Genomic DNA, 57,056 nt, shown 5'->3' with positions numbered 1-57,056 from the left:
AATTTGTATGAATACGCGAAGCAAAAGAATTATTACCAACCAGCAGCTCCGGCAAATCCAACGATTGTTCAGCAATTGAAGAGTCAATTAAGTATGCAATAAAGTGAAACTTCTATCAGTGATGCTTTTCTCACTGATGGAAAGCCCGCCCAATCGGGCTTTTATGGGCAGTTATCCCTCACCTATTTTCTTCGTTTCTCTCTCAAGCGTGAGGTGGGGGTCTTACTGCCCGTTAATGCGGGATAAGAACAGAATTAACAAACGGGTGACGTAATCGAGACGTTACTCGTTTTTTTGTGTGAAAATGAAACATTCGGAACTTTGTCCAAATAATTTGTGATATATTTCACAAATTATACATGGTTTATATGGTAAAAACTCCTATAATAAAAAGTGTAAAGTACATAAAACAAATCAGACTACACTAAGAAGCAGGTTGGGAATTTTATAAACGAAAAGGAACTACATACTACGGTATCGGAAACTCCTTAGCTTATATTGCACGTTCTATCTTTAATGACGATCATCGTATTATTGCGGTATCAGCAATTTTAGATGGTGAATATGAAATTTGTACAGGTGTCCCAGCTATCATTACAAGAGATGGCATAAAAGAAATTGTTGAGTTGAACTTAACAGAAGCTGAAGAAAGCCGATTTGCAAAATCAAATGATATGTTACGTGACTACATGAAAACAATCGGTTACTAAACTAGAAGAAGGTGAAATAGATGAAGGAATATATCATGTCTCGTGTATTCAAAGGATCTGCCGGAATTGCACAAGGTATTTTCGTATCTCTTGGAATTGGTCTACTTATTGAGAATATAGGGAGAATTGCTGATATTACGATGTTAATTACAATCGGAGTTGTTGCGAAATCACTTATGGCACCGGCAATTGGGGCAGGAATTGCTTTTATGCTCGGAGCAAATGGACTTGTCATTTTCTCAGCGATGGTTGCCGGAGCAATTGGAGCTGGATCGATTACAATTACTGCAGCTGGTTTGATGATTAAAACTGGTGAACCAATCGGTGCATTATTAACAGCGACTTTAGCGGTTTATATCGGTAAACGATTAAGCGGAAAAACAGCTTTAGATATGATGCTCGTTCCGCTTGCGGCAATATTAGGTTCAGGTTTAGTCGGGATTTGGCTATCTCAAAATATTAGCCCAGTCTTAAATGCAGTTGGCGCATTTATTAAAGATAGCTCAGCTGGTAGTCCATTTATCGCTTCTATTGTACTTGCAGTTGTTTGGGGATTGTTGTTAATTTCTCCAGCGTCATCAGCAGCTTTAGCAATTGCCCTTAGCCTAGACGGCGTGGCAGGTGGTGCTGCACTAGCGGGATGCGTTGCTCAATTTATTGGATTCGCTGTTATCTCTGCGAAGGAAAATAATTTAGGTGGTATATTAGCCCAGGCTCTTTGTACACCAAAAGTACAGCTCCCGAATATTACTAAAAATCCAATGATTCTTGTACCAACTGTTGTTGCGAGTGCAATTGTAGGACCTGTATCGGCACTTGGATTCCACCTTACAGCAGGGAAAGAAATTGCCGGTCTTGGGCTTAGTTCCCTTATCGCACCAATTAATTTAATTTCTAAGCAAGGACTTAGCGTTGTTCCAGCGATGGTGATTACTTATATCGTAATTCCAGTAGCTGTTTCTTATATACTGTATATCATGTTGAAAAAGGCAGGTCGCATTAAACCAGGCGATATGACTGTACCACAATCTTAAAGATTAGTAAGAGTGTTTGTTATATAAATACAAATTGAAAACCGACATAAAAACTCCTCTTTCTTTTTAGGTGGGTGAGAGCATCTGACCGTGCATAGAAGCGGTCAGGGCCCTTTCCTGCCACATGCAAAGTTTAAAACAAAGGGAGAAAGCGAATGCAGGTCTCTGCAGAAGCGATTTATATGTTGAAAAATCAAAATGAATTTATATAGAGTATGCCAATTTGAAAATCTCCTCTTACATAGAGAAAAGCAGACTGAAGAAGCCACAGTCTGCTTTTTTTGTTATAGATTATATTCCGGCTTGCACAGTAACCTTTTGCTCACGTGATTCAAATACATAGTGTATAGCGGCATAGAGGAAGCTTCCTAGTACGACACCTGCTACCGCATCTACAAAGACGTGCTGTTTTGTAAATAAGGTAGATAAAATAATGAGTACACCAACAAATGTTAGCAGGCCGTACACCCATTTATTCTGTTCTTTTCGCTTATAGGCTGTAATCATAATGACAAATGTTGTGAGTACGTGAATGCTTGGAAAACAATTCACAGGTTGATCGATACTATAAATATAGCGCACTAAATTAGCAAATACATCATTGCCGATGACTTCAGGGCGCGTTACCGTTGATTGCCACATATAATAGACGCTAAAGGAAGTGAGTTTCCCGAATAGTACACTACTTAATGTAACGTAATAGAGCTTTCGATCTGCAAAGCAGTAATAAATAAGAGCGCCATATAAATAAGGAAACCAAAGTAAATAGGGAACGATAAATTCTTTTGTAAATGGAATCCACTCATCTATTTTTGTTGTTACATTTACAGCACCTACTGTGGAGTGATTTAGTACGTCATAAAGAGCACTTACAGGTATGAGTAGGAGTAGATAAGATAATGGAATAAAGGCTAAAAACTTATTATTTTTCATAGTAATTCTCCTGTTTATAATGTAATAACTTGGAACTTGAAAAATTATAATATAAAAAATGGAACTGAACCATCGATTTTTCTAACATTTTTTACAACTAAGCTTACAGTTTTGTCACTATACAAATTGCAAAACTGATATAAAAAACTTTTCTTTTTAGGATGGGAGAGAGCATCTGACCATGTGTAGGAGTGGTTCATATGTATCATATTTTGAGGTGTCGATAGGGGTGAAACAATTTTTAAACAAACGTTTGATTAACATGTCCGTTCCGCTTTGGCAGCATTAATCAAACGTTTGTTTAAATACAGGAGTTATTAATTTGGGATAAAAACGACAAAAAACGGTAGTTTTTAAATAAAATATCGTTTTTTGTCATTTTTTGTTTTAAACTATATAACGTAATATTAAGATTTAAAGAGGGGTGTTGTAATGTCATTTTTTAAAAATAGTAAGATTGGTACAAAGTTAAACGCGTTAATGATTATAGCTAGTATTGCATGTATTATTTTATCGGTTATAGGATATAAGGGATTGATGAAGACAGGTGAAGCTTCTGGAAGTATGTATGAAGAAAGATTGCTGCCAATTTACTGTATAGAAGCTGTAGAATCTAATTTTCATTATGGTGCTAAAAACCTTATGGAACTTATGCTTACAACTGATGATAAAAGAAACAAAGAATTAGTAAGTAGAATGGATCAATTAAAGAGTGAGAATCAGCAGCTATTAAAAAAATATGAGTCTAAGATTACTTCACAAGAAGAAAAACAATTATATGCAGATTTTCAGAAAAATTATCAAGAGTTCAGAACGAAAATAAATGAAGCACAAAATTTAGCAGTGCAAAATAAAAACGAAGAGGCTTATGCTTATTATTTAAAAGAAGTTGAGCCCGCTATACAAAAGTCAATTGATAGTATTCAAGAACTCATTAAGTATAATACTAATAAGGCAGAACAATTACAGAAAGATAATGTTAGTAACATGAACGATATGGTGCTAACCTTTATCGTTATTTCAGTTATAGCGATTGCGGTTATTGTGTTTATTGGATATATCATTAAAACAGCTATTCAGCGTCCAATTACTTTATTACAACACGATATGAAAGAAGTAGCGGATGGGAATTTAGTCATACGTACTTCTTATCGAGCAAATGATGAATTAGGAAATATCGTTACTTCTTTTAATTATATGTTAGACAATTTACAACAACTAATGGAAAAAATAAAGGTAACGGCACAAGAGGTTACTACCTCAACTGATAGCATGTTGAAAAATACAAACCAAGCATCTCAAATCTCTAATGAAGCTATGCAAATAATTCATGAAGTGAACAAACAAATATTAGGACAAGTTACGAGTATTCAAGAAAGTTCAATCGCAATGAATGACGTAGCAGAGGGCGTTCAAACAGTAGCTGAATCAGCATCAACTGTTGCTGAAGTTGCTGTTGTCACAACAGATCGTGTGAATAGTGGAAGTAAAGTAATCAAGCAATCCATTACGCAAATGAATAATGTTCATAAAGTTGTTGAAGAAACATCTACGGTGATAGAACGTCTTGTTATGCGTACGCAAGAGATAGATAAAGCTTTAAATGCGATTACAAATATTGCGGAACAAACAAACCTGCTTGCTTTAAATGCAGCAATTGAAGCAGCGCGTGCAGGAGAAAATGGCAAAGGTTTTGCAGTTGTTGCAGCTGAAGTGAGAGATTTAGCTGAACAGTCAAAGCAATCTGCAAATGAAATTAATGATTTAATTAAATCCATCCAGCAAGATACAAAAGATACTGTTCAAATTATGAAAAAAGGGCAAGAAGAAGCAAAACAAGGAAGCAATGCTGCTAATGAAGCAGACCAAGCATTTTCAACAATCATGACAGACGTTCATAAGATAACGCAGCAAATTCAAGAAGTCTCAGCTACAACAGAAGAAATGTCTGCTGGAACGGAAGAAATTAACGCTTCATTATCAGTAGTATCAGAAACTTCTACAAAAGTAGAAAAAGATACGGATGTGACTGTCCAAGCAATTCAAACACAAGCATCATCAATTACAGAAATAACAAATCAATCCATGCAAATAAAGAAACAAATTGAAGAGTTAGAAGGATTACTTTCACAATTTAAAATTGGACAATAAAAATAATTTATAAATGTAAGAGACGGCTTCTCGTCTATCAACTACCATCGTTATAGCTGAAGAAATAGAAATTTACGCTACATGACTTTTATAAGTATTACTACCTGTACATTCTAGAAATACACGCAGCCTAAATCGTTCTAAATTGCGGTAGCCGTAAGCTCTTCTTTTTATGTTCTTTATTTTATGATTCGTTCCTTCAGTTCTACCATTTGTATAGGGAGATAAAAAGTATTGAAGGATTTCTGCCTTCCAGTGTGTAAGTGTTTTTGCAACTTCATGAAAGGACGGATATGGACTACTCCAAGCGAGTTGAATCCATTCTTCCAAAGGTTCTAAAGCATCGTCAAAGTTGTTTAACTTATAAAAGTCTCTAAAGGTTTCTTTTAGATAATAAGCTAAGGCGAGATTAGGATGTTCTTCAAGGATTGTATCTAGTTTTACTCGCTGAGTATCTCTTAATTTTTCATTACCTTTAAGTAAAAGGAACCGAGCATTTTTTAGTTTAGAATATGTCTTTCTTACTTGATCTAAAGCCTGTGTTACCTTTTGAACGGCATGATACTGTCAACCACAATAGCTGCCATCGGAAACTTTAAAATCTGGCAAATCTAGTGGTACAGAAAGCATTTATGAACCCTCCTAATGTTTGTTTGATCGCTAACATTATTGCCAGGATTACATAAATGTTTTCTTTTTTATGCTTCAATCACAAAATTTGGTAATGAACTTTCATTTGAAATAAAAACGACAAAAAACGATATTTCACTAAATAAAATATCGTTTTTTGTCGTTTTTTGTTTTAAACTATATAACGTAATATAAAGATTAAAGAAAGGCGTGATGTAATGTCATTGTTAAAAAATAGTAAAATCGGAACGAAATTAAATGTATTAATGATTATAGCTAGTATTGCGTGTATTCTCTTATCAGTTGTAGGGTATAAGGGATTGGTGAAAATGGGTGAAGCTTCTGGAAGCATGTATGAAGAAAGGTTACTTCCAATTTATTGGATAGAGTCTGTAGAGTCCAATTTTAATTATTCTATTAAGAGTCTTGTGGAACTTATGGTCACAACTGATGAAAACAGAAATAAAGAATTAGTAAATAGAATGGATCAATTGCAGAGCGATAACAATCAATTATTAAAAGAATATGAGTCTAAGATAGACGAACAAGAAGAAAAACAATTATATGAAGGTTTTCAAAAAAATCTTGAAGGATTAAGGCTGCACATAAATGAATCAAAAAATTTAGCAATGCAAAATAAAAACGAAGAGGCTTATATTTATTATTTAAAAGAAGTTGAGCCAGATATGCAAAAAACAAGTAAGAGTATTGACGAGCTTATTAAATATAATAGTAATAAAGCAGAACAATTACAGAAAAGCAATGCTAGCAGTGCGGGAACGACAATAATGATGTTTATTATTATTTCAGTTATATCGACTGGAATTATTATCTTCATTGGGTATATCATTAAAACAGCTATTCAACGTCCAATTACTTTATTACAACATGATATGAAAGAAGTAGCGGACGGAAATTTAGTCATACGTACTTCTTATCAAGCAGATGATGAATTAGGGAATATTGTTACTTCTTTTAATCATATGCTAGACAACTTGCAGCAACTAATGGGAAAAGTAAAGGTGATGGCACACGAGGTTACCACCTCTACTGAAAGTATGCTGCAAAATACAAAACAGGCATCTCAAATCTCTGACGAAGCTGTTCAAACAATTCATGAAGTGAACAGACAAATAGTAGGACAAGTTACGAGTATTCAAGAGAGTTCAACAGCAATGAATGATGTAGCAGATGGCGTTCAAACAGTAGCTGAATCAGCATCAACTGTTGCTGAAGTTGCTGTTGTTACAACAGACCGTGTGAATAGTGGAAGTGAAGTTATTAAGCAATCCATTACGCAAATGAATAATGTTCATAAAGTTGTTGAGGAAACATCTACGGTGATAGAACGCCTTGTTATGCGTACGCAAGAGATAGATAAAGCTTTAAATGCGATTACGAATATTGCGGAACAAACAAACTTGCTTGCTTTAAATGCTGCAATTGAGGCAGCGCGTGCAGGAGAAAATGGCAAAGGTTTTGCAGTTGTTGCAGCTGAAGTGAGAGATTTAGCTGAACAGTCAAAGCAATCTGCAAATGAAATTAATGATTTAATTAAATCCATTCAGCAAGATACAAAAGATACCGTTCAAATCATGAAAAAAGGACAAGAAGAAGCAACGCAAGGAAGAAATGCCGCTAATGAAGCAGATCAAGCGTTTTCAATTATTATGAAAGACATTCATAAGATAACGCAGCAAATTCAAGAAGTGTCAGCTACAACAGAAGAAATGTCTGCTGGAACGGAAGAAATTAATGCTTCACTATCAGTAGTGTCAGAGACTTCTACAAAAGTAGAAAAAGATACGAATGAGACTGTACAAGCAATTCAAACACAAGCATCATCAATTACAGAAATAACAAATCAATCCATGCAAATAAAGACAAAAATTGAAGAATTAGAAGGATTGATTTCCCAATTTAAAATTAAAGAATAAAAAATATATAAATCCAAATTAAAAAACTTACACAAATCCCTTTTCATTTAGGTGGGCGAGAGCGTCTGGCCATGCGTGGAAGCGGTCAGGGCCTTTTCCTGACACATGCGAAGTTCAAACAAAGGGAGAAAGAAAGTAGCAGAATCTTTTTTTCTACATAGCAGCAATCTATATGTTGAAAAGTCAAAATGGATTTATATAAGAGACGGCTAATGAAAAAGCCCCAACTTTAAAAGGTATGAGCGTTTAAGTAGTGGGGAGTTGACAGTCGTCTCTTTTTTGTATTTTATCTTACATTTATTATATCGATAAAATATTATGTGAGAGTTTAAAGAGATTGTCTATATTGATTGATATATTTGGTAACCTTTTCATTCAATGTTACGAAAAACTCCGTAAATTCTGAATATGTTGTATGAATGCTATTTACATGATGTAAAGAAAGCTTCTCATGTAAGAGAAATTCACCTTGATGTCCAAATACTTGCATATTCGCATTTACTTGCTCTGAATCTTCTTGTGTCGATACAAGGATGTAGTGAAATGCTTTTACAGGAACGGCATACGTTTTACAGTACATATTGTTTTGCATTCCACTTTGAGCTGTAATTTGAAACTGGAGAATTTCTTTGTTTATCGTAATGGACAATGTTGTTGTTTTTAACTTTGTGTCTGTGAACTGATCTAATTCTTCAAGTTGCAACTGAATAATAGTTTGATCTGTGAATTCGTGAATTTGTTCTTGGGTTACTGATTGAATTTGTAGCTCCATATAATAAATGATCTCCTTTTCTTTATGTACTATAACGTATAGAACAAAAGAATTAATATAAAAGTTTCAAGTAATACATAAGGTTAAGAATTTTTATTGTACCTTAAAGAGAATACATGATGATTTATTAAAAAACAATATAAATTAATATAACATTCAGTATTTTAAAAACTATATATTAATATTTTATAATATTCTATTGAGATAATTTTTTTTCGGTAGTAAAATGTTTTTAAGACTCTGTAAAAAAATAAAAATTTTGCAGGATAAAAGAAATTTTTAGCGAAATAAGTTAAAGTTTGAAATGAAAAAATATTTTTTATATGATAAGGGTAAAGGTTAGTGAAAAGTAGGTGAATGTATGTCAGTAACATTTTATTCATACCCAAAATGTGGAACATGTCAAAAGGCAAAAAAATGGTTAGAAACAAATGATGTAGCGTATGAAATGGTTCATATTGTCGAAAATCCGCCTTCTAAGGAGGAACTTCGTAGTATATATGAAAAAAGTGAATTACCATTAAAAAAATTCTTTAACACAAGTGGAATGCGTTACCGCGAGCTTGGATTAAAGGACAAGCTAAAAGATGCAAGTGAAGAGGAAATGTTAGACATGCTCGCTTCTGATGGCATGTTAATCAAACGACCAATTGTAACAGGCGGTAATGATGTAACGGTTGGCTTTAATGAAGAGCAATTTGAAAGCGTGTGGAAAAAGTACCAATAAGGTGCTTTTACATAATTAATACATTCATTGGAGGTACAGACATGAGCATTCCAAAACAATTACGTTACTCTGAAGAGCACGAATGGGTACAAGTTGAAGGCAACCAAGTTATCATCGGTATTACAGATTTCGCACAACACGAATTAGGAGATATCGTATTCGTGGAACTTCCTGAAGTTGGTGCAACAATTGAAGCTGACGAGCCATTCGGAAGCGTAGAGTCTGTTAAAACAGTTTCTGAACTATACGCACCTGTAGCAGGTAAAGTTGTAGCAGTAAACGAAGACTTAAATGACAAGCCAGAGCTTGTTAACGAATCTCCATACGAAGGTGCATGGATGGTTAAAGTTGAGCTTGAAGATGCAGGCCAAGTGGAGAAATTATTAACTGCAGAGCAATACGAAGAAATGATTAATCAAGACTAATCTGAAAAGGACAGCTGTGAGCTGTCCTTTTTTAGTTGTGCTGTTTTTAAAGGTATTTGTATTATATGAAATGCCAATTGAAAAACTAACAAAAAACCTGTCTTTTTAGGTGGGCGAGATCATCTGGCCATGCATAGAAGCGGTCATGGTCTTTTCCTGCCACATGCAAGGGTTAAACCAAAGGGGAAAAGTGAGTACAGGTCATCTTTGTTCTACATAGCAGCGACTTAGATGTCGAAAAATCAAAATGGATGTATATAGAACATAGAATTTTTTCTACTTAGAGATGATAGGAATGGAGATTTTCTTAGATATGTTTCTGAACGAGCCCCTTCCGCTTTTCTACATTGTCCAGCTTCACCTCCTAGCCCCTCATGTCTAAGAACCTTCCCCACGAGAAGGTAAAGAGCACCTTCTGTGTGAAAGAACCTTAGCCACCGGGACTGAACAGTCGGCTCCGCTTTTCTTATTGTCCAGCTCCAGTGGCTAGAATGGTCGGTGGCTTCGCTTCTTCCTGCGAGGTAAAAAACACCTCTACGTCAGAAGCTCCATCCCCCTCACATTCTGACCAAGCCGCTTCCGCTTTTCTTCACAAAAATAAACAGGAAACAACATTAAAATATCGAATATACTATATACTAAAGGCAAGGTTGTATCATAGTATATGGTGATCGGGTGATGCCAAGTGGTCTATGTGGAAAAAGTAATTATTGTTGAAGGTAAGTCAGATAAGAGAAAGATCGAAACGATTATTAGAGAACCGGTGGAAATTGTTTGTACAAATGGTACAATTGGTTTGTCGAAAATGGATGAACTCATTGACCAGCTGTATGATAAAGAAGTGTATGTTCTTGTGGATGCAGATGATGCAGGGGAGAAATTACGCAAACAGTTTCGCCGAGAATTTCCACATGCTGAACATATTTACATTGATCGTTCGTATCGAGAGGTTGCGACTGCACCGTCATTTCATTTAGCGAACGTTTTATGGGGAGCTGACATTGACGTCTATACAGAATTTTTACGGTAAGGAAGGGTACAATGATCGATTGGACAGGATATGAAGCAGAAGTTGCAGTTAGAGATCAAGAAAAAACGGTGTTATACGTATATACGCTAATGTGCGGTACGTGTCAGCTTGCAAAAAAAATGCTAACGGTTGTTGAGGCAGCGTTGCCTCACTTAGAAATTGGAATGCTAAATGTAAATTATGCACCGCATTTTGCGCGGGAGTATCAAATTGAAAGTGTTCCGTGTTTACTTATATTTGAGAAGAACCAAATTGTAAAGAAAATATATGCATTTCAATCTGTGGAATATTTATATATGGAATTACAATAGGCGGCAAAAAATTTGCCGCCTCGACATATTTCTTGGGAAATAGTAAGAAATAAATGGTTTTTCGTACAGCTTTTGTCGAGAGAATGATACAGGAGAGCGCGTGATAAAAATGGAATGGTAATATGTAAAACGTGATATGGGGAGTGTGATAAGGATGAAATTGTATTCACTGCTTCAATCATTTGTAACATATGCCAATACGCAATATCACTTAGAACCACTATTACCACAATTCGAAAAGGTTGTTTGTTTTATTTTCCAAGATGAATGTTATTCATTGAATATTTCAAGAGAGAAAATTGAACTTATAAATGGTGCGGTGGGAACAGAAGAGCTTGTTTGTTTTCAAGAAACAGATTTGCGGTTGTTGATTACAGGACAAGTTCGCTTGCAGTCATTATTGCGCCGAAATGCGATTACATATAGAGGGACATATCGAACGATGTTATTATTAGAATCTGTATTTCATATTTGCAAACCGTTAAGGGTAGGTGCTTAACTTTCAGAAAGTTTATTTTTTGCTAAAAATTTCTGTTGACATCTATTTCATGCGTTGATACAATTCAAAACATAAAATAACGAAAACTTCATAACGATAAAATCAGACGAAATTTATATCTGATTTTCTCTTATCAAGAGAGGTGGAGGGACTGTGCCCTATGAAGCCCGGCAACCGTCAACTTATGTTGAAATGGTGCCAATTCCTGCAAAGCGAATGCTTTGAGAGATGAGAGGAAAGGATAATAGTAATTTATGTATATAAACCTTTCTGCTCATTTTAAAGCAGAAAGGTTTTTTTGTTGTTTCGGTGTAGGAGGACGCTTGAACAACAAAACGTTTTTATAGTAATAGCGGCAAGCCGCTTACGCTTTTTATAATCCAGCTTCAGCGGCTAGAATGGTCGGTGGCTTCGCTTCTTCCTACGAGGAAAAAAAACGCCTCTACGTCAGAAGCTCCATCCCCCTTCCATTCTGGGCAAGCCGCATACGCTTTTTAATTAAAAAGGGGTGACATCTATGATCATTTTAGAAAATGTAAAGAAAATATATCGCTCTAAACACGGTGATGTTACCGCTGTGGATGATGCGAATTTACAAATAGAAAAAGGCGAGATTTTCGGGGTTATCGGCTATAGCGGTGCCGGAAAGAGTTCGTTAATTCGTTTGTTTAATCAATTGGAGAAGCCAACGTCTGGAAAGATTACGATTGGAGAGCGTGTGATTTCGGCAATTACAGGTAAAGAACTTCGAGAAGCACGTCAAGAAATTGGAATGATTTTTCAGCACTTCAACTTACTTTGGTCACGAACTGTTCGTGAAAATATTGCTTTCCCGCTTGAAATTGCTGGGGTGACAAAAGAGAAACGAAGTCAGCGTGTAGATGAATTAATTCGTCTTGTTGGTTTAGATGGACGAGGAGATGCGTATCCATCTCAGCTAAGTGGTGGACAAAAGCAGCGCGTCGGTATTGCGAGAGCGTTAGCAAATAATCCGAAAGTATTATTGTGTGATGAAGCAACGTCAGCATTAGATCCAGAAACGACAGATCAAATTTTAGATTTGCTTCTCGATATTAATAAGCGTCTTGGGTTAACGATTGTACTCATTACGCATGAAATGCATGTTATTCAAAAAATTTGTAACCGCGTTGCTGTTATGGAAAAAGGAAAGATTGTTGAAAGCGGCAGCGTGTTGGATGTATTTCGTAATCCGCAGCAAGATATTACAAAGCGCTTTGTTAAGCAAATAACAGATTCTGAAGATGCAGATGAAACAATTGAGCATTTAGCAGAGAAATACCCAGAAGGGAAGGTCGTGAAACTGCAATTTATTGGTGAAGCAGTAGAAAGACCAGTTTTACAGGATTTAATGAAGCAAGATGGAGTGGAAGTGAGCATTCTGCAAGGGAATATTGCACAAACGACAAACGGGGCGTATGGAAGCTTAATTGTTCACTTAAATGGCGATGAAGATGTGGTTGCAAAAGCAGTTGCAACGATTCAACAAGAGCAAGTCGAGCTGGAGGTGATTGCACATGGATAATCTGCTTCAAAATGTCGATTGGGATACAATGCTAGAAGCTACTAGAGAAACGTTATATATGACGACAGTTGCCACACTGGCAACATTTGTATTGGGTCTTATTCTTGGATTATTACTGTTTCTTACAGGAAAAGATAATTTATGGGAGAACAAACCGGTCAATGTTGTAATTGGTACGTTTGTAAATATTTTTCGTTCTATCCCGTTCATCATTTTAATTATTTTACTCATTCCATTTACAAAGTTTCTTCTAAATACCATTCTTGGAGCAAGTGCTGCACTGCCAGCATTAATTGTTGGAGCAGCGCCGTTTTATGCGAGAATGGTTGAAATTGCGCTTCGTGAAATTGATAAAGGTGTCATTGAAGCATCGAAAGCGATGGGGGCAAAGACAAGTACAATCATTTTAAAAGTATTAATACCAGAAGCTTTGCCGGCGCTTGTTTCAGGCATCACTGTAACGGCAATTGCACTTGTCGGTTATACGGCAATGGCTGGAGTGGTTGGTGCAGGCGGCCTTGGTACACTTGCTTATTTAGAGGGGTTCCAGCGTAACAATAGCGATGTAACTTTTATGGCAACAATTCTTGTGCTTGTTATCGTATTTATTATTCAAGTGCTTGGTGACTTCTTTACGAAGCGGCTTGATAAAAGATAAAGAAGAGTTTTCGTCTCAGACGAAGACTTTCTATAAAATTACTATTTTGAATATTGTGAAAAGGAAGGGTGTCATAACATGAAAAAGGTATTATTTTCAGCACTTATTGCTGTATTTGTATTTGCATTAGCTGCTTGTGGTAGCAGCGAAAAAGATAAGAAAACAATTGTAGTGGGTGCTTCTAACGTACCGCATGCAGTTATTTTAGAAAAAGCGAAACCACTATTAGAGAAAAAGGGGATTACATTAAAAATAAAAAAATTCCAAGACTATGTACTACCAAATGAAACGTTAGCTAGTAAAGATTTGGATGCGAACTACTTCCAACACATTCCGTATTTAGAGAAAGAGATCCAAGAAAAAGGATATAAATTTGTAAATGCAGGAAAAATTCATTTAGAGCCTATGGGAATTTACTCTAAGAAATATAAAAGTTTAAAAGACCTTCCAAACGGCGGAACAGTAATTATGAGTAATAACGTATCAGAGCGCGGACGTATGTTAGCACTTCTGCAAAAAGGCGGCGTTATTAAACTGAAAGACGGCGTAGATGTTGTAAAAGCAACAGAAAAAGATATTGTAGAAAATCCGAAAAACTTGAAATTTAAAACGGATGTTGAACCAGGTCTTACACCAAAGTTATATGAGAACAATGAAGGCGATGCAATATTTATTAACTCAAACTACGCAATTGATGCAAAGTTAAACCCAACAAAAGATGCAATTGCAATTGAAGGATCAGATTCTCCTTACGCAAATATTATCGCTGTTCGTAAAGGTGACGAAAACAGAAAAGAAATTAAAGAACTTGTAGAAGTATTACATTCAAAAGAAATTCAAGATTTTATTACGAAAGAATATAAAGGAGCTGTGCTTCCTGTAAGTGAATAAGGTGAAAAAAGGGCTGGAAATTCTTAGCCCTTTTTTCTTTATATAATTAGGAAGAAAGGTGTATCATAATGTAATGTGCAGAAAATTCCTGTTCGTATTTGCAGAAAAATTGTTACATTTTTTCAACGTTTGCGATATCATTTTATTTGATATAAAATTAGAATGAGAATAAAATGAGAATGTGAACGTTTTAGGAATTTTTAAAATGTATATAGAGAATTATTGGAGGTATTGAGATGGCTGGTTCTACATTAACGATTAAAGATTTACATGTATCAATTGATGGCAAAGAAATTTTAAAAGGTGTAAACCTTGAAGTAAAAGGTGGAGAAATCCATGCAATCATGGGACCTAACGGAACAGGTAAATCAACTTTATCTTCTGCAATTATGGGTCACCCAAAATATGAAGTAACACAAGGTAGCATCATCATCGACGGTGAAGATGTATTAGAAATGGAAGTAGATGAGCGTGCACAAGCTGGTCTATTCTTAGCAATGCAATATCCAAGTGAAATTAGCGGAGTAACAAATGCTGACTTCTTACGTTCTGCAATTAATGCGCGCCGCGAAGAAGGCGATGAAATTTCTCTTATGAAATTTATCCGTACATTAGATAAAAACATGGAATTCCTAGAAATGGATCCAGCAATGGCACAACGTTATTTAAATGAAGGTTTCTCTGGCGGTGAGAAAAAACGTAACGAAATTCTTCAATTAATGATGATTCAGCCAAAAATCGCAATCTTAGACGAAATCGACTCTGGTCTTGATATCGATGCATTAAAAGTTGTATCTAAAGGTATTAACGAAATGCGCGGTGAAGATTTCGGTTGCTTAATGATTACGCACTACCAACGTTTATTAAACTACATTACTCCAGATCATGTACACGTTATGATGAATGGTCGTATTGTGAAATCTGGCGGTCCTGAGCTTGCACACCGTTTAGAAGCTGAAGGTTATGACTGGATTAAAAAAGAACTAGGTATTGAAGACGAAACAGAAGAGCAAGAAGCGTAAGAGAGGAGCAATAAACATGACAATTGGTACATTACCTTTCGATCAAGATTCTATCCGTCAATTTGCAAGCGAAGCGAATGAAGCTGCTTGGTTGACTGAGTTCCGCTTACAAGCTCTTGCAAAGGCAACTGAACTTCCAATGCCAACGCCAGATAAAACGAAAATTGATAAATGGGATTTTATCGGCAAAGGTAAAACTGTAAAGCAAGAGCCTGTGAGTTCTTTAGAAGAACTTCCAGAAGCAGTGAAAAATTTAATCGATGAAAATAATAACGTACTTGTACAGCGCAGCGGTACAACTGCATTCGTTTCTTTATCAGAAGAAGCAAAAACAAAAGGCGTTATTTTTATAGATATTATAACAGCTGCAACTGAGCATGCTGAGCTTTTACAAAAGTATTTAATGAAAGATGGCGTGAAAGTTGATGAGCATCGTTTAACAGCACTTCATGCTGCGCTAATCAACGGCGGTGCGTTCGTATACGTTCCGAAAAACGTTGTTCTTGAAACACCACTTCAAGCTGTATTCTTAGTAGACGGCGAAGAAGCAAACGTTTATAACCATGTATTATTCGTTGCAGATGCAAACAGTTCTGCAACATATGTAGAAAACTACGTGGCAAATGAAACTGTTACAGGTATTGCAAATATCGTGGCAGAAGTAATCGTAGAACAAGGTGCACAAGTGAAGTTTGGTGCGGTTGATTTGTTAGCAAAAGACGTAACATCTTACGTAAACCGCCGCGGCGTAGTTGGACGAGACGGACGTCTTGAGTGGGCATTAGGTCTTATGAATGATGGAAACACAATTTCTGAGAACGTAACGAACTTAATGGGCGATGGTTCATTTGCTGATACAAAAACAGTAACAATCGGCCGTGGCAACCAAACGCAAAACTTTACAACAAAAGTTGTTCACTTCGGTAAACACTCTGAAGGTTTCATCTTAAAACACGGTGTACAAAAAGATAGTGCAACATCTATCTTTAACGGAATTGGTAAAATTGAACACGGTGCATCAAAATCAAATGCACAGCAATCTTCTCGCGTTCTTATGTTAAATGAAAAAGCACGCGGCGATGCAAACCCAATTCTTTTAATTGATGAAGATGATGTAATGGCAGGTCACGCAGCTTCTGTAGGACGTGTAGATCCTACACAACTATACTACCTAATGAGCCGTGGTATTCCGAAGAAAGAAGCAGAACGTTTAGTCATCCATGGATTCTTAGCACCTGTAGTAAATGAGCTTCCAATCGAAGGGGTTAAAGCGCAGCTTGTTGAGGTAATTGAAAGGAAAGTTCGCTAATGGATATTCATGAAATACGCAAACAGTTTCCAATTCTTGATCAAAAGGTAAACGGCAAACAACTTGTTTATTTCGATAGTGCGGCAACTTCTCAAAAGCCAATTCAAGTCATTGAAACGTTAGAACGTTACTATAAAGAATATAACTCGAACGTGCATCGCGGTGTTCATACGCTCGGTACGAAAGCAACTGATGCGTATGAAGGCGCACGCGAGAAAGTTCGTAAGTTTATTAATGCGAAATCGATGGAAGAAATTATTTTTACGCGCGGTACAACAACGGCGTTAAATACAGTTGCGGCAGCCTATGGCATGGAAAATGTAAAAGAAGGCGATGAAATTGTTATCTCTTACATGGAGCACCATAGTAATATTATTCCTTGGCAACAAGTTGCTAAGAAAACAGGCGCAACGTTAAAATATCTTCCGCTTCAATCAGACGGGACAATCTCATTAGAAGATGCTCGTGAAACGATTACGTCAAATACAAAAATTGTTTCAATCATGTACGTATCTAACGTACTTGGGACGATTAACCCTGTAAAAGAAATTGCAGAAATCGCGCATCAAAACGGCGCAATTATGGTCGTTGATGGTGCACAAAGTACACCGCATATGAAAGTGGACGTACAAGATTTAAACTGTGATTTCTACACTTTATCCGCTCATAAAATGTGCGGGCCTACAGGTATTGGCGTATTATATGGTAAGAAGGAATTGCTTAACAATATGGAGCCAATTGAATTTGGCGGTGAAATGATCGATTTCGTAGATTTACAAGAATCTACGTGGAAAGAGCTTCCGTGGAAATTCGAAGCAGGTACACCGATTATTGCGAATGCAATCGGACTTGGAGCTGCGATTGATTTCTTAGAAGAAATCGGTCTTGATAATATTGAAAAGCATGAACATGAATTAGCGCAGTATGCTTTAGAAAGACTATCAGAAGTAGACGGTGTTACAATTTATGGTCCAAAAAAACGTGCAGGTCTTATTACATTTAATATTGATGAAGTACATCCGCATGATGTGGCAACAGTATTAGATGTAGAAGGGATTGCGGTTCGTGCAGGTCATCACTGTGCACAGCCGTTAATGAAGTGGCTAAAAGCTTCTTCTACAGCACGTGCAAGTTTCTATTTATATAACACAAAAGAAGAAATTGATACATTTGTCGAAGCGCTGATGAAAACAAAGGAGTATTTCACAAATGTCATTTAATAATTTAGATACGTTATATCGCCAAGTTATTATGGATCATTACAAAAATCCACGTAACCATGGCGTATTAGAAGATAGTGTTACGGTGAATTTGAACAATCCAACTTGCGGCGATCGTATTCAACTTACGATGAAAGTAGAAGACGGAATTGTACAAGAAGCGAAGTTTGAAGGAGAAGGTTGTTCCATCTCCATGTCTTCCGCTTCTATGATGACGCAAGCTGTAAAAGGAAAGAAAATTGAAGAAGCGCTTCAGCTTTCGAAAATTTTCTCTGATATGATGCTAGGAAAAGAGTATGATGACAGCATTGATTTAGGAGATATTGAAGCATTACAAGGCGTATGCAAATTTCCAGCGCGTATTAAGTGTGCAACATTAGCTTGGAAAGCGTTAGAAAAAGGCTTGAACGAAGAGAAGTAATGAAAATCACTTCCTAAAAACGAGGTTATCCAAGGAGGGACATACGAACATGGCGAAGCAGCTGCCAGATATCGGCGATTATAAATATGGTTTCAAAGATAAAGACGTTTCGATTTTCCGTGCTGAGCGCGGTTTAACAAAAGAAATCGTAGAAGAGATTTCACGTATGAAAGAAGAACCACAGTGGATGTTAGACTTCCGTTTAAAATCCCTGGATCACTTCTATGAAATGCCAATGCCACAATGGGGCGGAGACTTAAATGATTTAAACTTTGATGAAATTACGTACTACGTAAAACCATCTGAGAAATCTGAGAAGTCTTGGGATGAAGTACCTGATGAAATTAAAGCAACATTTGATAAATTAGGTATTCCAGAAGCAGAACAAAAATATTTAGCGGGTGTATCAGCGCAGTACGAATCTGAAGTTGTATACCACAACATGAAAGAAGACCTAGAAGCACTAGGAATCGTCTTCAAAGATACAGATAGCGCATTAAAAGAGAACGAAGATATTTTCCGTGAGCATTTCGGAAAAGTAATTCCGCCAACAGACAACAAATTTTCAGCGTTAAACTCTGCAGTTTGGTCTGGTGGATCATTCATCTACGTTCCAAAAGGTATAAAAGTTGATACACCACTTCAAGCGTATTTCCGTATTAACTCTGAAAATATGGGACAATTCGAACGTACGCTTATTATCGTAGACGAAGGCGCACACGTACACTACGTAGAAGGTTGTACAGCACCTGTTTACACAACAAACTCACTTCACAGTGCGGTAGTAGAAATCATCATTAAGAAAGATGCATATTGCCGTTATACAACAATCCAAAACTGGGCAAACAACGTATATAACCTAGTTACAAAACGTGCAGTTTGCGAAGCAAACGCAACGATGGAATGGATTGACGGTAACATCGGATCAAAATTAACGATGAAATACCCAGCTGTTATCTTAAAAGGCGAAGGCGCTCGCGGTTTAACATTATCAATCGCGATTGCTGGTAAAGGCCAACACCAAGATGCTGGTGCGAAAATGATTCACTTAGCACCAAATACATCTTCAACAATCGTTTCTAAATCGATTGCAAAACATGGTGGTAAAGTAACTTACCGTGGTATCGTACACTTCGGACCAAAAGCGACAAACTCTCGCTCTAACATCGAGTGTGACACATTAATCATGGATAACCAATCTACATCTGATACAATTCCTTACAACGAGATTAAAAACGATCACGTTTCACTTGAGCACGAAGCGAAAGTATCAAAAGTATCAGAAGAACAATTATTCTACCTAATGAGCCGCGGTATTTCTGAGCAAGAAGCAACAGAAATGATCGTAATGGGCTTCATCGAACCATTCACTCGCGAACTTCCAATGGAATACGCAGTAGAAATGAACCGCCTAATCAAATTTGAGATGGAAGGTTCTATTGGTTAATTAGAAATGCGGAGCCGACTGTTCAGACCCGTTGGCTAAGGTTCTTTCGCACAGAAGATGTTTTTTATCTTCTGGTGCGGAAGGTTCTTAGACATGAGGGTCTAGGAGGCAGAGCTGGACAATAATGAAAGTGGAAGCGGCTCGTTCAGAATGTGAGGGGGATGGAGCTTCTGACGTAGAGGCACTTTTTGCCTCGTAGGAAGGAGCGAAGCCACCGAGCATTCTAGCCGCTGGAACTGGATAATAAAAGAAAAGAAGAAGCGTCCTGTTTACAGGGCGCTTTTTTCATTGGGAACAAATATATCGGCGCTTTTTCATACGATATTTACTTTGTCAGGAAGCTCGGACAAGTAAAAAGGATCGGGTGCATGAAAGCCGCTGAAAGACTATCTAGTTTGAGTAAGTAAAAAAAAAATTTTATCAATATACAAAAATTATGATTTTGTGATATAATTTCCCTAAAAAGGAGGCGAGTTTTTTGAAAGTTCTAAAACATGTTAAAGCAATGAAATTTCTAGTATGTTTATCTGTTAGTTTATGCACTATTAATTATTCGTTTATTTCCTTCGCTGAAACACAAACAAGTAATTCAGCTGATCAAGCAAAAAATGCTAGTGGCATCGATAATGGCATAGCAAATTTAAAGTATGATAGTAGAGATGTTTTGGCAGTAAATGGTGATAAAGTAGAGAGTTTTGTTCCGAAAGAAGGTAAAAATTCGAATGGTAAATTTGTAGTGGTTGAACGTGAGAAAAAATCACTTACAACTTCACCGGTGGATATTTCAATTATTGATTCTATGATTAATCGTACATATCCAGGAGCAGTACAACTTGCAAATAAAGCTTTTGCAGATAATCAACCTAGTTTATTAGTAGCCAAGAGAAAACCTTTGAATATTAGTATTGACTTACCTGGCATGAGAAAAGAAAATACAATCACTGTCCAAAATCCAACATATAGTAATGTGTCTGGAGCAGTAGATGATTTAGTATCTACTTGGAATGAAAAGTATTCATCAACACATACGTTACCTGCAAGAATGCAGTATACAGAATCTATGGTTTATAGTAAATCTCAAATCGCAAGTGCTCTTAATGTTAATGCTAAATATCTTGATAATGGACTGAACATTGACTTTAATGCTGTTGCAAGTGGAGAGAAAAAAGTGATGGTTGCGGCATATAAGCAAATATTTTATACAGTAAGTGCAGAACAACCTAACAATCCATCAGACCTTTTTGATAATAGCGTTACGTATGAAGAGTTAACTCGTAAAGGGGTAAGTAATGAGGCTCCGCCTGTTATGGTGTCAAATGTAGCTTACGGCAGAACAATTTATGTAAAATTAGAAACAACTTCTAAGAGTAAAGATGTACAAGCTGCCTTTAAAGCCTTACTTAAGAATAACAGCGTCGAAGCGAGTGGACAGTACAAAGATATTTTTGAAGACAGTACCTTTACCGCTGTAGTATTAGGCGGAGATGCAAAAGAGCATAACAAGGTTGTTACAAAAGATTTTAATGAAATTCGAAATATCATTAAAGACAATGCAGAATTAAGTCCTAAAAATCCTGCATATCCAATTTCATATACTAGCACTTTCTTAAAAGATAATGCGGTTGCTGCTGTTCATAACAATACAGATTATATCGAGACAACATCTACGGAATATTCTAGTGCGAAAATGAAGCTTGATCATTACGGTGCATATGTTGCTCAATTTGATGTATCCTGGGATGAATTCTCATATGATGAAAATGGAAAAGAAGTATTAACCCATAAAACTTGGGAAGGAAACAACAGAGACAAAACGGCTCATTTCTCTACAGTCATACCACTTCCACCAAATTCAAAAAATGTAAAAGTCTTAGCGAGAGAATGTACAGGCCTTGCATGGGAATGGTGGAGAACCGTTATTAATGAACAAAATGTTCCATTAACAAATGAAATAAAAATCTGGATTAGCGGAACGACATTATACCCAACCTATAATATTAGTTATAATTAAAGGTGATGTATACGTCCGAAGCGCCCTGTTTACAGGGCGTTTTTTTCATGACTAGAAATATATCGGCGGTTCGACACGGGATAAAGACCCTTCGACCGTGTTCGACACGCGAGAAGCTCTTAACTTTTAAAGAAGAAACTTTTGCTTTTTCCCTCAATGAGAGTACAATGTAAAATAGCAAGAAAAGACGAAAAGTATTTACAGGATTCAAGCTTATATATAGCGTAAACAAGAAGTATGGAATTGAGAGGAGGTTTTTTCTCTGCAGGAAGTAACAATTCATCTTTATCATACGAATGATATACATAGTCATTTTGAAAATTGGCCGCAAATTTCTCGTTTTGTGTTAGAAGAGAAAAAGCGTCGTCTTGCTGCTGGTGAAGCGGTCTTTACATTAGATATTGGCGATCATGTTGATCGTTTTCATATGATTTCTGAGGCAACGGCTGGAAAAGGAAATGTGCAGCTTTTAAACGAGACATTGTACGATTATATAACGATTGGGAACAATGAAGGGATTACACTTGCGAAAGAGCAGTTGGATCATCTCTATGACGATGCGAATTTTGAAGTGCTTGTTGCCAATTTATTTGAAAGTGATCAAACTCGTCCGAAGTGGGCAAAACCATATGTACTACAAACGCTTGATAACGGGATTACCGTTCTATTCATTGGTTTAACAGTCGCATATCCTGATTTTTATGCGAAGCTAGATTGGCATATTGAAGATCCGTATTTGCATTTAGAAGCCATTTTAGAAGAGGTGCGTTCGCAGGCCGATGTTATTGTTGTCTTGTCTCATTTAGGGAAAAATGCCGATGAATACATGGCTGAGCATTATGACATAGATGTTATTTTAGGCGCACATACTCACCATTTATTTGAGCGCGGTGTGCTGGTGAATGAAACACTTCTTTGCTGCGGGGAGAAGTGGGGACATTATGTCGGACATGTGCAAATAACAGTGGATTTAGAGACAAAGAAAGTGACGAAAAAAGATGGACGGGCAATTAGTACGAAGCGATTAGGCGCATACGGGGACTCTCATATTTTATTAGAAGAGCTTGAACAAGAGAGTAAGCTCATTATGGCAGAGCCTGTTGTAAGTTTAAAAGAATCGTTAAAAATGGATTGGTTTCAAGAAACGAAATTTGCTCATATGCTTGCCGAGTCCCTCAAAGAATGGTGCGATGCTGAAATTGGTATGGTAAATGCCGGCGTATTACTTGAAGGATTACAAGAAGGTGTCGTTACACGAGGAGATATTCATCGTATTTGTCCACATCCAATTAACCCGTGCCGTTTGCAGGTGACAGGGAAAACGCTTCGGGAGGTAATCTTGAAAGCGCGTCGTCCAAGCATGGAGCGGCTTGAAGTAAAGGGCTTAGGATTCCGCGGAAAAGTTATGGGGAAAATGATATATGCAGGTGTTGAAGTGATTCCAGATACGATTCCGAATAATAAACTATTACTTGAAGATGTCATGATTGGCGGAGAATCATTAGACCTAGAACGAATTTACACAGTGGGGACAATTGATATGTTCACATTCGGCTATTTGTATCCAGAGCTTGCAGTTGTATCAGAAAAAGAATACTATATGCCAGAACTACTTCGTGATGTTTTAACAAATACATTACTGACATATGCATCATCTGTAAAATTATAGCCTACTGCAACGCAGTAGGCTTTTTGTATTCACATTCGTTTTTCTCTTTTCATACAGATAAAGAGAGAGGAGTGCGAACTATGGTTAATATAGAACCGATTATAATAAATGAACATACGTTTATAGCAGTGAGTGTACAGCTTCCGAAAACAAATTTGTTAGCTGTTAAGAGTGATAAAGGATATATTATGTGCGGTGCGCTAGATGTGGCGTTATTAAATGAAAAGTTAAGCGATCGCAGTATTCTTGCGGGGCGCGCTGTTGGGGTTAGAACAATTGAGCAGTTGTTAGAAGCACCTCTTGAATCGGTTACGATTGAAGCAGAGAGATTAGGAATTACAGCTGGTACAATTGGAAAAGAAGCATTGTTAAAAATGATTTAATATATCGTCCCTCCTTTTTGCATATACATGTGTAAGAAGGAGGGATTTTGTTATGCGTGCATTTCGCCCCCGAACTTCTCGATTTCGGAAAGGACCATTGCCATTTCGTTACGTATTGCTTATTTCATTTGCTATTTTTATTCTTCTCACCTTACAAGGCTTGTGGCTTGTGAATAAAAGCATTCGACCAACGTTAATGAAGTATGCAGAAATGCAAACGAAGCGGACTGCGACAGTTGTGATGACGAAGGCAGTGAAAGATAGGGTTGCACAAGGCATCAACGTTGATTCATTAATGAAAGTGCAAACTGATAAGAACGGAAAAGTTTCTACAATGGATTTAAATACAGAAGCAGTTAATGAAATTTTAACGTCAACAACAACGTACATAGAGGAATATTTACACCGAGTTGAAAAAGGAGATACGAAAGCGTTAGGATTATCAGAAGATGACGGAACTGCACTATCTGTTCCGCTCGGAAGAATTACGGACAACGTATTGCTCGGTAATATAGGACCAGATATTCCGATTACGTTTACAACAATTGGTCATGTATCGACAAATATTAAACAAGATTTCCAGCAGCAAGGGATTAACAATACGGCAATTAAAATTGTGATGGAAATTGAAGTGGCGCTTCAGGTGATTATTCCGTTTCATACAAAAGAAGTAACTGTGAAACAAGATATTCCGATCGCCACGCGCATTGTTCAAGGTGAGGTGCCGGGTTATTACGGGGGCGGCGGAGTTGTTGTCCCAGAAAAGAATGAGAAAAAAGCGGCTAACTGAAATGAGCCGCTTTTTTCAAATCATTTTTTCTTGGAGTTCATTCGTTCTTTTCGTTCCCATAAGCTTAAATGCATATATGGATCAAATGCCCACTCTGTATAGCCGTTATCTTTATATAATCCAAAATGCAAGTGAGGCGGGAATTTACCAGCTGTCCCAGGAGGACCGTAGCCAGTGCTGCCAACAAATCCAAGGACGGTGCCGGGTTCAATGATTTGACCAAGCTGTATTTCTTTTGAAAATCCGCCTAAATGTGCGTAATAATGGTAGTTGTTGTATAGGTCGCGAATACCGATGCGCCAGCCGCCAAGGCGATTCCACCCTTTCGTTTCAATAATGCCATAGCAAGTAGAACGAACAGGTACACCGTGTCCGGCGAAAATGTCTGTCCCCTCATGCATACGCCGTCCGCCAAAGCTTCGTTTCGCACCAAATGTACTGCGGTAGCTATGGTTGCTGTGAATGGGCAAGGGGAAGGCATTTCCTTCTAATTCAATTCGATTGTAATGTTTATACATACGAGCATACCCTAATATTAACTCTACTGTTTTTGCCCGCTGATAATATTCCCACAGCATAATTTTTAATTGGTCTCGATTTGCCCCTTGTTTTCCTATTATGGTAGCCATTGTGTAGAGAACGTCTTTTTCATTATTTGCATCTGCTAATCCATCGGCGTTCCCATCTAAGCCTATGCCTCCAAATAAGGAGATTGTATAAGGCTTTGTATCATGTAAGTTTGGATTAGCTGGGCCAGCCCACATTTCTGGTTTGAAATAAATTGAAATCGTAGCATCTGGCTTTTTCGGAATATCGCGGCGTACAGAACGAATATTTCGCTCGTACTGATCAATGGCAGCGAAGTAGTACCATGGAATAAGAGAGACGGTCTCCATTTCTTTGTATAATGTCATTCGCTTCTTATATATATCTTGCTTGTTTTCTTCCCCGTACACAATATTCGCTTGAAGAAGAAAATAAATAAAAAGCAAAAGGAAAAGTTTTCGATGCACGGTAGTAAGCTCCTTTCCGAATCACTACCTTTAGTGTGAGATATACACGATATTTCATTATAAGTAATAATTGGAAAGAATTCTTGCAATCTTCATTTGAGCAAATCGCTTTCATGCGATAGAATAGATATGTTACATTGAAAGAAGCGAACACGGTAAACTATTTCATATTGTGCGGAGTTGATGAACATGACAAAACAAACAGAATACAAGCGCAAGCCCGAATGGTTAAAAATTAAATTAAATACAAATGAAAACTATACAGGCTTAAAGAAAATGATGCGTTCTAAAAACCTTCATACCGTTTGTGAAGAGGCAAAATGTCCGAATATTCACGAATGCTGGGCTGTTCGTAAAACAGCAACATTTATGATTTTAGGTGCAGTTTGTACACGTGCATGTCGCTTCTGTGCTGTAAAAACAGGCTTACCAACAGAGCTTGATTTACAAGAGCCAGAACGCGTAGCGGATTCCGTGTATCAAATGAACTTAAAACATGTTGTTATAACAGCGGTTGCACGTGATGATTTGAAAGACGGAGGAGCGGCAGTTTTTGCGGAAACAGTGCGTGCTGTTCGTCGCAAAAGTCCATTTACGTCTATTGAAGTTTTACCATCTGATATGGGTGGAGTAGAAGAAAATTTAAAAATGTTAATGGATGCACGTCCTGATATTTTAAACCATAACATTGAAACAGTGCGTCGATTATCTGACCGAGTTCGCGCAAGAGCAAAATATGATCGTTCATTAGAATTTTTACGTCGTGCAAAAGAAATGCAGCCAGACATTCCGACAAAATCAAGTATCATGCTTGGGCTTGGTGAAACAACAGAAGATATTATCGAAGCAATGGATGACCTGCGTGCAAACAACGTTAACATTTTAACGCTTGGTCAATATTTACAGCCGTCTAAAAAGCATTTACCGGTTATTAAATATTACACACCAGCAGAATTTGCAGAGCTAAAAGAAATTGCACTTAGCAAAGGATTTAGTCACTGTGAGGCTGGTCCACTTGTGCGTTCTTCTTACCATGCTGATGAGCAAGTACAATCTGCAAAAGAGAATACAGTAGCAGCAAAATAATGAGGAGATCCTTCTTAGTAACTTAACTAAGGGGGATTTTTTTTCGAGAACGATGTACTTGAATAGAAAGGGAGGAGTTTATGAAAGGATTTATTTTATTAGGGTTTGCAATTGTGAGTGAAGTTTTTGGAACAACGATGCTGAAGCTGTCAGAGGGCTTTACGAAGGTATGGCCAAGTATTGGGGTTGTTCTTGGTTTTGCATCTGCCTTTTATTTTTTATCACAGACATTGCAGCACCTTCAAATTAGCACTGCTTATGCAATTTGGTCCGGAGTTGGTACGGCGTTAACGGCAGTAATTGGTGTTCTAATTTGGAAGGATGCTTTTACATGGCAAACACTCGTTGGTTTAGTGCTTATTATTGGTGGGGTTGTTGTATTGAATATGTCGGGTTCCGGTGCTCATGGATGAAACAAGAGCTGAAATTTTCAGCTCTTGTTTCATTCATATTCTAATACGGTGTTTCCACATGTGGATAAAATTTTTCGTAATTCTTCTGTGGATAAAGAAATTGTAAATTCAGGGACACCAGGTGAAATTAATATTTTTTCGTAGTGATAAATGGAAGAATCCACAATAATCGTTACATCTTGTGTATAACCAAACGGAGCAACGCATCCTGGAATGCATCCTGTCATCTCTCTTAGTTCATCAGGTGAACAAAGTGAGACGCGTGTACCGATGATGTCTTTCATTTGCTTCATATCAAAGAGAGATCCTTCTAACGTAAAAAAGACATAGTAAGCCCCAGATTTTGTTTTCATAAACAGGCTTTTACTCGGTTCGCCTTCTAAGCCAAGGCGTTCTCGAATGAGCCGATCTGTTTCATAATCTAAAATAGGTTCATGTTCAAATTTCTCATATAAAACATTCGTTTTATGTAGTAATGAGATGACTTCTTCATACATCGGAATGCAAGCTCCTTTCGTTTCACGTTTGGAATGTTTTCCACAACTTTTCGAATTTCTTTTTGTTTATAATTTCATGTGTAAGAAATTGCCCATTATAAAAAGCGCTATATGTTGTAAAAGCACACGGCGCAGTTTGAGCAGCTTCCCGGTTTGAAATTTTATTACGCTGAATGGCAATATTGTATTCTTGTTCAATTTCTTTCAGTTCTTGCTGGACATAATAATCGGTAAACGGGCATTGATCTGTGTAATACACAACTAATCCATCTTGCGTTTCAACATGCATTTCTTTTGCGCTCGTATGAAACTGCGGGATAGGTGCTAGAGAATCAAACTTATACACAAGCAATTCAAAGTAAGGTGGTGCTGTATCACAAACTTCGAATCCTTTTTTCTTTAAATAGCTCCCGTCAGATAAATACGGGCGTTTCTTTTTGCTTGAAATCACGACAACACCGTGTTTACCACTGTTTTTTGCATCTTGTACACATTCGTCTAACAATGCCGCGCCGTGCCCTTGTCCTTTAAAGCGTCCAGACACCCAAAAGCAGTTTATACACATATACCCTGAAGCTATAATGGGTACCCATGCGTATTCAGCTGGAAGGTACTCAATAAATACTTTTCCATTTACATCTAACTTTTTGAAGACAAGTCCTTCTTCAATTCGTTTTTGCAACCATGCTTTCTTTTGCAGGACTCCCTGTGTCATTCTCTTGTCAGATATAGCACAGCAAATATGTTCTGACTCTAAATTATCAGCAGTTACGCTCATTCGTTTCACAATGTATCCCCCACAATCTGTGGATAGTTGCTGCATCCTGTTCAATCGTAATTTCGTATACGTCTGGATTGCTTAAGCTTTTCCATGTGGAAAAACCGATGCTTTCGTCAAAAATCTTTAAAATGAGTGTGAATAAGTTACCGTGTGTAACGAGTAGTGTTACTTTTTGTGTATCGTCTTGTAATATGCTGTGGATAAGTGATTGAACTCTCTCCGTCGCTTGGCGCGTAGATTCTCCGCCAGTAAAAGCGACATCTATTTCTGTAAAGGTTTGCTCTAGCATTTGTAGCCAATTACTCATTGGAGCGCCGCTCAGTATGCGCTCAGTTAACCGCGCATCCTCTTGAATAGGGAGTCCTATATGTGACGCGTAAGGTGTAATGGATTGGACGGCGCGAGTAAAAGGGCTAGAGATAATATTTTCAATAGGAAGCTGTTCATTGATGAGAAAATTGGCAAGATCATTTGCTTGTTGCTCACCTATTGCTGTAAGCGGAGCATCATGTTCTTGTCCAGTTGCCGAGCAATGGCGGACAACAATTAACTTTTTCATAATGTATCCCTCTCTTTTCTAACAGGTAGTAATTATGTGCCCTGTTACATAGGCGAACCTGTACGTACTTCGACAAATAAAGTGAAAAATCCTCTATTTTTTCTAATTATTGGGAAGTTTAGGGCTTGCAAAAGAAAAAGCTAAGCCGGCTCGGCTTAGCTTGTATGTTCTAATGTGAATTTTGTTTTGATGTTACGAATAATCATGTAAGCACCGATACCAAACAGTATCATAAGTCCTTCGATTACGAACAAATTGATTTGCCCGCGTTGATAGAGTGCTGCGAAAAAATCAGTAAACGCATGAAGGAATACTGCTAATCCTACAAACATGTACTTTTTATACTTTACACCGTATAAGACAAGCATTGTAAGAGCGATTTGCATAATAAAAGCAACAATGCGTTCTACGCCGCCAAATAAATAGAGGTAAGGCGGATTATGTACTAATGCGTCTTGGACAGCGCTGAGTTGTGGTACTTTCTCGATCATTTGGGCGAAGGTGCCGTTATTAATGGCGAAAGCAAAAACAAGGGTTTGAGCTCCAGTAGTTGCCCCGATTAATAATGATTCAATCCCCCCGTGACCAATTCCGTAAGCGAGACCGTCTTTATATTCCTGATACTTTTTAAGTAGAAAGTAAAAGGCAATAAAACGGCCCAGTTCTTCAAAAATGCCAGCCGTTAATCCGCCATATAGGGCATAGAGAAACGAATTTTTTAACAGTGAAGCTGTCGCTGGATTTCCCAATATAAATACATGTAACGTTTTCTCTAAAATTTGTGAGAATCCAATAAAAAATACAACTCCGACACCGACAATTTTAAAAGAGATTCTATACTTTTTCCGAAAATAAATGAGAGCAATAATCGGAATAAGAACAGAAATCGCGATTTGGACAATTATACTTCCAATTGCTGCATTTGAAACCATAAATTTCACCACTTTCTAATATATATATTCTATATTATGCATGAAAAACGGTGAAATGTTTAGGAAATAACCTGAGATTATCTTCCCAGGTTATTTGATTCAGCAATATTTTACTTCAGTGTATTAGGCATTGTATCCGTTTGTGTATTGTTTAAGTGCGGCTTTTTGCTCATCTCATGTTTAAGCATATCAAGTGTTTGGGCATATTCTTTATCGTTTAATGTGCCTGATTTTAGTCCTTGAATTTGTGATATTAATTTTTGTTCTGTTGATACATATGCTTTGTAATAGCGGGGAACGATAGACAGTGCTGTTTTTTGGACTTGATCAGCAACTAAAGCTGGGTCTGTTGTATTTGCTCGGTAAACAATAAACACTTCGTCATCTGTTACAAGTGTTGCGGCGTTCATCACATCTGGTAGTTTCACGGTTAAATCTGTAATCATTTCTGCTAATCGTTCTTTGTTAATGCTACCAACTGGGCGATTGGACACTTCATCTTTTTGTTTGTGAGAATAGCCAACCCTTGTTAACACTCGGTTTGGAACGTCTTTCCCGTATAAATCTTTATGTTCTGACACGAGTACACGGCTTCCTTCTTCACGTTTCATTTCAGCTTTCTTTGTTTGGCATCCAGCAAAGATGGAAAGAGTGAGAAGGGATAAGAGCAGTTGTTTTTTCATGATGATTTTCTCCTTCTTGATGAAAGTTTCACTTTACCCCGCTCTAACGGGCAGTAATAGTTAGAGAAAGCAAAGAAGTGTTAACTGCCCATAAGAACCCGATTAGTGAGGGCTGACCTTTTGGAGAAGAGCGTTCCAAAAGGAAGTTTCACTCTATAGCATTTCCCACTGAGAAGGTTTTTTGTATTTGAAATTGTTGGTTTTGAGGCTTTATGATACGATAAAAAGAAGAAAGAATAGGAAAGGGATTGGAAAATGGAGCAGAAGCAGGAGATTCGCACTACAGTTCATGTGAATAATATTCACTATGAAGTAATAGAAGAGAAGCGAAATGGATTTAATGAAGAAGCGTTTAAAGCTCGTTATGCAGAAATTTTAAATAAATATGATTATATTGTGGGCGATTGGGGCTATGATCAGCTTCGTTTACGCGGCTTTTTTGATGATAGTAACCAGCGCGCAACGTATGACACAAAAATTAGTACGTTATCTGAGTATTTATACGAGTATTGTAATTTTGGGTGTTCGTACTTTGTACTGAGAAAAGTGAAGAAATAAAAAGAAGGAGCTGGCTTCAAAAGTCAGCTCCTTCTTTTTTTGATGTGATTCAGTTTTATGAGCGTGTCGAACGTTGTCGGAGGGTCTTTATTTCATGTCGAATCGCCGATATATCACAAATATCGCCGATAAACTGACCATTTCCGCCAATATTTGTGATGAGAAGCGGTTGATATATTACATATATATAGAAATATAATCACCAGCTGTAAGTTTGGCATTTGGTTTAATCTGTTGTCCGTTTAAGTGAATAGATCGTTGTTTAATTTTTTCTGTAATTACTGTACGGCTCCATTCTGAAATATAGGTTGCAAGTGCCTTGTCGATGCGAAATAATCCATGCACGGATTCTAATAGGATAGTTAGTTCTGTTGTTCCTGCATTTTTATGGGACATGATTGAAATACTGTTCATTTCTTCTCGTTGTTCTTCTTGAGATATGTCGACTGTTTCGACATGTTCAGAATATGTTTTATAAATGTGTAATTTCTTATTCCATGTATGTCCTTTTTCGCATTTATAAATCGCAAAACGATAAATGCTTTTACCATTCGCGTTATGCCTGCGGATGTGCGTATCAGTAAAAAGAGTTGTGTGGCCGCAATTTTTACAATGTTTTTCTACAGTTGTTTCTAATTCTGTTTTATATAAGTTCCAAGAAAGTTGTACGTTCTGCATTTTCCTTCACCTCGTATTTAGATAAAGGAACGTCAGACATCTATTTGGATGTCTTGCGGTATGAAATATAGAAAAAAGAGAAAAATAAAAGAAGGTTCCCTTATGAGGAACCTTCGTAACAATCATACTGCAGATGTGCTACGTTCCTTTGTAATGGGAATTGGGCAGACTACTCCCTTGCAAAAAGCGTTGTGCTTTTTTGAGAGTAATGCTATCCAGTTGCTGCTCCATTACAAAGTAAATGTTGGCATACGTAGTGTAACATCCTTTCTATCCAAATAGATTTGTCGTTAGTATATCAAATTAGACTGAAAATTAAAAAAACAAGTGTAAAAAAATCACCAGCTCTATTACAAGCCGGTGATATGGATTACATCAGTTCAAATAAAAACGAACGTAATTCTTCTGCGTTTTCTTCAGAAATTGAAAATGCATGTTCTAAGTAGCCAGGTTCTTCTAAATCGTCACGACCGATAATTGCAAATTTATTGCGCTGCATATCAAGGACGATTGTTTTGCCATAATGACGATCGGAGTACAAAAGTGCTAAATCGTGGCGTTCGTTTTCTCCCATAAAGCTTACGAAACGCGTTTTTGTTTCTACTGTGTCATCGTAAAGAAAAAAACGTTCTTCCATGAACATGACTCCTTTTTAAATATCTAAATTTAAGTGTGGTTTATGATCTAAATGGTGGTGCGTTTTAATAAAGCGCACTGTTCTTGTTTTATAGCGCATAACGATTGAATATGTTTCGGCTAAATCGCCGCCAAGGAATTTCACACCGTCTAATAACTCGCCAGCAGATACACCTGTTGCTGAGAAGATTGCATCATCGCCGGATACTAAATCATCTAGCATAAGCAGTTGACGCGGATTTTCTAAGCCCATTGCAAGGCAGCGTGCTTCTTCTTCTTCATTCATTGGAACGAGACGCGCTTGCATCTCTCCGCCAAGGCATTTCAGTGCAGCAGCAGAGATAACGCCTTCTGGGGCACCGCCAGTACCGATGAATAAGTCGATTCCCGTGCCTGGAAGAGCTGTTGCGATAGAGGCACCAACATCACCATCACCGAATAACTTTACGCGTGCACCTTTTGCGCGAACACGGTCAATAATTTCTTGATGACGTTCACGCTCTTGGATAATAACTGTTAAGTCGCGAATTTTTTTATTGTTTGCTTCTGCTACAATATCAATTGTTTTTTCAATTGGATCATCTAAGCTAATTTTACCAGCTGCATTTGGACCAACCGCAATTTTTTCCATGTACATATCAGGAGCATGTAGCAGGTTTCCTTTATCAGCGACAGCGATAACAGCCATCGCATTTGCAAGACCTTTTGCTACGATATTTGTTCCTTCTAATGGATCAACGGCGATGTCTACTTCTGGACCGTTTCCTGTTCCGAGCTTTTCTCCAATGTAAAGCATTGGTGCTTCATCAAGTTCCCCTTCGCCAATCACAACAGTACCTGCCATGTTAACAGAGTCAAACATTGTACGCATTGCAGTTGTTGCAGCGTCATCTGCCTCATTTTTCTTCCCGCGGCCCATCCATTGTGCTGATGCAAGGGCTGCTGCTTCTGTTACACGGACAATTTCTAATGCGAGTTCACGTTCCATTGTGACATTCCTCCAATTCCGAAAATCATACAAATATAACTATAACAAAGAACGAGAAAAAGGTGAATTCGAAAAATTGTCGATTTTTTTTGAATAAAAGGGTACAATTGGTGATGAAAATGCTTTAATTACCAGGTAGGTGACATATATGTACTTTGTAGATCGGAAAAAAATTGAACAAATGTTACAGTGTTTAGAGAAAGTTGTTGCAGCATTTCAAACGAAGCAAGAATATAAGGGAGCGCTTGATGAATATGCGTTAGAGCGTATGGTGCATCTCATGATCGATTGTATTTTAGATGTAGGCAATGCCATGATTGATGGATTTATTATGCGCGATCCAGGCAGCTATGAAGATATTATTGATATTTTAATGGATGAAAAAGTTGTTACAAATGAAGAAGGAGAACGTTTAAAAGAAGTTGTTCGTCTTCGTAAAATGATTGTACAAGAGTATGTAAATATGAATCACGCAGACGTGTATAATACAGTGCAAAAGCATATTGATATGGTGAAACAATATCCTGCTAATATTCGTCGTTATTTGGAACAAGAACTTGGACCGGTATCTGCGTTTGCAGGAGATTAGATTATGTTGGTTCTAATGGGCCTTGATGTACACGGTCCATTAGAACTTTAGGAAAGGAAAGTAGGTTGAGAAATGGGGGAAGCGACACGTTCCACGAAAGAGGAAATTCTTCAACTTTTAAAAGTAAGAGGAGAACAAACTGTTGCGGCATTAGCAGAAGTGCTACAGATTACAGAGATGGCCGTGCGCCGTCATTTAAATAATCTCGAAAAAGATAGGCTTATTGAAATGAGCTTGGTGCGGCAGCATGTCGGGAGACCGATGTATGTGTACTGCTTAAGCACAAAAGGCGAAGACTTGTTTCCGAAACAATATAAGCAATTTGCAGTTGAGATGTTAGAAGACTTGCAGCATATTGGCGATGTGAAGCTCGTTGAGAAGATTTTGCGGGCAAGAACGAATCGTATGGAACAACAATTAGCAAGACGTGTGAATCGAAAGGAAACGACATTAGAACGCTTAACAGAAATTGCAATGATGCAAGAAAAAAATGGGTATATGGTGCGCGTAGAACAAGAAAACGAGCAATCTTTCATTCTACAAAAGCAAAATTGCCCGTTAATGGAGGTAGCTGAAAAGTTTCCGCAAATTTGTCATGATGAGAAGAGTATGTATAATAAGCTATTGCCAACTGCTGATGTGAAAGTATTATCATGTATGTGCGATGGAGACTGTTTCTGTTCGTATCAAATAAAAGAAAAAAAATGAACATTACGAGACGCTTTTGGAAAAAGCGTTTTTTTCTTTTGGAAAAAAGGATACGATAAGAAGAGAGTAAGTATCAAAAAGGAGTGACACCTGTGTATAAAGGCTATTTAATTGATTTAGACGGAACAATGTACCGAGGCGAAGAACGGATTGAAGAGGCGAGTGATTTTATAAAGGCGCTGCAAGAGCGGAACTTACCTTATTTATTTGTGACGAACAACTCGACGCGTAAACCAGAGCAAGTTGCAGATAAGCTGCTTCAGTTTGATATTCCAGCTACACCAGAGCAAGTATTTACGACAAGCATGGCCACAGCGAATTTTATATATGAAAGAAAACAAAATGCTTCTATATATATGATTGGAGAAGAAGGTTTACGTGATGCACTTGTGGAAAAAGGTTTCACACTTGTGGATAGTAATCCTGATTTTGTCGTTGTTGGGCTAGATCGAGAAGTTACATATGAAAAATTAGCAAAAGCATGCTTAGCCGTTCGAAACGGGGCAACATTTATTTCCACAAACGGTGATATTGCCATTCCGACAGAACGCGGCTTATTACCAGGGAACGGTTCTTTAACATCCGTTGTAACAGTATCCACAACAGTAAATCCAATTTTCATTGGTAAACCAGAATCCATTATTATGGAGCAAGCATTAAAAGTACTTGGAACAACGAAAGAAGAAACATTAATGGTTGGGGATAACTACGACACAGACATTTTAGCAGGCATGAATGCGGGCATGGATACACTACTTGTCCACACAGGAGTCACATCTGTGGAAAAATTAACAGAATATGACGTGCAACCAACGCATGTTGTCCACAGTTTGACGGAGTGGATTGAGAAGATGTAAGAAGAGATAGGCAATCGTAAATGATTGCCTATTTTTTTTACTGTTACTTTCCAAATTTTGCATGTGATAACTATAAGAGGATTATGCAAAATTGCATTTTTGATACGAAAATAATTAGTTAAGATAGAAGTATGGAAGAGAAGGAGGTTTAGAAATGAACCCAGTATTAATGGTTATTCTTATTTTCATGACAAGTGCTTTCGCAGTACTACTATGGAAAATATATAAGATAAATAGCATGAAAAAGAAAATTGGAAAACGGATTGCAATGTATCGCCGGGCAAAACGAGGCTTCTCTATGCTATTTTGTCCAGTTTATTTTATTGGACAACTTATTTTAACGTATGTCCAATATATGAATGGTGAGATTGATAGTTTTGAAAAGTTTTTATTAAAGGCGGGAGTTTATGCCGTAACAATTTGTTTTATGAGCCTTTTAACGGTTCAATTGTTAAGGGACATCGAGGTTTATGAAGCGGGAGTTGTGGATGGAATAAATTATTATCCTTATGAAGAAATAAAAGGTTATAAAACATTCGTACAGGGACAGTTCCCACAAGAAAATGTCATTTTGGATCGTGGTATAGAAAAGTGGAATAACAATGTGAATTTATTGATTCGAAATGAAGATATAAAAGAGTTAGAAGAAGTCCTGCAAAGATATATTCTTAAAATGATTGGGAACTAAAAAATCCACCTCACAAGGTGGATTTTTCATTAGAACAAACGATTCACAAGTTCTTTCACTTCTTCAAGGTATTGTTTTCTCGTCTCATTATCCACAGAAGGAACGCTCGTATAGAAAGCATGCTCTACTGTTTCAATACCAGTAAAATCAAAAATACCTGCACCAGTTGTTTTCTTTATTGCCTCAAACATACCACTTGCCTCATAATTTTCTTTCGAATTTCCCATTGTGGATAATAATAGACCTTTTTTACCTGTTAATAACTTTTCAATGCCATTTGCGCCGTATGCATAAGCAAATCCATGGCTGAATACACGATCTACATACCCTTTTAAGATGGCAGGCAGACCTGTCCACCAGACTGGATAAATGAAGGTAATCACATCTGCCCACGTAATATGCTCTTGCTCGGCTTGAATATCAGCCGGTGTATTTCCTTGTGAAAATGAAATGAAATCATTGGCAGCTAATACAGGATTGAAGTTGATTGCATATAGATCGCGAACGCGCACTTCGTGTCCCTTTTCTTGTAGTTGTCCTTGCAGTGCTTCTAAAATCGCATGGTTAAAACTTTGTGGATTCGGGTGTGCATAAACGATTAAATGTTTCATTATAACTCCTCCTATATGTGGATATGTGAGTAGTATGTTCAAAAGTAATCAAAAACATCTTCTGTAACTATTGTAGTTACTTGCCAGGGGATAACAAAGAAGATGCTGTGTATAACAGGAATTCTTTTCGTGTAGGCGAATAGGTATAAGGAAAGCGAGGAGAGTATACAAAGGAACAAAAAAGTCGTTACCGGATGGATGGTCTACCTATGCATTTCGATACCGTGCGATAATTGTGGCACGAAAATCGATAGAGATTACAATGCGGGTCGTAATCTAAAATATTATGGCATTCGTATTTTGCACGAACAAAGTATAATCGCGTAGTTTGCATCGATTTTATTAGCGGTAGGGACGCCGCGAATTCAAGGCTTTGGACATGAGCCGCTAGGCTTGTGGATGAATTAGCAATAAAAGAGAAAGTCTTTTGACTTTTGAAGCCCCCACTTCAAACAGACAGTAAGGTCGTTAAGTGGTGGGTAGTTCACTGAGCGGGCCATTCATTTGTATAGAAAAGCAGCTTTTCAAAAGAAAGTTTCTTTTATGAGCAGAGGTAGGGAATTTTTGCTTATGGAGTATGATGTGTTGAAATGCGAAAAAAAATAAGAAAAACCAGCTCTTTATTTTTAAAGAAGCTGGTTTTCTTGTTTTTGTATTATTCAGCATGTGCAGCTCTATGCGCCAAACGACTTGATGCAGCAGCGGCAATCGCTCCAACAATATCATCGAGGAATGTATGAACTTTACCTGTTGATTTATCGTTTAGATATTCTAAAATACCTGGTTTTAATTTATCGATATAGCCAAAATTTGTGAACCCGATTGAGCCGTATACGTTGACGATAGATAAGGCGACAACTTCGTCTACTCCGTATAATCCTTCATCGCGGTGGATGATGTCTTGAAGGGGTGCACTTAGCAAACCTTTTTCAGCAAGAACATCTAATTCAATTCCTGTAATGAGGGCATTTTGTACTTCGCGTTTGGATAAGACGCGTTCTACGTTATAACGACATTCTTCCATTGCTAAATTTGGATGATATTTTTTTTGAAGAAAATGAACGAGTTCTGCAATATCGTCAATTTTTACACCGCGTTCTTGTAGTAATTGTAATGCTCTTTCTTGTAGTTCATTTCGTTGTGTCATGTTTATCACCTTTTTTTCTTTTTAATATTGTATACGTATAGGTGTATGATGTGCATAGGCATGAAAGTTAATTACTAGCTCATATATATATATAAAAACATGTAGGTGGCGAGTACGATGATTCAACATATTTATGAGAACTATCATATACACGTCAAAGAATTTACACCTCTTGGTCCTTATAAAAGCTTTTGGGTTCGTAATAAAATTTATGTGCTTCTTCCTGCGGTTCATTTGCAAGAAGAAGAGCTTGTTGAAATGAAGAAATTAAGTGATTATATGAATCAGCAAGGTGATATTACCGTTGCGACGTTTGTGCCAAACGTACAAGGTTATTACGTTAGTGAGCTAGAAGAAGCAAATTATTGTTTGTTAAAAGGAATGCGTACGTTAGAGCGTAATGTTATTTCATTAGGAAGTGAGCTATCGTTATTTCATAAACGCGGTGCATTCTTTTCAGAAGAAATTGAACATCTTAGCCGAATTGGTGAATGGAAGGCGCTTTGGGAAAAACGATTAGATCAGCTCGAACGTTTTTGGCAATCCAAAATGGCGAGTCACCCTACTGATATGTTTGAACAATTATTTATTGAGTCATTTCCGTACTACTTAGGTCTTGCCGAAAATGCAATTCAATATGTAGTAGATACAGAAATTGATGATACTCCTCAAGTTGCTGATGCTGCAACCATTTGTCAGGAACGATTTACACCCTTGCTTTGGCAGCAGACAAAGCGATTAAAGCTGCCGGCTGATTGGGTATATGACCATCCAAGCCGTGACTTAGCCGAATGGGTACGTTATACTTCTTTTGAAAAAAAAGAGAACTGGGAAGAAACGATCGTCCAGTGTTTAAGCGACTACGAACGGAACTATCCATTATCTTCGTTTGGCTGGCGGTTATTATTTGCCCGTCTTCTCTTTCCGCTTCATTATTTTGAAACAGTTGAAGGATATTATTTAGCGGGAAGTGAGGCGCAAAAATATGTATATCAAGATAAGTTAGAAACCATTTTACAGCGCGTAGATCAGTCGGAACAATTTCTTCTTCAGTTTTATGATTTAATACATCTACCCATTGATAAGTTAGGAATTCGTAAGCTTGATTGGCTTACGTAATATGTAATTTAGAAAAAAGAGACCGTGGTGGGTCTCTTCTTCTAGTTTATCCAGCTCCGCCTCCCAGCCCTTTGCGTCTAAGAACCTTCCGCACGAGAAAGTAAAAAACACTTTCTGTGCGAAAGAACCTTATCCGTCAGGGCTGAACGGTCGGCTCCGCTTTTACATTATCTAGCTTTAGCGGCTAGAACAGTCGGTGGCTTCGCGTCTTCCGTCGAGGCAAAAAGCGCCTCTATGTCAGAAGCTCCATCCCCCTCTTGTTCTGGGCGAGCCGCTTCCGCTTTTAAATTAAAATACTTGTTCTACTTCAATTACACCAGGTACTTCTTCTAAAAGCGCACGCTCGATACCCGCTTTTAATGTGATTGTAGAACTTGGGCAGCTACCGCAAGCGCCTAGAAGGCGTAATTTAACGATACCGTCTTCGATATCTACTAATTCTACGTCACCGCCATCGCGAAGTAAGAATGGACGTAATTTATCTAATACTTCTACTACTTGTTCGTGTAAGTTTTCGTTTTCCATTTTTATCGACTCCTTTCATCAGTTTTATTATAATCAAGATACAGGGGAAAATCTATTTTTAATATCTTTCTTATGTTGTCAAAATAGTTTATGGAAGTTTTCTTCTTATATGTGACAATAAGGTGCAGGAAAAAAATATATGTGCAAATGGGGGAGAGAATATGATAAAAGTTAGTGTTTACGGGGCGAAGGTTGTATGTGCAAGCTGCGTTGGAATGCCATCTTCAACGGAAACGTATGAATGGCTGCAAGCAGCGATTGGACGAAAATATGAAGGACAAGAAGATAAGTTCCATTTTGAATATGTGGATATTCATGCGGAGCAAGAAGAGGAAGAAAAGCGAGCTTTTGTAGAGCGTGTCATTGAAGAAGACTTATTTTATCCTGTTGTTCTCGTGAATCATGAGATTGTCGGAGAAGGCAATCCGCGCTTAAAGGATGTATACGAAGAAATTGAAAAATATTTATAACATAACTTATCACTCACAAAGCTCTTGCAACGTAGATTACAAATCGCAAGGGCTTTTTCTGTGCTTGGGGGGATGAATGAAATGAAGAAAGGGTTTGTAATAGGGCTTATCGGGCTTTTTCTAGTCAGTAGTATTGCTTATATGAAAGAGGATGCAGCAGCGGTTTACTCGTTAGCAGGTTGGCTAAGCATCTTTTTCTTAGCTAGTGCAGCATTTCTTTGTATAGATGGTTTCATTTTAGGGGCAAGAGGGACATTTGCTTCGGCAAAGCCAACGCGAAAAGAATCCCGCTTTCAATCTGCTAAAACGAATGCATTAGCGGCGCTTCCGAATGTGGCAGCAGCGTTAGGAGTATACTTATGGATATCGTAACGAAGCATTCTATACCAGAAGAAGTGAAGTTCTTCTTAGATCAATACGTGAATGAACTGCAGGAAGTAATTTCGAATGAAATGTTAGTTGGAGTGTATGTATATGGTTCATTGGCATTAGCTGCGTTTCATCCGGAATCGAGTGATATTGACTTTGTAACGGTTATGAAAGAAGAGGTCAGTGAAGTAGAGAAGGTGAAAATCCGTGAATTACATAAGAGGCTCTGTACACATGACCTCGGTAAACGGATGGACGGGATGTATGTTTCGCTTGCCTATGTAGGAAAGCAAAATCATGAGATGCCACCGTACTTATATTGTTCAGAAGGGAAAATAAATGAAGGACATTGGGACATTAATTCTGTGACGTGGTGGACGATAAAAAATTGCGGTATTACGGTTTTAGGTCAAAAAGCAGACAAGCTTCCATATGTAGTAACGTGGGATGATGTTGTCAGCACAATGAAATACAATGTAGAACAATATTGGAGTGAGAAAGTAAAGCGTCCATATTTATTTTTATCCACAGAATGGGTAGAGTTTGCAGTTGTGACAATGGGACGTATTATGTGCACGCTAGAGATGGAACGGATTGTTTCGAAAGATGAAGGGCTGCAATATATGATGAACTGCTGTAAAGAATGGGAACCGCTTCTGCAAGATGTGTACCGGGTGCGTCAAAATAAAGGAATGAAGCTGTCTTTATCGAGATGGAGACGCGCTCAGATGACGAAGCAGTATTTGTTATTTAGCATCAAACAATGTAGGGGGAAATGGAATGAAGTAAAAAGTTATATGCCGTGAAAAGAATGATAATTTTAATTTTATATGAGCAGGTGGGGATATCTTTTCTTTAAAAATCTAGAAAAAGCTCAATTGATAAGGTGGTTCCATCAGTAGAGGGAATTCTCTTTCTACTGATGGAAGATGCACCTTATGCTAAGTTAGCGGTTTCGTTTAGATGTTCTGCTGCTTCTGTCACACCAGAAGTAGCCTTACCTATTTCCTTAATAGCTACTACTAAATCATCCATTTGATCTTTAGCAAGGTTAATTTTTTGGACATTCTCGCAAATAGATTCAGAAATTTTTTTAAATGACTCGTGGGCTTGAGAAGACGTTTCATTTCCTATAAGGACTGTTTTATTTACTTGTTTCAGCGTCTCTATTACATGCTGCGTATACTCATTGGAGGAATGGATTAAATTTTGAATTTTTCCAACTGAATTCTTTGTTTCTTCTGCAAGCTTTCTAACTTCCTCTGACACTATCGAAAATCCTTTACCATGTTCCCCGGCTCTTGCGGCTTCAATAGCTGAGTTCAAAGCTAATAAATTGGTCTGATCTGCAATGTTTTGGACGATTTTTACAACGGTGGTAATTTGAGAGGAAGCTTCAGATAACTTTGTCACAGAATGATTCATGCTTTCAATATTTGTGGAAATGCCTTGTATATTTTGTACTAGGTCATTAATTTTCTGTTGTCCCTCTTTTGTAAACGTTTGAGCTATTGTAGAGTCTTCATTACTCTTAATCACCATTTGATTTACTGTATTGCTATTTTCAATTAATCTTTCTACAGATGTGTTTGTCTCTTCAGCAAGAGAAACTAATTCTAAACTTGTTTTTAAAATTTTCCCTTTTATTTCAGTTTTGGCATTTTCATATTGCTCATTTCTTTGTTTAAGATTTTCATCTTCATATGCTTCTAAAACGATTTGTTGCTCCAAACTTAATATTTTAGTGATGGCTGTTATAAAAGTTGTTACTTCTTCTTTTGTACTTATTGTATTTGAGATTATATTGATAAGTGAATTTTGTAAGTTTTGAAAAGCCCCCATATACCAGGCGGGCTTTAGACCAATGTGATAGTGGATTTTTGCGACTCTAAGCCGCTTTTCTAGGAAGTGATTATCAATTTTGCCATTAAACAGTTCAACTAAATGGACCTTTAATGTGTTTCTCAATTTATCTACACTGCTATATTTTTGAGTAATCTCTTTCAATTCATTTATTTCTAGAATACTATTATAAAAATCATCGACAAGCATTTCTATATTTTGTTCGATAAGGGGCTGAATACATTTTATCATTTGCAAATCGGATTTGTTTAAACGGATCATTTGTACTTTTGATAAAATATCAGGATTATTCACATTGATTTCTATGTGCAATCGTTCAGCTTGTTTAAGCCATGAGCTTGTTTTTTTTTCAGAGCGCCAAAGTATAGTCATAAGATGTACCTCCTAAGGTAGTTTTTTTATAAAGATTTATAGGTGAGTAGTTTTAAGTTATATATATCCAAGTTAAAAAAATTTAGGGAGGACAAGAGCATTTGGCCATGCCTAGAAGCGGTCAAGGCCTTTTCCTGCCACATGCGAGGTTTTAAAACACAGGGAGCAAGCGAGTACAAGTCATGTTGTATTCTGCATAGCCACGACTTATATGTCGAAAAATTAAAATGGATTTATATAAGTTCCTTAATTTAGATGAATCACCTTTTAATTCTATATAGATATATATATTAATTCAATGATTTTTAGTATATCGTTGAATGGAATTGCTGTTTTATTAAGTATGCATTGATGATAAGAGGAATGTTATTTCAACGTTTTTAGGTAAGGATTGCCGTTCTTCAAGGACGTGAAGGATAGGAATGATGATACTTGATTCTTATTCATTATAGAAAAAGGGGCCATCCCAAAAGGGGAAGTACCTCCAAAATGTAAAAATAAAAAGGAGTGTCACATAGTCAAAAGTTCGACTTATGGGACAGCTCCCTTCGTTAACCATTATGATGCTTATACATCCAAAGAATGCCTGATTTTAAAAGACGAGGTACGCGGCCCATTAACGGCTGATTTGCAAGTAAACCGAAGCCGTGTTTTTTACCAAGAGAGCCGAGAACACCTTTTAGTTTAATAACAGGTAGCTCTTCTGGTAATGCCTCATTGTTCCAACGTTTTAATAATATTTGGACAATTTGTTCGCCTTGACCTTCTGCAAGCTGTGCAGATGGTGCGTGTGGCAGCGCAGCACAGTCACCTAGCACATATACATTCTCGTAATCTGGAATATTATGATAATTTGTTAATACAACCCGCCCGCTATTATCATGCTCGACAGGGAGATTACGAACGACTTCACTCGCTTGAATGCCAGCTGTCCATACAATTGCGTCACATTCAAGTGGTTCATCGTGGTTATACACAATATTTGGTTCTACTTTTGTAATGTTCGAGTTGCGAACAATTGTAACATTATGTTTCAAAAACCACTCTTCTACGTATCTACTTAATTTCTCTGGGAATGGGAAAAGAATGCGATCTTTTCGGTCAAATAAATAAATGTTTAAGTCTGGACGGCTTTCGCGAAGCTCACTTGCTACTTCAACGCCGCTTAGTCCAGCTCCTACAACAGCAACTGTTGCATGTGGTTCTAAACCATTTAGTTGTTGATATGTTTGACGAACTTGCTCAATGGATTGAAGGCTATACGTATTTTCCTTCGCTCCTGGAACGTTGTGATAGTTATCTTCACAACCAAGTCCGATAATTAAGTCATCATAATTGACAACTTCACCGCCCTCAAGATGAACAGCTTTGTTTTCTAGATCAACGTTGGTTATCGTGCCATATTGAATATTTAGTCGTGGATGCTCTGGAAATGGAATGCGAATATGCGTTTCAGAAATCGTTCCTGCTACTAATGCGTAGTATTCTGTTTTAAAACAGTGATACGGTACCTTGTCGATCAATGTTACTTGAACATCATCTGGAAGTTGGTTGCTCGGAAGAAGACGTTGTAAAACTCTCATTCCACCGTAGCCGCCACCAAGTATTACGAGGTGCTTCATGATGGATTACCCCTTTTCTGTTGAAATATCCCCTAATCATAGAAATTTTTATATTACAAAAATATTTTGACTTTACTTATTCAAATTATATCGAATTTAGAAGCAAATAACAATGCGTGAATGCATACTCTGTTGTACAATAATAAGAAAGTGAAAGCGATTTTAGACAAACATCTTAGGCTTACTGTTATAAGACAAGCTTTGAAATAGATACAGGAGGGATTAAGGTTGATTAAACCATTGATTGAGTTTTGTGTTGGCAACCTTGCAAATGGTGCACAAAAGGCACGTGAACAATTAGAGAAAGATCCAAATTTAGATGTGATTGAGTATGGGTGTCTTGGATATTGTGGCGTTTGTTTTGAAGGGCCATATGCACTTGTGAACGGTGAAGTAGTAAAAGGGGAAACATCGGATGAACTTGTGAAAAATGTATATGATTATTTAGATGAAAATCCGATGTTTTAGGGCGTTGCAATGAGGCAGCGTCTTTTTCGGTTGAACGTATAAAAATTACTTCGAAAGAACAGGTTAACAAGTTAGGAGATACAAAAAAAGAAAGCCCTTTGGTTGAAGGGCTTTTTTCTTACACCATATGTGTAAGCACGACATTGTTACGCCAAAATTGTCGTTGAATATGAGAAACGGGGGACATTCTTATTGTTTTCAAAAAGCGCTCATTTTATACTTATAACAATCAAAAATTTTGGAGTGAAATCACATGGCACAATTTTCTTTCACAAAAATGCACGGACTTGGGAATAACTACATTTATGTAAATATGTTTGAAGAACAAATTGCAGAAGAACATCTTGCACAAGTTGCTGAAAAAGTATCAGATGTGAATACTGGAATTGGTTCCGATGGAATGATTTTAATTTGCCTCTCTGACGTTGCTCCTGTGAAAATGCGTATTTTTAATAAAGACGGTTCAGAAGGAAAAAGCTGCGGGAATGGACTGCGCTGCGTTGCAAAGTACGCATATGAGCATAAACTAGTAGAAGAGACTGTTTTCACAATTGAAACGTTAGCAGGGATCGTTACAGCAGAAGTAAAAGTTGAAGATGGAATTGTAACTTCAGCTACAATAGATATGGGGGCACCTCGGTTAAAACGCGTTGATTTACCAATGTTAGGTGAAGGGGAAACGCCATTTATTCGTGAAGATTTCCTTTATAGTAACCACCGTTATACATTTACGACTGTCTCAATGGGAAATCCGCATGCTGTTATTTTTGTAGAAAATATTGAAGAAGCACCGCTTACAACATTAGGACCTGTATTAGAAACACATGAGATGTTTCCAGAAAGCGTAAATGTCGAATTTATTGAAGTATTGAATGATCGTGAAATGCATTTTCTTGTATGGGAACGCGGTTCTGGCATTACACAAGCATGCGGAACAGGAGCATGTGCTGCAGTTGTAGCTGCAATCTTAAATGGAAAGATGAAGCGAGGCCAAGAAATCACGGTTCATTTAGCAGGCGGAGATTTAATGATTACATGGACAGAAGAAGGAACAGTTCTCATGAATGGTCCAGCAGAAGTCACTTGCAGCGGTGTATATTATTATAAGATTGAAGAGTAAAGATGTATAATAGAACGAGAGAAGAAAGGATGGTGGATTCTATGATTACTGTAACAGAACAAGCTGCATATCAAATTAAAGACATGTTAAAAGATGCCGAAGAAGGAGAAAAATACGTTCGCCTTGCTGTACACGGCGGTGGATGTAGTGGTCTTTCTTACGGCTTAGGATTTGAAAGAGAACCAAATGAAGACGACACAGTTCTTGAATTTTTCGGTGTTGAATTTGTTATTGATAAAGAAAGTGCTCCAATTGTAAAAGGAGTAAAAATCGATTATAAGCAATCGATGCTTGGCGGCGGATTTACAATCGAAAATCCAAACGCGATCGCATCATGTGGCTGCGGGTCATCTTTCCGCACAGCGACGAATGCTGGTAAGCCTGAGGAATGTTAACGCTAGATAACATTTGCGTAGTGTGTATCTATAACGATTAATCATACTAACCTTCTTGACGATGAATGACTAAGTTCACTCGTTAAGGGGGTTTTTATTTTGTTAGAAAATGTCGGAAAAGGTAGAAATTCGAGCTTTTTTGTTGTTATTTGCTCATTTTCATGATATCCTATATAAGAGAAGATGGTTTTCCTCTTTGAATTAACAGAATTTTCGGAAAAATAATCAGGTGGCTTTTTCCCATTTCCTCTTTCTTGTATGTCTCTACATTTAATTACAATATACAATAAAAAGCACGTATACCTATCTATTATTTCTAAAACCGAAAAACATAATGAACTAATAAATCAAAAAAACGTAATATAAAATTAAGAGCGTTTTCAAGGAAGAGTGTATCATCCCCCTTACAAAAAATTAGGGAGGCATAGAATATGGGAATTTCTACACTACTATTAAATGCATTTATTATTATCATTTGTATCCTTAGTTATCAAGTATTTTGGTTAGATAAGACAGAAAAAAAACCACGTAATAATATATTGATTTCTTTTTTTTCATCGATTGCAATTGTTCTTTGTATGACATTTCCTATTCATTTACATGATGGGTATATTTATGACTTGCGGTTTATTCCTATTCTTTTAGTGCTTCTATATGGAAATGCAAGAAGCATTATTTGTATAAGTATTGTATATATTGGATATCGATTTTACTTAGGTGGGAACGGCTTTTTTTCATCACTTATTATATATACTATAACTACAGCTGTTACGACAATATTACGTTATTTTCTCCCTATTTATTTTAGAAGAAAAAAAATATTGTTTCACACACTATTGCTTTTGATTTGTACGAGTTTTTTTTCTATCTCTGCGCTAATGAATCAAATTGAAATATACGGTAAAATTGAAGCTGTTTTTATTGGATTTTTGATTAATTATGTACTGGTCAACGCCTTCACAGGATTATTATCTATTTATTTAGTAGAGGGAATGATTGAGAAGTTTAAAATGAAAGAAAAAATTCAAAGAGCTGAAAAATTTTATACAGCTAGTGAATTAGCTGCATCGATTGCACATGAAGTTCATAATCCACTGACGACTGTATATGGATTCACGCAATTATTCCGTGAAAATGAACTGTCAAAAACATCACAAGATGAATACTTGAAAATTATGTTAATGGAATTAGAAAAAGTACAATTGATTATCAATGATTATTTATCTCTAACAAAACCACAAAATACAATAAAAGAACGACTAAATATAAAGTGTATATTTCGGGAGGTAACAAATACGATTTCTCCGCTAGCATTTTCATACAACGTTGAAATACAGAAAGATATCCCAGAGTGTTTGTATATAAATGCGAATCCTGAAAAATTAAAACAGTGCTTCACTAACATTTTACAAAACGGAATTGAAGCTATGGCAGATGGTGGAGTGATACAAATTCATGCACAAAAAATCAAAAGTCATATTGTAATTGATATTATTGATTCGGGAATTGGAATGTCTCAAAAAGAAATAAAGCGAATTGCCACGCCATTTTATTCAACAAAAGAAAAAGGGACTGGACTTGGCACTATGGTTGCATACAGCATTATTAGAGAGCTAAATGGAGATATAGAAATAGAGAGTGCAAAAGGAAAAGGAACATGTTTTTCTATCATCATACCTTGCTAACGAAAAAGAGTGTCTAAGGCTGGACGCTCTTTTTTGTATACATAGAAACGGTCATCTCCTCTTCGGTGTAGCAGCAACTTATATGGTATGATTTATCGATTTCACAAAATGTTCAAAAAATTTCTTTTGAAAATGCAAAAGTTATAGTATCATCTAATTAAGAAGAATTTTTCGACAAATAAAGACAAGTTTTTACAAAAAGCGAAAAGTTTTATATGATTATTTTTCATTCTAAGTCTTGATTTCATAGAAAATAAGGAGGAATGATGAAGGTGAAAAGGCATTGTAAATTACTTAATAAATCTTTCAAAGAATTGGTACAGGAGAATAAACAAAAAATACTAAATGATAAACAAGAGATGGAAAAAATTGAACAACGTATTGAACAGCGTTATGGGGTGAAAAAGTCAGCCTCGTAATGAGCTATATACAAGTTAACTGACAGAAGCGTCTGGTTGTAAATGGAAGCGGTTTCCTACTGTGTGTGAGGTTTCAAACAAAGGGGAAAGTGCAGGGCATGTTGTACTTACTGCATAGAAGCGACTTATCTGTCGGAAAGTTAATATGAATTCATGTCCGAAAACGAAAAGAAGCTAACCAATTATACGCAGTAGTTGGTTAGCTTCTTTTTAATTGTTTTTTTTACAATAGAAGTTTCACTTTATCCCGCATTAACGGGCAGTAAGGGCTCGAGAAGCACGGAGAAGAAAACTGCCCGTAAAAGCCCGATTGGTTCAACTAACCATCAGTGGGGATGAAAAAACTCCCCACTGATGGAAGTTTCACTTTATCGTGTTACAAAATCCTCTTCTGAAATAACAATAAAACCATGTCGTCTAAATAATGCGGTAGTAACGCCGTAACCATCATGTTTTTGTCCATTAAATTCACCTGTGTAAATGACAGAACTTCCGCATGACGGACTGCGTTCTTTTAGGATAATATACTCAGGGTTTAGATCTTTTATTTGCTCTAATGCTTTGTAAGCACCTGCAATAAAGATGTCTGTCACGTCATTTCCGCTACAATCTATAACCTTGGCTCTTCCGTCTAGCACATCATCTCCGTTGCCTCCGATAATTTCAGCAGGCATACGAGGCGTCGGCAATCCGCCTAACACTTCAGGGCAAATAAGAATTGTTTTTTCCTTTTCGAGTAGTTCTTGAATCTTTGTAACGAGATTATCATTTCCATCATAACGGCAAGCAATGCCAGCTAAACATGCACTGATTACGATCATGTTTTCACCTCATTTGGAAGAATTTATTTCCATCATACAATAAATTTTCCCGCCAATTTTATATATTTACTTTTATTTATAAATGGGGTGATGAATATGAGTAAATTGTATTTATTAATGAAGGAACATAGTGAATTTCAAAATAAGGAAGAGTTTAATACATACCAGCAGAAAATTTTGACGCAGTATCAATCTCAGATTAACAAAACAGATTTTCTTGTGGTTCGTTTGTTAGGGAGATATGCGGTGAGATTCGTAAAGACTTTGGGGCGCTCTTGTATAGTACGATGCAGTCGTTATTTCTAGATGTCGCACTAGAGTGGGGAGCGGCAGCGAGGAGGAACAGCGGGATTGTTTTGTATAATCCATTTGAAAGTGAAAAAGAAAAGAGTCATGCGTTTGACGCATAACTCCTTTCTTTTAATCAAATTTCCGTACAGTTGGAACGCGGATTGCGATAAAGAGTACAAAGACAATAACCGCAATGGCACCGCTTTTCATAACTGTAACAATCGGTATTCCAGCTGCTAAGGCAAGTGATGTAACTGCATAAGAAACAGGGATAAAGCCCATCGATGATAGCATAAGCAAGCTCATAACGCGGCCCATCATTTCTTCTTTTACAGTTGATTGAATCATGGCCATTAGCGGCACAATTGCCATTGCGATTGTAATGCCGTAAAAACAGCCGGAAAGAAGCGCTTGCCAAAGTGTTGTACTGAAATTAATAGACAAGAAGAAAACACCTGACAGCAGCATCATAATAATGCAAAATAATCCGCGGCGGCGATTAATATTTCGCAGTCCAACGATAACAGCGCCAATGGCCATTCCGCCGCCAACCGCTGCTTCTAAATAACTAAATTGTAAAGAGTCGCCGTGCAGTACATTTTTAATAAACAACGGAAAACCAACTTGCATGGGCCCGATTAAAAACAAATTTAAAAAGGCACTACAAATAAGAAACGTTGATAAAAAAGAAGATTCTTTTACATAAAGAATGCCTTCTTTAATAGAAGTGAACATGCCTTTATTTGCTTGTTTTTCTTCTTGTCCTACGTTTAAATGCACCTTTTGAATCAATAGGGCTGCGACTATTAATAATAGAATGGTTATTGTAAAGATTGTTTCGTAATTACTAAATTTAATCAGTATCCCGCCAAGGACAGGGCCGAGGATAACTGATGCTTGGTTCGTCATTTGTGTAAGTGAATTTGCTTGTGTAAGACGATGCTTCGCTACGAGCTCAGGTAAGATAGACCCATCAGCGGACCAGAAAAAAGCATCGGCTAAGCCGAAGAAAAGTGCAAATAAAGCAAATGTGTATAGTGTGACGTGACCAACAATAAACCAAATAAGAATAATCGTCACAATAAGTGCTCGAACGATATTAGAATAAAACATGATATTCTTTTTCGGGAATTTGTCTGCAACAGCTCCGCCGATAATCATGAAGATGAGGCGGGGAACACTAAGAGCGACAAAGACAACGCCGAGTGATGCTTCTAAATTTAATGTTTTTGCTATGTACCACGTTTGAGAAAACGTAAAAAATGCTAAGGAAAAGCTTGAAAATAGAGTGGCTGCCCAAAGAAATAGGAAGTTTGTATTTTTTAATAAAGGCATTTCCGTTTCTGCCAGGGCTGGTTTACTTTTCTGTAATTCCTCCATATGAATCCCTTTCTGTCATATGTCTTTTTATCTTTGTTAACAGTTTCTAATCTTTCTATACAGATACTTTTTTATTGTATTCAAAAAAGTGGGATTTGCCCAGCGGATTTTTCATGTTGAAAAAGGAAAAACCACCAAACGTCTCTTATGTGAGATATTGGTGGTTGTGTTTTTAGCTGGGGGAATCCATTCTTATTGGAAGAAGTTATCCTTTAAGGATTTTAATTCCTTTTACCATATTCCAAATAAAGTAGTATAGGCTAATTAGGGCGCAAATGCATACTACAATTACTGAGCCAATCGCAAGTGTCTTCTCAGGCTGATTAAAGCCAACATCCATAATTCCTAATACTGCAAGTCCGATAAAGGTAGCGATGCTCGGGATAATATGTGTCCAAAGGGCACGTTTAGCATGACTTCTTGTTTCATAATCGCCTACGATCCAAACAATGATTGGGAACAAGATAGGGGCAAAGAGAATACTAAAGTACGAAAGCGCAGATAAAATTTTATTTCCATTCATATGTATCACCTCATAAATGTTTTTGTTTTTGTTTGTTGTTATACGTTTATTATGCAGGAGAACGCTTGGACTTACTATCGCCGAATCTTACAGCAACATAACAGTTTTGTAAGATTTGACGATATGTAATGTAAGGCTTTTTTTGAGATTCAGTGTTATATTCATATATTGATTAAAAATTGTATATAACGGTATAACAAGGAATAAGTATGAAAAAAGACACAGCAGCTGCTGTGTCTTTTTAACGTATTAAGCTAGTGCAATATAAATATCAACTTGGGCGTCATTTGGATCGAAAGCTCGTTCATCATACAGTTCAAAGTCTGTTGTGAACGCGCGTTTATTTTCTTTTGACCAGTTCCAAATCTCTTGCCATGCTTCTACGATGATTTCGGATAGCGGCCCTCGGCGCGTTGTGAATACGGCGTATGTAGTAGCTGGGATCGTGAATGATGTCATGTTTTCTGGTGTATCAATGACAGTGGAAACAGGAACACCAATTGTATACGTATAGAAACCAGTTTCATCGGATTCATAGTTGGAATATAGTGCGAGCGTTTCTGTTTGTGTAGTCTTATTTGGAATGTGGTTGCTAATTTGTTCTTGGAAGTATTGACTCCATAGGTGAGGGATTTTTCCGGCGCTCGACATTTCCAGTTCATTGTTTGTAGTAATAGAGATACCAATGGCTTGAAAAGCTTCTTTTTTTACGATTTTAGGTTGCATCATTGTGTCATCCTCTCTTTTTTTGAATAGGAACAAGCGTTCTTGTTTATTGTACCATAATTATACAGGGGAGGATAGTGGAATTACATATCGAACATCGTCGAAGGGTCTTTACCCCGCATTAACGGGCAGTAAAGACTGGGGAAGCACGGAGAAGAAGACTGCCCGTAAAAGCCCGATTGGGCGGGCCTTCCATCAGTGGGAAAAGCGTCACTGATGGAAGTTTCACTTTATATTGTGTCGAACCGCCGATAAATGCACCACTTCCCCGATATATTGCTGGGCACGTAAAAAAAGAGACTGATTTCAAAAAGGCACCGATGTGCCTTTTTGATCAGTCTCTTCCTATTAAAACATGCTAGAGCTATGCATTGGTTGCAGCTTTGCGTTTGGATCGAAGTACGCTTTTGCGTTGTTTACTGCTGTTGGTGCTTCGCCAAATCCACATGCAATTAGTTTTACTTTTCCTTCATATGTGCAAATATCACCAGCTGCGTAAATACCAGGGATGTTTGTTTCCATTTTGGAATTTACAACGATGCTGTTCTTTTGGATATCTAAGCCCCAGTCTTTAATGGGACCGAGGGAAGAGACGAATCCATAGTTGACGATGACATCATCGACATCAATGACAACTTTTTCCTCTGTTTTCACATGTTGAAGGACAACTTGTTTAATTTTCTCTTCACCGATCAGTTCAATTGGAACGTATGGTGTTTTCACTTGCGCGCGCGAGTTCATTAACGTTTCAACGCTATGCTCATGTGCGCGGAATTTATCACGGCGGTGAATGATTGTAACTTCTTCTGCGATTGGCTCTAACATCATTGTCCAGTCTACTGCAGAATCTCCGCCGCCAAAGACGACAACGCGTTTGCCGGCAAATTTATTCATATCATCAACGAAATAGTGTAAGTTAGTTTTTTCGAATTTTTCTGTTCCTTCTAATTCCAAACGACGTGGCTGGAACGCGCCGTTTCCAGCTGTAATGATGACGGACTTAGAATAGTGTGTTTCTTTATTTGTTACAAGTTTGAACACGCCATCTTCTTGTTTTTCTAATGTTTGAACAGCTTCTTCTAAGCAAATGGTTGGTTCGAACTTGTTCATTTGTTCTTTTAAATTATTAATAAGTTCTTGTGCACGAATTTTTGGAAAACCTGCGATATCATATATGTACTTTTCAGGATACAATGCGGATAATTGACCGCCGAGTTGTGGCAAGCTTTCAATAATTTTTACGCTTGCTTGTCTCATACCGCCATAAAAAGCTGTGAATAATCCAGTTGGGCCTCCACCAATAATAGTGATGTCGTATACCTTTTGATTTTCTGTCACTGTTTACTCCCCCTATGATTAGGAAATTTTTCGTGCTTCTCCTATATACACTCGTATGTATGTTATACGAAACTTCCATGAGCGGAGTGCAAGCGCACTCAAGACAAATGATATCATATTTTATGAAAAAATACCGTAGAAAACGACTGAATTGTGTATGCACTTTGTATAGATTTATTATATATAGAAGAAACTCGCCAACAAGTAAAGGATGTAATGTTTGGTAATTATGTGTATTTTTGTTGGTATTTCAGTATATATACGGCATAAGAGAAAGCAAAGGAATCCAGTAAAAAGCTGTATTTGCTTCGCAAATAAGCAAATGTCGAAAAACTTAAAAAGAATACGTTATTTTAAAATATTGATAATTTCACAAGTGCTTGAAAAGTAAAGAGAAAACGACTAATATAGGAAAGTGAAAATATTAATTTTTTGTGACAAATTTCGTAACGTTTTTCAAACTTGTTATTGGTTTTGTTAAGAATGTGAGGAATTTTACATTCTTAACATTTAATTTGTTTTAGCACTATTTTTATTATTTTTAACTATCTATATAAAGAAGAGGAGTGTGATTAAGTTGAAGAAGCCAAAAATCGTAGTTCTAGGCGCAGGTTATGGCGGGATGATTACTACTGTTCGTCTGCAAAAAACATTATCTGTAAGTGAAGCTGAAATCACATTAGTAAATAACAACAGCTATCATTATCAAGCAACTTGGTTACATGAAAGTGCAGCTGGTACGTTGCATCACGACAAAGTTCGTTTAGACATTAAAGATGTAATCGACACAAACAAAGTAAACTTCGTACAAGACACAGTTGTGGAAATTAAAGCAGCTGAAAAGCGCGTTATCTTAAAAAATGGCGAGCTAGAGTATGATTACTTAGTAATCGGTCTTGGTTTCGAGTCTGAGACATTTGGAATTAAAGGATTAAAAGAGCATGCATTCTCAATCGCTAACATTAATGCAACTCGTCAAATTCGTGATCATATGGAGTACATGTTCTCTCTATATGCTTCAGAAAAACGCGATGAGTTAGTTACAATCATTGTCGGTGGTGCTGGATTTACAGGTATCGAGTATGTAGGTGAGCTTGCAAACCGTATTCCTGAACTTTGCAAAGAGTATGATGTTCCTCGCGAAAAAGCGCGTATCATTTGTGTTGAAGCTGCTCCAACAGCACTTCCTGGTTTCGACCCAGAGCTAGTTGAGTATGCTGTAAAACAATTAGAGAAAAAAGGTGTAGAATTCCGCATCGGTACAGCGATTAAAGAAGCAACTGAAGAAGGTATTATTGTTGCAAACGGCGACGATGTAGAGTTATTGAAATCTGCAACTGTAGTTTGGGCTGCAGGTGTACGCGGTAACGGTATTGTAGAAGAGTCTGGTTTTGAAGCAATGCGTGGTCGTGTAAAAGTGGATGAGTACATGCACGCTCCAGGTCATGAAGAAGTATTCATGGTTGGTGATGCAGCGTTAATTATTAACGAAGAAATTAACCGTCCATACCCACCAACAGCACAAATTGCAATTCAACAAGGTTACAGCATTGCGCATAACTTAGCTGTTCTTGTTCGTGGTAAAGGCGAAATGCAGAAGTTTGTATTCGATAACAAAGGTTCTGTATGTTCATTAGGCCATGACGATGCAATGGGCGTTGTAATGGGAAAAAAATTAACTGGATGGAAAGCTTCATTCATGAAGAAAGTAATCGACAACCGTTACTTATTCATACTTGGCGGACCTTTATTAGTTCTTAAAAAAGGTAAATTAAAACTATTTTAATTTGTAATTCAAAGCAGAAATGGCTATTATAGCTATTTCTGTTTTTTTGTTTTTGATTTTACTGAATATTCAGAGGTTTGTAAAGTTCTTTTTAAAAATGGGACGCGTTCTCCTTTTTAAATCTTTATAGTATAATGAAAGAAAAGAATGAATATTCTGTTCGTTTGATCGGAAGGAGTTTCTAGTAATGAGTAAACGCGGAAAGGTGTGGTTAGCAGTAAGTGGTCTTGTCGTAACGTCAGATGGAAGATGGCTTGTCGTTAAGAAAAAATATGGCGGATTAAAAGGAAAATGGTCATTGCCTGCTGGTTTTGTCAATGAAGGCGAAACAATCGATCAAGCAGTGCAGCGTGAAGTGTTAGAAGAAACAGGAATTGCTACGAGTGTGAACGGAATTGTAAGTGTGCGATCAGGTGTAATACAGGGTGAGATTAGTGATAATATGATTATTTTTCTTTTAGAGCCAAAAGGAGAAGAGATTGTTATTCAGGAGCGAGAATTGTCTGAAGGAGCATTTTTATTTCCAATAGATATCATACATGATGAAACTGCTTCTATATTAATACAGTATTTATTAGAAGCGATGCCATTTCCGCTTTTACAAATGGATGGGACGTTAAATCCAGGAGATCAGTTTGGTTATACAGCATATAACGTTTTTGTAGGAAATACAGAAAATAAATAAGAAGGGATGGAAATAATGAGCGTACCTGTTTTGTTAATTTCTATGATGTTATTCTTAGTTTTATTTTTTGGAATTGGTTTTTTATTAAATATGATTTTACGGGCAACATGGGTGATGATCGTTGTATATCCGCTTATTTGTGTATTTATTATTGATAAAGTTGATTTCTTAGATTATTTTATAAAGCCGAAAGAAGCATTTTCTTCATTAGGAACAAGTTTTCTTCATCTTGGACAGGCTGACATTTTCATTTTATCAACGGGCTTAGTTGGTGCTGCTCTATCTGGTATTGTAATCAAATCATTACGGCAACGTGGATATCAAATGTTTTGAAGCTCCTTTCTGAGGAGTTTTTTTCATGAATATTTTCTTCATCGGTTGGGGCACAATAACGATGAAGGAGTGTGGAAAACGAAAATGATAAAACGATATAGCATTCGCATGATAATGGTTTGCTTATTTGTAGCTGCATTGTGTGTAACTTGGCAAGCTATGTCAGGAATCTCTTTTTCTGAAATGATTCATATGTATAAGAAAAATGAAGTGAAAGTAGTACACGCAGCCGAACAAAATAAGCAGGCGATTCCAAGTGCCGAAGTTATTCGTGCTTTAGAGAATGCAAAAGATTGGTCAAAGTATCGCCAGATGGAAGTTACTGCAACAGGGTATACAGCTGGTAGGGAGTCGACAGGAAAAACAAAAGGACATCCTGAGTACGGGATTACATATTCCGGAGTAAAAGTAAAACGGGATATATATTCAACAATCGCAGCTGATCTTCGCGTATTTCCGATTGGGACAATTCTATTTGTTCCTGGATATGGCTACGGTGTTGTGGCGGATAAAGGCGGTGCAATTCAAGGGAATCGCCTTGATTTATATTATGAAACCGTGCGAGATGTATATAATCAATGGGGAAAGAAAAAAGTGAATGTTTATGTTGTGAAAACGGGAAATGGCAAACTTACAGAACAAGATTTAGTGCTTTTAAATGAAGACGAAACAATGCAAGTGTTTCGCGCACAATATTTAAAACAACAATAGTCTAGACGCTTGTAGCGCTAGACTTTTTTTTGTTTGTTATCATAAAGTGAAACTTTAATCAGTGGGGGGGTCTTCATCCCCCACTGAT

The 57,056-nt window shown here is 37.2% G+C and carries 61 protein-coding genes, 5 pseudogenes and 1 riboswitch (1 of these 67 cut by a window edge); of the genes and pseudogenes, 43 read left to right on the top strand and 23 right to left on the bottom strand.

Annotation, left to right across the window (positions count from 1 at the left end; translation table 11 throughout):
- The 3 genes and pseudogenes from V7024_RS03280 to V7024_RS03270 all read left to right on the top strand — a co-directional run.
- Window positions 1-102, top strand: the final stretch of a protein-coding gene (locus V7024_RS03280; protein ID WP_242216609.1) for a spore coat protein. Its footprint begins 147 nt before the window's first position; 102 of the gene's 249 nt are visible here — the last part of the coding sequence; the start codon falls outside the window, past its left edge; it ends in the stop codon at window positions 100-102.
- Between the two features lie 326 nt (window positions 103-428).
- Window positions 429-710, top strand: a pseudogene (gene ldh / locus V7024_RS03275) (L-lactate dehydrogenase); the annotation flags it as partial.
- Window positions 711-730: 20 nt separating this feature from the next.
- Complete coding sequence (locus tag V7024_RS03270) at window positions 731-1,744, top strand: PTS transporter subunit IIC (protein WP_335515597.1); 1,014 nt, start codon at window positions 731-733, stop codon at window positions 1,742-1,744.
- Window positions 1,745-2,035: 291 nt separating this feature from the next.
- On the opposite strand, the gene V7024_RS03265 is transcribed toward V7024_RS03270, so the two are convergent.
- On the bottom strand, window positions 2,036-2,677 hold the full coding sequence (locus tag V7024_RS03265) for a phosphatase PAP2 family protein (protein ID WP_335515594.1): 642 nt from the start codon (window positions 2,675-2,677) through the stop codon (window positions 2,036-2,038).
- A gap of 432 nt (window positions 2,678-3,109) precedes the next feature.
- Here V7024_RS03265 and V7024_RS03260 point away from each other — a divergent pair, with 432 nt between their 5' ends.
- Window positions 3,110-4,828, top strand: a complete 1,719-nt coding sequence (locus V7024_RS03260) for a methyl-accepting chemotaxis protein (RefSeq protein ID WP_335515591.1) — start codon at window positions 3,110-3,112, stop codon at window positions 4,826-4,828.
- A 72-nt stretch (window positions 4,829-4,900) separates the two neighbouring features.
- Here the strand turns inward: V7024_RS03260 and V7024_RS03255 are convergent.
- Window positions 4,901-5,421 (bottom strand): annotated as a pseudogene (locus V7024_RS03255) (ISL3 family transposase); the annotation flags it as partial.
- Window positions 5,422-5,676: 255 nt separating this feature from the next.
- Between V7024_RS03255 and V7024_RS03250 the strand changes: the two are divergent.
- Complete coding sequence (locus V7024_RS03250; RefSeq protein ID WP_335515588.1) at window positions 5,677-7,395, top strand: methyl-accepting chemotaxis protein; 1,719 nt, start codon at window positions 5,677-5,679, stop codon at window positions 7,393-7,395.
- A 328-nt stretch (window positions 7,396-7,723) separates the two neighbouring features.
- Here V7024_RS03250 and V7024_RS03245 read toward each other — a convergent pair whose 3' ends face one another.
- The gene (locus tag V7024_RS03245; protein WP_335515585.1) at window positions 7,724-8,167 is read right to left on the bottom strand and encodes a DUF3978 family protein; all 444 of its coding nucleotides are present in this window, start codon (window positions 8,165-8,167) and stop codon (window positions 7,724-7,726) included.
- 361 nt (window positions 8,168-8,528) lie between these two features.
- Here V7024_RS03245 and V7024_RS03240 point away from each other — a divergent pair, with 361 nt between their 5' ends.
- The 17 genes from V7024_RS03240 (at window position 8,529) to yunB (ending at window position 24,523) form a co-directional block, all read left to right on the top strand.
- Entirely contained in the window at window positions 8,529-8,894 is a 366-nt protein-coding gene (locus tag V7024_RS03240) for an arsenate reductase family protein (RefSeq protein WP_335515582.1), read from the top strand.
- A gap of 41 nt (window positions 8,895-8,935) precedes the next feature.
- The gene (gene gcvH, locus V7024_RS03235; protein ID WP_098917866.1) at window positions 8,936-9,319 is read left to right on the top strand and encodes a glycine cleavage system protein GcvH; all 384 of its coding nucleotides are present in this window, start codon (window positions 8,936-8,938) and stop codon (window positions 9,317-9,319) included.
- A 685-nt stretch (window positions 9,320-10,004) separates the two neighbouring features.
- Window positions 10,005-10,349 carry a toprim domain-containing protein gene (locus V7024_RS03230; RefSeq protein WP_335515577.1) on the top strand — a complete coding sequence of 115 codons (345 nt, stop codon included), beginning with the start codon at window positions 10,005-10,007 and terminating at the stop codon, window positions 10,347-10,349.
- Window positions 10,350-10,360: 11 nt separating this feature from the next.
- Window positions 10,361-10,660: a thioredoxin family protein gene (locus V7024_RS03225; RefSeq protein WP_335515574.1), complete on the top strand. Its 300-nt coding sequence runs from the start codon at window positions 10,361-10,363 to the stop codon at window positions 10,658-10,660.
- Between the two features lie 154 nt (window positions 10,661-10,814).
- On the top strand, window positions 10,815-11,159 hold the full coding sequence (locus V7024_RS03220) for a hypothetical protein (protein ID WP_335515571.1): 345 nt from the start codon (window positions 10,815-10,817) through the stop codon (window positions 11,157-11,159).
- A gap of 127 nt (window positions 11,160-11,286) precedes the next feature.
- A riboswitch (SAM riboswitch) is annotated at window positions 11,287-11,394 on the top strand.
- A gap of 282 nt (window positions 11,395-11,676) precedes the next feature.
- Window positions 11,677-12,702: a methionine ABC transporter ATP-binding protein gene (locus V7024_RS03215; RefSeq protein ID WP_335515568.1), complete on the top strand. Its 1,026-nt coding sequence runs from the start codon at window positions 11,677-11,679 to the stop codon at window positions 12,700-12,702.
- Window positions 12,695-13,360 carry a methionine ABC transporter permease gene (locus V7024_RS03210; protein ID WP_335515565.1) on the top strand — a complete coding sequence of 222 codons (666 nt, stop codon included), beginning with the start codon at window positions 12,695-12,697 and terminating at the stop codon, window positions 13,358-13,360. The genes V7024_RS03215 and V7024_RS03210 overlap by 8 nt, the downstream gene beginning before the upstream one ends.
- Before the next feature lie 78 nt (window positions 13,361-13,438).
- Complete coding sequence (metQ, locus tag V7024_RS03205; protein ID WP_335515562.1) at window positions 13,439-14,251, top strand: methionine ABC transporter substrate-binding lipoprotein MetQ; 813 nt, start codon at window positions 13,439-13,441, stop codon at window positions 14,249-14,251.
- 236 nt (window positions 14,252-14,487) lie between these two features.
- Complete coding sequence (gene sufC, locus V7024_RS03200) at window positions 14,488-15,273, top strand: Fe-S cluster assembly ATPase SufC (RefSeq protein WP_090916120.1); 786 nt, start codon at window positions 14,488-14,490, stop codon at window positions 15,271-15,273.
- A 16-nt stretch (window positions 15,274-15,289) separates the two neighbouring features.
- A complete protein-coding gene (gene sufD / locus V7024_RS03195; RefSeq protein WP_335515557.1) occupies window positions 15,290-16,582 on the top strand; it encodes a Fe-S cluster assembly protein SufD in 1,293 nt (430 codons plus the stop codon).
- Window positions 16,582-17,802, top strand: coding sequence for a cysteine desulfurase SufS (gene sufS, locus V7024_RS03190; protein WP_335515554.1), 1,221 nt, complete (start codon window positions 16,582-16,584; stop codon window positions 17,800-17,802). The genes sufD and sufS overlap by 1 nt, the downstream gene beginning before the upstream one ends.
- Window positions 17,792-18,223, top strand: a complete 432-nt coding sequence (sufU, locus tag V7024_RS03185) for a Fe-S cluster assembly sulfur transfer protein SufU (RefSeq protein WP_035433100.1) — start codon at window positions 17,792-17,794, stop codon at window positions 18,221-18,223. Before sufS ends, sufU begins: the two co-directional genes overlap by 11 nt.
- A gap of 49 nt (window positions 18,224-18,272) precedes the next feature.
- Entirely contained in the window at window positions 18,273-19,670 is a 1,398-nt protein-coding gene (gene sufB, locus V7024_RS03180) for a Fe-S cluster assembly protein SufB (protein ID WP_272189180.1), read from the top strand.
- Between the two features lie 505 nt (window positions 19,671-20,175).
- The gene (locus tag V7024_RS03175; RefSeq protein ID WP_335515644.1) at window positions 20,176-21,681 is read left to right on the top strand and encodes a thiol-activated cytolysin family protein; all 1,506 of its coding nucleotides are present in this window, start codon (window positions 20,176-20,178) and stop codon (window positions 21,679-21,681) included.
- A gap of 262 nt (window positions 21,682-21,943) precedes the next feature.
- The gene (locus tag V7024_RS03170) at window positions 21,944-23,350 is read left to right on the top strand and encodes a bifunctional metallophosphatase/5'-nucleotidase (protein WP_335515641.1); all 1,407 of its coding nucleotides are present in this window, start codon (window positions 21,944-21,946) and stop codon (window positions 23,348-23,350) included.
- Between the two features lie 80 nt (window positions 23,351-23,430).
- Window positions 23,431-23,733: a YunC family protein gene (locus tag V7024_RS03165; RefSeq protein ID WP_335515550.1), complete on the top strand. Its 303-nt coding sequence runs from the start codon at window positions 23,431-23,433 to the stop codon at window positions 23,731-23,733.
- A gap of 52 nt (window positions 23,734-23,785) precedes the next feature.
- A complete protein-coding gene (yunB, locus tag V7024_RS03160) occupies window positions 23,786-24,523 on the top strand; it encodes a sporulation protein YunB (protein WP_335515547.1) in 738 nt (245 codons plus the stop codon).
- Window positions 24,524-24,543: 20 nt separating this feature from the next.
- On the opposite strand, the gene V7024_RS03155 is transcribed toward yunB, so the two are convergent.
- Window positions 24,544-25,536 (bottom strand): M23 family metallopeptidase, encoded by a 993-nt coding sequence (locus V7024_RS03155; protein ID WP_335515544.1) that lies wholly within the window; start codon window positions 25,534-25,536, stop codon window positions 24,544-24,546.
- 189 nt (window positions 25,537-25,725) lie between these two features.
- On the opposite strand from V7024_RS03155, the gene lipA reads away from it, so the two are divergent.
- Complete coding sequence (gene lipA, locus V7024_RS03150) at window positions 25,726-26,622, top strand: lipoyl synthase (RefSeq protein ID WP_306198652.1); 897 nt, start codon at window positions 25,726-25,728, stop codon at window positions 26,620-26,622.
- 80 nt (window positions 26,623-26,702) lie between these two features.
- Window positions 26,703-27,035 carry a DMT family transporter gene (locus tag V7024_RS03145; RefSeq protein ID WP_335515538.1) on the top strand — a complete coding sequence of 111 codons (333 nt, stop codon included), beginning with the start codon at window positions 26,703-26,705 and terminating at the stop codon, window positions 27,033-27,035.
- A 29-nt stretch (window positions 27,036-27,064) separates the two neighbouring features.
- Here V7024_RS03145 and V7024_RS03140 read toward each other — a convergent pair whose 3' ends face one another.
- From V7024_RS03140 to V7024_RS03120, 5 genes are all read right to left on the bottom strand, one after another.
- Window positions 27,065-27,532 (bottom strand): YbaK/EbsC family protein, encoded by a 468-nt coding sequence (locus V7024_RS03140; RefSeq protein WP_335515536.1) that lies wholly within the window; start codon window positions 27,530-27,532, stop codon window positions 27,065-27,067.
- Between the two features lie 22 nt (window positions 27,533-27,554).
- On the bottom strand, window positions 27,555-28,310 hold the full coding sequence (locus V7024_RS03135) for an N-acetyltransferase (protein ID WP_335515638.1): 756 nt from the start codon (window positions 28,308-28,310) through the stop codon (window positions 27,555-27,557).
- Window positions 28,294-28,872, bottom strand: a complete 579-nt coding sequence (locus V7024_RS03130; protein ID WP_335515533.1) for a histidine phosphatase family protein — start codon at window positions 28,870-28,872, stop codon at window positions 28,294-28,296. Before V7024_RS03130 ends, V7024_RS03135 begins: the two co-directional genes overlap by 17 nt.
- 155 nt (window positions 28,873-29,027) lie before the next feature.
- Window positions 29,028-29,804 (bottom strand): YhfC family intramembrane metalloprotease, encoded by a 777-nt coding sequence (locus tag V7024_RS03125; protein ID WP_335515530.1) that lies wholly within the window; start codon window positions 29,802-29,804, stop codon window positions 29,028-29,030.
- Between the two features lie 110 nt (window positions 29,805-29,914).
- A complete protein-coding gene (locus V7024_RS03120; protein ID WP_335515527.1) occupies window positions 29,915-30,487 on the bottom strand; it encodes a YhcN/YlaJ family sporulation lipoprotein in 573 nt (190 codons plus the stop codon).
- 255 nt (window positions 30,488-30,742) lie between these two features.
- Here V7024_RS03120 and V7024_RS03115 point away from each other — a divergent pair, with 255 nt between their 5' ends.
- Window positions 30,743-31,045: a YutD family protein gene (locus V7024_RS03115; protein WP_098919123.1), complete on the top strand. Its 303-nt coding sequence runs from the start codon at window positions 30,743-30,745 to the stop codon at window positions 31,043-31,045.
- Between the two features lie 177 nt (window positions 31,046-31,222).
- Here the strand turns inward: V7024_RS03115 and V7024_RS03110 are convergent, their stop codons facing one another.
- From V7024_RS03110 to glpX, 3 genes are all read right to left on the bottom strand, one after another.
- A complete protein-coding gene (locus V7024_RS03110; RefSeq protein WP_335515523.1) occupies window positions 31,223-31,723 on the bottom strand; it encodes a cytoplasmic protein in 501 nt (166 codons plus the stop codon).
- A gap of 370 nt (window positions 31,724-32,093) precedes the next feature.
- Window positions 32,094-32,360, bottom strand: coding sequence for a DUF3055 domain-containing protein (locus V7024_RS03105; protein ID WP_020063086.1), 267 nt, complete (start codon window positions 32,358-32,360; stop codon window positions 32,094-32,096).
- 15 nt (window positions 32,361-32,375) lie between these two features.
- Window positions 32,376-33,347, bottom strand: a complete 972-nt coding sequence (gene glpX, locus V7024_RS03100; protein ID WP_335515518.1) for a class II fructose-bisphosphatase — start codon at window positions 33,345-33,347, stop codon at window positions 32,376-32,378.
- A 148-nt stretch (window positions 33,348-33,495) separates the two neighbouring features.
- Here glpX and hepT point away from each other — a divergent pair, with 148 nt between their 5' ends.
- The 4 genes from hepT to V7024_RS03080 all read left to right on the top strand — a co-directional run bounded on the left by hepT (window position 33,496) and on the right by V7024_RS03080 (window position 36,189).
- The gene (gene hepT, locus V7024_RS03095; protein WP_335515515.1) at window positions 33,496-33,936 is read left to right on the top strand and encodes a type VII toxin-antitoxin system HepT family RNase toxin; all 441 of its coding nucleotides are present in this window, start codon (window positions 33,496-33,498) and stop codon (window positions 33,934-33,936) included.
- Window positions 33,937-34,008: 72 nt separating this feature from the next.
- Complete coding sequence (locus tag V7024_RS03090) at window positions 34,009-34,644, top strand: helix-turn-helix transcriptional regulator (protein WP_335515512.1); 636 nt, start codon at window positions 34,009-34,011, stop codon at window positions 34,642-34,644.
- Window positions 34,645-34,736: 92 nt separating this feature from the next.
- Window positions 34,737-35,501, top strand: a complete 765-nt coding sequence (locus tag V7024_RS03085; RefSeq protein ID WP_335515509.1) for a TIGR01457 family HAD-type hydrolase — start codon at window positions 34,737-34,739, stop codon at window positions 35,499-35,501.
- A 154-nt stretch (window positions 35,502-35,655) separates the two neighbouring features.
- Window positions 35,656-36,189 (top strand): iron ABC transporter substrate-binding protein, encoded by a 534-nt coding sequence (locus V7024_RS03080; protein ID WP_335515506.1) that lies wholly within the window; start codon window positions 35,656-35,658, stop codon window positions 36,187-36,189.
- A 29-nt stretch (window positions 36,190-36,218) separates the two neighbouring features.
- Here the strand turns inward: V7024_RS03080 and V7024_RS03075 are convergent, their stop codons facing one another.
- Window positions 36,219-36,800 (bottom strand): NAD(P)H-dependent oxidoreductase, encoded by a 582-nt coding sequence (locus tag V7024_RS03075; protein ID WP_335515503.1) that lies wholly within the window; start codon window positions 36,798-36,800, stop codon window positions 36,219-36,221.
- 655 nt (window positions 36,801-37,455) lie between these two features.
- The gene (locus tag V7024_RS03070; RefSeq protein WP_335515500.1) at window positions 37,456-37,947 is read right to left on the bottom strand and encodes a phosphatidylglycerophosphatase A family protein; all 492 of its coding nucleotides are present in this window, start codon (window positions 37,945-37,947) and stop codon (window positions 37,456-37,458) included.
- A gap of 117 nt (window positions 37,948-38,064) precedes the next feature.
- Between V7024_RS03070 and yutH the strand changes: the two genes are divergently transcribed.
- Window positions 38,065-39,066: a spore coat putative kinase YutH gene (gene yutH / locus V7024_RS03065; RefSeq protein ID WP_335515497.1), complete on the top strand. Its 1,002-nt coding sequence runs from the start codon at window positions 38,065-38,067 to the stop codon at window positions 39,064-39,066.
- 288 nt (window positions 39,067-39,354) lie between these two features.
- Here yutH and V7024_RS03060 read toward each other — a convergent pair.
- Window positions 39,355-39,573 (bottom strand): annotated as a pseudogene (locus V7024_RS03060) (NifU family protein); the annotation flags it as partial.
- Window positions 39,574-39,752: 179 nt separating this feature from the next.
- Here V7024_RS03060 and V7024_RS03055 point away from each other — a divergent pair.
- The 3 genes from V7024_RS03055 to V7024_RS03045 all read left to right on the top strand — a co-directional run bounded on the left by V7024_RS03055 (window position 39,753) and on the right by V7024_RS03045 (window position 41,236).
- Complete coding sequence (locus tag V7024_RS03055) at window positions 39,753-40,061, top strand: YuzD family protein (RefSeq protein WP_335515494.1); 309 nt, start codon at window positions 39,753-39,755, stop codon at window positions 40,059-40,061.
- 81 nt (window positions 40,062-40,142) lie between these two features.
- A complete protein-coding gene (locus tag V7024_RS03050) occupies window positions 40,143-40,433 on the top strand; it encodes a hypothetical protein (protein ID WP_335515491.1) in 291 nt (96 codons plus the stop codon).
- Window positions 40,421-41,236, top strand: a complete 816-nt coding sequence (locus V7024_RS03045; RefSeq protein ID WP_335515488.1) for a nucleotidyltransferase domain-containing protein — start codon at window positions 40,421-40,423, stop codon at window positions 41,234-41,236. Before V7024_RS03050 ends, V7024_RS03045 begins: the two co-directional genes overlap by 13 nt.
- A gap of 130 nt (window positions 41,237-41,366) precedes the next feature.
- Here the strand turns inward: V7024_RS03045 and V7024_RS24340 are convergent.
- From V7024_RS24340 to V7024_RS03035, 3 genes and pseudogenes are all read right to left on the bottom strand, one after another.
- Window positions 41,367-41,882: pseudogene (locus tag V7024_RS24340) on the bottom strand (methyl-accepting chemotaxis protein); the annotation flags it as partial.
- Between the two features lie 249 nt (window positions 41,883-42,131).
- Window positions 42,132-42,554, bottom strand: a pseudogene (locus V7024_RS24335) (protoglobin domain-containing protein); the annotation flags it as partial.
- 662 nt (window positions 42,555-43,216) lie between these two features.
- Window positions 43,217-44,287: an NAD(P)/FAD-dependent oxidoreductase gene (locus V7024_RS03035; RefSeq protein ID WP_335515483.1), complete on the bottom strand. Its 1,071-nt coding sequence runs from the start codon at window positions 44,285-44,287 to the stop codon at window positions 43,217-43,219.
- Between the two features lie 228 nt (window positions 44,288-44,515).
- On the opposite strand from V7024_RS03035, the gene V7024_RS03030 reads away from it, so the two are divergent.
- The 5 genes from V7024_RS03030 (at window position 44,516) to V7024_RS03010 (ending at window position 48,374) form a co-directional block, all read left to right on the top strand.
- Window positions 44,516-44,755: a YuzB family protein gene (locus V7024_RS03030; protein ID WP_335515480.1), complete on the top strand. Its 240-nt coding sequence runs from the start codon at window positions 44,516-44,518 to the stop codon at window positions 44,753-44,755.
- Window positions 44,756-45,008: 253 nt separating this feature from the next.
- On the top strand, window positions 45,009-45,875 hold the full coding sequence (gene dapF / locus V7024_RS03025) for a diaminopimelate epimerase (protein WP_335515477.1): 867 nt from the start codon (window positions 45,009-45,011) through the stop codon (window positions 45,873-45,875).
- Between the two features lie 41 nt (window positions 45,876-45,916).
- Entirely contained in the window at window positions 45,917-46,270 is a 354-nt protein-coding gene (locus tag V7024_RS03020) for a HesB/IscA family protein (protein ID WP_335515474.1), read from the top strand.
- Between the two features lie 431 nt (window positions 46,271-46,701).
- Complete coding sequence (locus V7024_RS03015; RefSeq protein ID WP_335515471.1) at window positions 46,702-47,955, top strand: ATP-binding protein; 1,254 nt, start codon at window positions 46,702-46,704, stop codon at window positions 47,953-47,955.
- 266 nt (window positions 47,956-48,221) lie between these two features.
- Window positions 48,222-48,374 carry an FbpB family small basic protein gene (locus V7024_RS03010; RefSeq protein WP_438824430.1) on the top strand — a complete coding sequence of 51 codons (153 nt, stop codon included), beginning with the start codon at window positions 48,222-48,224 and terminating at the stop codon, window positions 48,372-48,374.
- 368 nt (window positions 48,375-48,742) lie between these two features.
- Here V7024_RS03010 and V7024_RS03005 read toward each other — a convergent pair whose 3' ends face one another.
- Window positions 48,743-49,195 (bottom strand): DUF523 domain-containing protein, encoded by a 453-nt coding sequence (locus V7024_RS03005; protein WP_335515465.1) that lies wholly within the window; start codon window positions 49,193-49,195, stop codon window positions 48,743-48,745.
- 275 nt (window positions 49,196-49,470) lie between these two features.
- On the opposite strand from V7024_RS03005, the gene V7024_RS03000 reads away from it, so the two are divergent.
- The gene (locus V7024_RS03000) at window positions 49,471-49,605 is read left to right on the top strand and encodes a hypothetical protein (protein WP_335515463.1); all 135 of its coding nucleotides are present in this window, start codon (window positions 49,471-49,473) and stop codon (window positions 49,603-49,605) included.
- Between the two features lie 10 nt (window positions 49,606-49,615).
- Here the strand turns inward: V7024_RS03000 and V7024_RS02995 are convergent, their stop codons facing one another.
- The 4 genes from V7024_RS02995 to V7024_RS02980 form a co-directional block, all read right to left on the bottom strand.
- On the bottom strand, window positions 49,616-50,866 hold the full coding sequence (locus V7024_RS02995) for an MFS transporter (RefSeq protein WP_335515460.1): 1,251 nt from the start codon (window positions 50,864-50,866) through the stop codon (window positions 49,616-49,618).
- 205 nt (window positions 50,867-51,071) lie between these two features.
- Window positions 51,072-51,389: a DUF4870 domain-containing protein gene (locus V7024_RS02990; protein WP_335515458.1), complete on the bottom strand. Its 318-nt coding sequence runs from the start codon at window positions 51,387-51,389 to the stop codon at window positions 51,072-51,074.
- A 249-nt stretch (window positions 51,390-51,638) separates the two neighbouring features.
- Window positions 51,639-52,118, bottom strand: a complete 480-nt coding sequence (locus V7024_RS02985) for a GyrI-like domain-containing protein (protein ID WP_335515457.1) — start codon at window positions 52,116-52,118, stop codon at window positions 51,639-51,641.
- Window positions 52,119-52,463: 345 nt separating this feature from the next.
- Entirely contained in the window at window positions 52,464-53,453 is a 990-nt protein-coding gene (locus tag V7024_RS02980; RefSeq protein ID WP_335515454.1) for an NAD(P)/FAD-dependent oxidoreductase, read from the bottom strand.
- A gap of 577 nt (window positions 53,454-54,030) precedes the next feature.
- Between V7024_RS02980 and V7024_RS02975 the strand changes: the two genes are divergently transcribed.
- The 4 genes from V7024_RS02975 (at window position 54,031) to V7024_RS02960 (ending at window position 56,968) form a co-directional block, all read left to right on the top strand.
- A complete protein-coding gene (locus V7024_RS02975) occupies window positions 54,031-55,239 on the top strand; it encodes an NAD(P)/FAD-dependent oxidoreductase (RefSeq protein ID WP_335515451.1) in 1,209 nt (402 codons plus the stop codon).
- A gap of 187 nt (window positions 55,240-55,426) precedes the next feature.
- Window positions 55,427-55,924 (top strand): NUDIX hydrolase, encoded by a 498-nt coding sequence (locus V7024_RS02970; protein WP_335515450.1) that lies wholly within the window; start codon window positions 55,427-55,429, stop codon window positions 55,922-55,924.
- A gap of 15 nt (window positions 55,925-55,939) precedes the next feature.
- Window positions 55,940-56,257: a YuiB family protein gene (locus tag V7024_RS02965; RefSeq protein WP_335515447.1), complete on the top strand. Its 318-nt coding sequence runs from the start codon at window positions 55,940-55,942 to the stop codon at window positions 56,255-56,257.
- A gap of 84 nt (window positions 56,258-56,341) precedes the next feature.
- Window positions 56,342-56,968 (top strand): 3D domain-containing protein, encoded by a 627-nt coding sequence (locus V7024_RS02960; protein ID WP_335515444.1) that lies wholly within the window; start codon window positions 56,342-56,344, stop codon window positions 56,966-56,968.
- Window positions 56,969-57,056: the final 88 nt, after the last annotated feature.

It is taken from the genome of Bacillus sp. JJ864, assembly GCF_036963045.1.
Lineage (GTDB): Bacteria > Bacillota > Bacilli > Bacillales > Bacillaceae_G > Bacillus_A > Bacillus_A pseudomycoides_C.
The sequence above is the reverse complement of the archived record's forward strand: the minus strand, read 5'-3'. Positions and strand labels throughout refer to the sequence as shown.

Coding starts and splice junctions, on each gene's coding strand:
- V7024_RS03080 (WP_335515506.1), top strand. CDS start 35,656: ATGAACCCAGTATTAATGGTTATTCTTATTTTCATGACAAGTGCTTTC.
- V7024_RS03245 (WP_335515585.1), bottom strand. CDS start 8,167: ATGGAGCTACAAATTCAATCAGTAACCCAAGAACAAATTCACGAATTC.
- dapF (WP_335515477.1), top strand. CDS start 45,009: ATGGCACAATTTTCTTTCACAAAAATGCACGGACTTGGGAATAACTAC.
- V7024_RS03055 (WP_335515494.1), top strand. CDS start 39,753: ATGATAAAAGTTAGTGTTTACGGGGCGAAGGTTGTATGTGCAAGCTGC.
- V7024_RS02990 (WP_335515458.1), bottom strand. CDS start 51,389: ATGAATGGAAATAAAATTTTATCTGCGCTTTCGTACTTTAGTATTCTC.
- V7024_RS02965 (WP_335515447.1), top strand. CDS start 55,940: ATGAGCGTACCTGTTTTGTTAATTTCTATGATGTTATTCTTAGTTTTA.
- V7024_RS03075 (WP_335515503.1), bottom strand. CDS start 36,800: ATGAAACATTTAATCGTTTATGCACACCCGAATCCACAAAGTTTTAAC.
- V7024_RS03140 (WP_335515536.1), bottom strand. CDS start 27,532: ATGTATGAAGAAGTCATCTCATTACTACATAAAACGAATGTTTTATAT.
- sufS (WP_335515554.1), top strand. CDS start 16,582: ATGGATATTCATGAAATACGCAAACAGTTTCCAATTCTTGATCAAAAG.
- V7024_RS02960 (WP_335515444.1), top strand. CDS start 56,342: ATGATAAAACGATATAGCATTCGCATGATAATGGTTTGCTTATTTGTA.
- V7024_RS03120 (WP_335515527.1), bottom strand. CDS start 30,487: ATGAAAAAACAACTGCTCTTATCCCTTCTCACTCTTTCCATCTTTGCT.
- sufD (WP_335515557.1), top strand. CDS start 15,290: ATGACAATTGGTACATTACCTTTCGATCAAGATTCTATCCGTCAATTT.
- V7024_RS03220 (WP_335515571.1), top strand. CDS start 10,815: ATGAAATTGTATTCACTGCTTCAATCATTTGTAACATATGCCAATACG.
- V7024_RS03215 (WP_335515568.1), top strand. CDS start 11,677: ATGATCATTTTAGAAAATGTAAAGAAAATATATCGCTCTAAACACGGT.
- V7024_RS03270 (WP_335515597.1), top strand. CDS start 731: ATGAAGGAATATATCATGTCTCGTGTATTCAAAGGATCTGCCGGAATT.
- V7024_RS03175 (WP_335515644.1), top strand. CDS start 20,176: ATGAAATTTCTAGTATGTTTATCTGTTAGTTTATGCACTATTAATTAT.
- gcvH (WP_098917866.1), top strand. CDS start 8,936: ATGAGCATTCCAAAACAATTACGTTACTCTGAAGAGCACGAATGGGTA.
- V7024_RS03110 (WP_335515523.1), bottom strand. CDS start 31,723: ATGCAGAACGTACAACTTTCTTGGAACTTATATAAAACAGAATTAGAA.
- V7024_RS03115 (WP_098919123.1), top strand. CDS start 30,743: ATGGAGCAGAAGCAGGAGATTCGCACTACAGTTCATGTGAATAATATT.
- yutH (WP_335515497.1), top strand. CDS start 38,065: ATGATTCAACATATTTATGAGAACTATCATATACACGTCAAAGAATTT.
- V7024_RS02995 (WP_335515460.1), bottom strand. CDS start 50,866: ATGGAGGAATTACAGAAAAGTAAACCAGCCCTGGCAGAAACGGAAATG.
- V7024_RS03015 (WP_335515471.1), top strand. CDS start 46,702: ATGGGAATTTCTACACTACTATTAAATGCATTTATTATTATCATTTGT.
- V7024_RS03250 (WP_335515588.1), top strand. CDS start 5,677: ATGTCATTGTTAAAAAATAGTAAAATCGGAACGAAATTAAATGTATTA.
- V7024_RS03020 (WP_335515474.1), top strand. CDS start 45,917: ATGATTACTGTAACAGAACAAGCTGCATATCAAATTAAAGACATGTTA.
- V7024_RS03005 (WP_335515465.1), bottom strand. CDS start 49,195: ATGATCGTAATCAGTGCATGTTTAGCTGGCATTGCTTGCCGTTATGAT.
- lipA (WP_306198652.1), top strand. CDS start 25,726: ATGACAAAACAAACAGAATACAAGCGCAAGCCCGAATGGTTAAAAATT.
- V7024_RS03225 (WP_335515574.1), top strand. CDS start 10,361: ATGATCGATTGGACAGGATATGAAGCAGAAGTTGCAGTTAGAGATCAA.
- V7024_RS03035 (WP_335515483.1), bottom strand. CDS start 44,287: ATGAAGCACCTCGTAATACTTGGTGGCGGCTACGGTGGAATGAGAGTT.
- V7024_RS03135 (WP_335515638.1), bottom strand. CDS start 28,310: ATGAGCGTAACTGCTGATAATTTAGAGTCAGAACATATTTGCTGTGCT.
- sufU (WP_035433100.1), top strand. CDS start 17,792: ATGTCATTTAATAATTTAGATACGTTATATCGCCAAGTTATTATGGAT.
- yunB (WP_335515547.1), top strand. CDS start 23,786: ATGCGTGCATTTCGCCCCCGAACTTCTCGATTTCGGAAAGGACCATTG.
- sufB (WP_272189180.1), top strand. CDS start 18,273: ATGGCGAAGCAGCTGCCAGATATCGGCGATTATAAATATGGTTTCAAA.
- metQ (WP_335515562.1), top strand. CDS start 13,439: ATGAAAAAGGTATTATTTTCAGCACTTATTGCTGTATTTGTATTTGCA.
- V7024_RS03070 (WP_335515500.1), bottom strand. CDS start 37,947: ATGACACAACGAAATGAACTACAAGAAAGAGCATTACAATTACTACAA.
- V7024_RS03240 (WP_335515582.1), top strand. CDS start 8,529: ATGTCAGTAACATTTTATTCATACCCAAAATGTGGAACATGTCAAAAG.
- V7024_RS03105 (WP_020063086.1), bottom strand. CDS start 32,360: ATGGAAGAACGTTTTTTTCTTTACGATGACACAGTAGAAACAAAAACG.
- V7024_RS03090 (WP_335515512.1), top strand. CDS start 34,009: ATGGGGGAAGCGACACGTTCCACGAAAGAGGAAATTCTTCAACTTTTA.
- V7024_RS03210 (WP_335515565.1), top strand. CDS start 12,695: ATGGATAATCTGCTTCAAAATGTCGATTGGGATACAATGCTAGAAGCT.
- hepT (WP_335515515.1), top strand. CDS start 33,496: ATGTACTTTGTAGATCGGAAAAAAATTGAACAAATGTTACAGTGTTTA.
- V7024_RS03260 (WP_335515591.1), top strand. CDS start 3,110: ATGTCATTTTTTAAAAATAGTAAGATTGGTACAAAGTTAAACGCGTTA.
- sufC (WP_090916120.1), top strand. CDS start 14,488: ATGGCTGGTTCTACATTAACGATTAAAGATTTACATGTATCAATTGAT.
- V7024_RS03125 (WP_335515530.1), bottom strand. CDS start 29,804: ATGGTTTCAAATGCAGCAATTGGAAGTATAATTGTCCAAATCGCGATT.
- V7024_RS02970 (WP_335515450.1), top strand. CDS start 55,427: ATGAGTAAACGCGGAAAGGTGTGGTTAGCAGTAAGTGGTCTTGTCGTA.
- V7024_RS03165 (WP_335515550.1), top strand. CDS start 23,431: ATGGTTAATATAGAACCGATTATAATAAATGAACATACGTTTATAGCA.
- V7024_RS03050 (WP_335515491.1), top strand. CDS start 40,143: ATGAAGAAAGGGTTTGTAATAGGGCTTATCGGGCTTTTTCTAGTCAGT.
- V7024_RS03265 (WP_335515594.1), bottom strand. CDS start 2,677: ATGAAAAATAATAAGTTTTTAGCCTTTATTCCATTATCTTATCTACTC.
- V7024_RS03145 (WP_335515538.1), top strand. CDS start 26,703: ATGAAAGGATTTATTTTATTAGGGTTTGCAATTGTGAGTGAAGTTTTT.
- V7024_RS03130 (WP_335515533.1), bottom strand. CDS start 28,872: ATGAAAAAGTTAATTGTTGTCCGCCATTGCTCGGCAACTGGACAAGAA.
- V7024_RS03010 (WP_438824430.1), top strand. CDS start 48,222: ATGAAGGTGAAAAGGCATTGTAAATTACTTAATAAATCTTTCAAAGAA.
- V7024_RS03045 (WP_335515488.1), top strand. CDS start 40,421: ATGGATATCGTAACGAAGCATTCTATACCAGAAGAAGTGAAGTTCTTC.
- V7024_RS02985 (WP_335515457.1), bottom strand. CDS start 52,118: ATGATGCAACCTAAAATCGTAAAAAAAGAAGCTTTTCAAGCCATTGGT.
- glpX (WP_335515518.1), bottom strand. CDS start 33,347: ATGGAACGTGAACTCGCATTAGAAATTGTCCGTGTAACAGAAGCAGCA.